General features: G+C 74.8%; 30 protein-coding genes and 1 pseudogene. 17 read left to right on the top strand and 14 right to left on the bottom strand.

What is annotated here, in order from left to right:
* Nucleotides 1-230: 230 nt before the first annotated feature.
* The 4 genes from ACL02U_RS27555 to ACL02U_RS27570 form a co-directional block, all read right to left on the bottom strand.
* On the bottom strand, nucleotides 231-605 hold the full coding sequence (locus ACL02U_RS27555) for an RNA polymerase-binding protein RbpA (protein WP_412793670.1): 375 nt from the start codon (nucleotides 603-605) through the stop codon (nucleotides 231-233).
* Nucleotides 606-883: 278 nt separating this feature from the next.
* Nucleotides 884-2,233 carry an MFS transporter gene (locus tag ACL02U_RS27560; RefSeq protein ID WP_412793671.1) on the bottom strand — a complete coding sequence of 450 codons (1,350 nt, stop codon included), beginning with the start codon at nucleotides 2,231-2,233 and terminating at the stop codon, nucleotides 884-886.
* Nucleotides 2,234-2,295: 62 nt separating this feature from the next.
* The gene (locus tag ACL02U_RS27565) at nucleotides 2,296-3,063 is read right to left on the bottom strand and encodes a glycerophosphodiester phosphodiesterase (RefSeq protein WP_412793672.1); all 768 of its coding nucleotides are present in this window, start codon (nucleotides 3,061-3,063) and stop codon (nucleotides 2,296-2,298) included.
* Complete coding sequence (locus ACL02U_RS27570; protein ID WP_412793698.1) at nucleotides 3,060-3,713, bottom strand: YczE/YyaS/YitT family protein; 654 nt, start codon at nucleotides 3,711-3,713, stop codon at nucleotides 3,060-3,062. Before ACL02U_RS27570 ends, ACL02U_RS27565 begins: the two co-directional genes overlap by 4 nt.
* Nucleotides 3,714-3,821: 108 nt before the next feature.
* Between ACL02U_RS27570 and ACL02U_RS27575 the strand changes: the two genes are divergently transcribed.
* Nucleotides 3,822-5,327: a PLP-dependent aminotransferase family protein gene (locus tag ACL02U_RS27575; protein WP_412793673.1), complete on the top strand. Its 1,506-nt coding sequence runs from the start codon at nucleotides 3,822-3,824 to the stop codon at nucleotides 5,325-5,327.
* A 172-nt stretch (nucleotides 5,328-5,499) separates the two neighbouring features.
* On the opposite strand, the gene ACL02U_RS27580 is transcribed toward ACL02U_RS27575, so the two are convergent.
* Nucleotides 5,500-7,068, bottom strand: a complete 1,569-nt coding sequence (locus tag ACL02U_RS27580; protein WP_412793674.1) for a hypothetical protein — start codon at nucleotides 7,066-7,068, stop codon at nucleotides 5,500-5,502.
* A gap of 88 nt (nucleotides 7,069-7,156) precedes the next feature.
* Nucleotides 7,157-7,351 carry a hypothetical protein gene (locus ACL02U_RS27585; RefSeq protein WP_007380617.1) on the bottom strand — a complete coding sequence of 65 codons (195 nt, stop codon included), beginning with the start codon at nucleotides 7,349-7,351 and terminating at the stop codon, nucleotides 7,157-7,159.
* A 319-nt stretch (nucleotides 7,352-7,670) separates the two neighbouring features.
* Between ACL02U_RS27585 and ACL02U_RS27590 the strand changes: the two genes are divergently transcribed.
* The 5 genes from ACL02U_RS27590 to ACL02U_RS27610 all read left to right on the top strand — a co-directional run bounded on the left by ACL02U_RS27590 (nucleotide 7,671) and on the right by ACL02U_RS27610 (nucleotide 13,179).
* Entirely contained in the window at nucleotides 7,671-8,063 is a 393-nt protein-coding gene (locus tag ACL02U_RS27590; RefSeq protein ID WP_412793675.1) for an ankyrin repeat domain-containing protein, read from the top strand.
* Nucleotides 8,064-8,386: 323 nt separating this feature from the next.
* The gene (locus ACL02U_RS27595; protein WP_412793676.1) at nucleotides 8,387-9,805 is read left to right on the top strand and encodes a HEAT repeat domain-containing protein; all 1,419 of its coding nucleotides are present in this window, start codon (nucleotides 8,387-8,389) and stop codon (nucleotides 9,803-9,805) included.
* A gap of 139 nt (nucleotides 9,806-9,944) precedes the next feature.
* A complete protein-coding gene (locus ACL02U_RS27600) occupies nucleotides 9,945-11,081 on the top strand; it encodes a glycosyltransferase family 4 protein (RefSeq protein WP_412793677.1) in 1,137 nt (378 codons plus the stop codon).
* Complete coding sequence (locus ACL02U_RS27605) at nucleotides 11,078-12,274, top strand: glycosyltransferase (protein WP_412793678.1); 1,197 nt, start codon at nucleotides 11,078-11,080, stop codon at nucleotides 12,272-12,274. Before ACL02U_RS27600 ends, ACL02U_RS27605 begins: the two co-directional genes overlap by 4 nt.
* Nucleotides 12,271-13,179: an SGNH/GDSL hydrolase family protein gene (locus tag ACL02U_RS27610; protein WP_412793679.1), complete on the top strand. Its 909-nt coding sequence runs from the start codon at nucleotides 12,271-12,273 to the stop codon at nucleotides 13,177-13,179. The genes ACL02U_RS27605 and ACL02U_RS27610 overlap by 4 nt, the downstream gene beginning before the upstream one ends.
* A gap of 195 nt (nucleotides 13,180-13,374) precedes the next feature.
* Here ACL02U_RS27610 and ACL02U_RS27615 read toward each other — a convergent pair whose 3' ends face one another.
* From ACL02U_RS27615 to ACL02U_RS27625, 3 genes are read right to left on the bottom strand one after another with little or no spacing between them, the layout of a single operon-like run.
* Nucleotides 13,375-14,247, bottom strand: a complete 873-nt coding sequence (locus ACL02U_RS27615; RefSeq protein ID WP_412793680.1) for a biotin-dependent carboxyltransferase family protein — start codon at nucleotides 14,245-14,247, stop codon at nucleotides 13,375-13,377.
* Complete coding sequence (locus tag ACL02U_RS27620; RefSeq protein WP_412793681.1) at nucleotides 14,244-14,891, bottom strand: 5-oxoprolinase subunit B family protein; 648 nt, start codon at nucleotides 14,889-14,891, stop codon at nucleotides 14,244-14,246. Before ACL02U_RS27620 ends, ACL02U_RS27615 begins: the two co-directional genes overlap by 4 nt.
* Nucleotides 14,888-15,697: a LamB/YcsF family protein gene (locus ACL02U_RS27625; RefSeq protein ID WP_412793682.1), complete on the bottom strand. Its 810-nt coding sequence runs from the start codon at nucleotides 15,695-15,697 to the stop codon at nucleotides 14,888-14,890. Before ACL02U_RS27625 ends, ACL02U_RS27620 begins: the two co-directional genes overlap by 4 nt.
* Nucleotides 15,698-16,185: 488 nt before the next feature.
* Here ACL02U_RS27625 and ACL02U_RS27630 point away from each other — a divergent pair, with 488 nt between their 5' ends.
* From ACL02U_RS27630 to ACL02U_RS27640, 3 genes are all read left to right on the top strand, one after another.
* Nucleotides 16,186-17,712 (top strand): hypothetical protein, encoded by a 1,527-nt coding sequence (locus tag ACL02U_RS27630; RefSeq protein WP_412793683.1) that lies wholly within the window; start codon nucleotides 16,186-16,188, stop codon nucleotides 17,710-17,712.
* Between the two features lie 74 nt (nucleotides 17,713-17,786).
* Nucleotides 17,787-18,659, top strand: coding sequence for a hypothetical protein (locus tag ACL02U_RS27635; RefSeq protein ID WP_412793684.1), 873 nt, complete (start codon nucleotides 17,787-17,789; stop codon nucleotides 18,657-18,659).
* Between the two features lie 69 nt (nucleotides 18,660-18,728).
* Nucleotides 18,729-23,348 carry a hypothetical protein gene (locus ACL02U_RS27640; protein ID WP_412793685.1) on the top strand — a complete coding sequence of 1,540 codons (4,620 nt, stop codon included), beginning with the start codon at nucleotides 18,729-18,731 and terminating at the stop codon, nucleotides 23,346-23,348.
* 147 nt (nucleotides 23,349-23,495) lie between these two features.
* On the opposite strand, the gene ACL02U_RS27645 is transcribed toward ACL02U_RS27640, so the two are convergent.
* Nucleotides 23,496-24,035 carry a hypothetical protein gene (locus ACL02U_RS27645; protein ID WP_412793686.1) on the bottom strand — a complete coding sequence of 180 codons (540 nt, stop codon included), beginning with the start codon at nucleotides 24,033-24,035 and terminating at the stop codon, nucleotides 23,496-23,498.
* Between the two features lie 419 nt (nucleotides 24,036-24,454).
* Between ACL02U_RS27645 and ACL02U_RS27650 the strand changes: the two genes are divergently transcribed.
* The 5 genes and pseudogenes from ACL02U_RS27650 to ACL02U_RS27670 all read left to right on the top strand — a co-directional run bounded on the left by ACL02U_RS27650 (nucleotide 24,455) and on the right by ACL02U_RS27670 (nucleotide 32,588).
* Nucleotides 24,455-27,523, top strand: coding sequence for a nitrate- and nitrite sensing domain-containing protein (locus ACL02U_RS27650; protein ID WP_412793687.1), 3,069 nt, complete (start codon nucleotides 24,455-24,457; stop codon nucleotides 27,521-27,523).
* On the top strand, nucleotides 27,520-27,954 hold the full coding sequence (locus ACL02U_RS27655; RefSeq protein WP_412793688.1) for a roadblock/LC7 domain-containing protein: 435 nt from the start codon (nucleotides 27,520-27,522) through the stop codon (nucleotides 27,952-27,954). Before ACL02U_RS27650 ends, ACL02U_RS27655 begins: the two co-directional genes overlap by 4 nt.
* 9 nt (nucleotides 27,955-27,963) lie before the next feature.
* The gene (locus ACL02U_RS27660; RefSeq protein WP_412793689.1) at nucleotides 27,964-28,359 is read left to right on the top strand and encodes a DUF742 domain-containing protein; all 396 of its coding nucleotides are present in this window, start codon (nucleotides 27,964-27,966) and stop codon (nucleotides 28,357-28,359) included.
* Nucleotides 28,360-28,383: 24 nt separating this feature from the next.
* Nucleotides 28,384-32,002 (top strand): annotated as a pseudogene (locus ACL02U_RS27665) (hydantoinase B/oxoprolinase family protein).
* Nucleotides 31,983-32,588: a GTP-binding protein gene (locus tag ACL02U_RS27670; RefSeq protein ID WP_412793690.1), complete on the top strand. Its 606-nt coding sequence runs from the start codon at nucleotides 31,983-31,985 to the stop codon at nucleotides 32,586-32,588. Before ACL02U_RS27665 ends, ACL02U_RS27670 begins: the two are co-directional and overlap by 20 nt.
* A gap of 344 nt (nucleotides 32,589-32,932) precedes the next feature.
* Here ACL02U_RS27670 and ACL02U_RS27675 read toward each other — a convergent pair whose 3' ends face one another.
* Nucleotides 32,933-34,585 (bottom strand): GGDEF domain-containing protein, encoded by a 1,653-nt coding sequence (locus ACL02U_RS27675; protein ID WP_412793691.1) that lies wholly within the window; start codon nucleotides 34,583-34,585, stop codon nucleotides 32,933-32,935.
* A gap of 226 nt (nucleotides 34,586-34,811) precedes the next feature.
* Between ACL02U_RS27675 and ACL02U_RS27680 the strand changes: the two genes are divergently transcribed.
* Complete coding sequence (locus tag ACL02U_RS27680) at nucleotides 34,812-35,348, top strand: NUDIX domain-containing protein (protein WP_412793692.1); 537 nt, start codon at nucleotides 34,812-34,814, stop codon at nucleotides 35,346-35,348.
* Here ACL02U_RS27680 and ACL02U_RS27685 read toward each other — a convergent pair.
* Complete coding sequence (locus ACL02U_RS27685) at nucleotides 35,339-37,717, bottom strand: glycoside hydrolase family 31 protein (RefSeq protein ID WP_412793693.1); 2,379 nt, start codon at nucleotides 37,715-37,717, stop codon at nucleotides 35,339-35,341. The genes ACL02U_RS27680 and ACL02U_RS27685 overlap by 10 nt on opposite strands.
* A 212-nt stretch (nucleotides 37,718-37,929) precedes the next feature.
* Between ACL02U_RS27685 and ACL02U_RS27690 the strand changes: the two genes are divergently transcribed.
* Together ACL02U_RS27690 and ACL02U_RS27695 are read left to right on the top strand one after the other, a co-directional pair.
* On the top strand, nucleotides 37,930-39,897 hold the full coding sequence (locus ACL02U_RS27690; protein ID WP_412793694.1) for an acetoacetate--CoA ligase: 1,968 nt from the start codon (nucleotides 37,930-37,932) through the stop codon (nucleotides 39,895-39,897).
* Nucleotides 39,898-40,103: 206 nt separating this feature from the next.
* Nucleotides 40,104-40,997 carry a hypothetical protein gene (locus ACL02U_RS27695; RefSeq protein ID WP_412793695.1) on the top strand — a complete coding sequence of 298 codons (894 nt, stop codon included), beginning with the start codon at nucleotides 40,104-40,106 and terminating at the stop codon, nucleotides 40,995-40,997.
* 97 nt (nucleotides 40,998-41,094) lie between these two features.
* Here the strand turns inward: ACL02U_RS27695 and ptsP are convergent, their stop codons facing one another.
* Nucleotides 41,095-42,765 carry a phosphoenolpyruvate--protein phosphotransferase gene (ptsP, locus tag ACL02U_RS27700; protein ID WP_412793696.1) on the bottom strand — a complete coding sequence of 557 codons (1,671 nt, stop codon included), beginning with the start codon at nucleotides 42,763-42,765 and terminating at the stop codon, nucleotides 41,095-41,097.
* A gap of 97 nt (nucleotides 42,766-42,862) precedes the next feature.
* Nucleotides 42,863-43,312 (bottom strand): PTS glucose transporter subunit IIA, encoded by a 450-nt coding sequence (locus ACL02U_RS27705; protein ID WP_412793697.1) that lies wholly within the window; start codon nucleotides 43,310-43,312, stop codon nucleotides 42,863-42,865.
* Nucleotides 43,313-43,613: the final 301 nt, after the last annotated feature.

Raw genomic sequence — 43,613 nt, forward strand, 5'->3', positions numbered from 1 at the left:
CCCCCCCCCCCCCCCCCTCCCCCCCCCGCCCCCCCCCCCCCCCCCCCCCCCGTCCGCCCCCGCTCCGGTCCCGGCCACGGCCCAGGACGGAGAACCTCCCGGAACGGAGACGGCCCCGAGGGGCGGAGGCGCCCGGACACCCACACGACCGCGGGCGCCGTACGTGAGAATCACGTCCGGCGCCCGCGGTCATGTACGTGCGCTGTGTCGCGCTCAGGCTCCCTGGGGGACTACGCGCTCTTGCGGCTGTCCCGGGGATGCACTGCCAGGTTCATCGCCCCGGAGCGGAGAACGGCAAGCCGTTCCTCGAGGACCTCTTCGAGTTCCTCACGGGTCCGCCGCTCCATCAGCATGTCCCAGTGCGTACGCGCGGGCTTCCCCTTCTTCTCCTCAGGTCCCTCGCCGTCCACGAGGAGTGCCTGGGCCCCGCAGACCTTGCACTCCCACTCCGGCGGGATCTCCGCCTCGACCGAGAAGGGCATCTCGAACCGGTGCCCCTTCTCGCATGCGTACTCCACGGCCTGGCGCGGAGCCAGGTCGATGCCGCGGTCCGTCTCGTAGCTGGTCACCACGAGGCGCGTGCCGCGAAGAGCTCGCTCACTCATGAATCGTGCCTCCCGGGCTTGTCGCCCACAGGACAGGTGTCGCTGTCGTCGTCATCCGGTCAACGTCCGGTCGGCGGTAAAGATTCCCGTTCCGAGGTCCCGTTCCGGGTCTGCGTCGCCGTCGCAGCCGCAGCCTTGTCAACCAGTGCAGTACCCACCAACGCCCGGTTTGTCACGTCTACTCACGGATATCACCCAGCGTTTCGTCATCTTTGACGTGCAGTAACGGTACGCCTGGCAGGCCAAACGCGTACACTACCGCCCTTTCGCTCCCAGTGCTAAATCCTCTCCGGAACCGGGTTGCCCGCGTCGCCGATCGCGCGCCGCACCGGCACCCGCGCGAGCAGTGCGAACCCGACGACGAAGAAGACCACCAGGGAGATGATCGCGTCCCGGTAACTACCGGTCATCTGGTACGTGAGTCCGAACAGCAGCGGGCCGAGCCAGCTCATCCCGCGGTCGCTCATCTCGTACGCGGCGAAGTACTCGGCCTCCTTGCCCGGCGGCACCAGGTGGGAGAAGAGGGACCTGGACAGCGCCTGGCTGCCGCCCAGTACCAGCCCGATCCCCGACGCCAGCACGAAGAACCACACCGGTGCCCCCGCCGGCAGGAAGTACCCGGCCCCCAGCGTGGCCGTCCAGGCGACCAGCGAGCCGAGGACGGTCCGCTTCGCGCCGTAGGCCCGGGCCAGCCGGCCCATCGCCAGTGCGCCCGCCACCGCCAGCACCTGCACCAGCAGCACCGCCCCGATCAGTGTCGACTGGCCCAGGCCCAGCTCCTCGGAACCGTAGACGGACGCCTGCGAGATCACCGTCTGGATGCCGTCGTTGTAGATCAGGTACGCCAGCAGGAAGGACAGTGTCAGCGGGTGCCGGCGCATGTTCCGGACGGTCGCCGCGAGCTGGCGCATCCCCGGCAGGGCGGCGGCCTGCCGGGCCGACGGCCGGCGGTCCCGCAGCCGCCGCAGCGGCACCAGGGTGAAGGCGCCCCACCACAGGCCGGCCGAGGCCAGGCAGATGCGCACGGCCATCGTCTCGGACAGCCCGAAGCTGTCATGGGCGAGGTACAGCACCAGGTTCGCGACCAGGACCAGCGAGCCCGCCGCGTAACCGAACGCCCAGCCGCGCGAGGACACCGCGTCGCGCTCCGCGGGCGGTGCGATCTGCGGCAGGTAGGAGTTGTAGAGCATCATCGCCACCGACTGGGCGGCGTTCGCCACGACCAGCAGGACCCCGCCGAGCAGATAGCGGTCGCCGTCCAGCAGGAACATGCCCATCGTCGCGGTGGCACCCAGGTACGCCGCCGCGCCCAGCAGGGGCTTCTTGCGGCCGGTGCGGTCCGCCGCGGCTCCGACCGCGGGCATCACCAGCACGGCCGCGATCACCGACAAAGACACCGAGTACGCGAAGAACGAACCCGCGCGCACCGGGATCCCCAGCGGGTGCACGTACCCGTCCGCGTCCGCGGCCGCCTTCGCGACCGAGGTCAGATAGGGGCCCAGGAACACGGTGAGCACGCTGGTCGAGTAGACCGAGCAAGCCCAGTCGTAGAAGTACCAGCCGCGCTGCTCGCGCCGCCGGTCCGTGGCCTCGCCGGCCACCGGTGTCCGCACGGTCTCGGTGTCCACCCCTGCCCCCGCTTCCTCGCCGAAGGTGCCGTGCGAAGGCGGTGGGCGGCTCGTCCGGGCGCTCAGACCCAGACCCCGCGCTCCTCCATGACCTTGCGCAACGTGTCGATGTGATCGGTCATGATGCCATTGACTCCGAGATCCAGGAGCCGGTGCATGGGCTCGGGCTCGTTGACGGTCCAGACGTGGACCTGGAGCCCGCGCGCATGGGCGGCGCGCACGAAGCGGCGGTCCACCACCGGGACGCCCGACTGGGTCTCGGGCACCTGCGCGGCCACCGCCGAGCGCCGCGGCGCCGCGGGCAGGCCCCAGGAGCGCAGGCGCAGGCCCAGTACGCCCCGGGTGCCGAACGACGTCGCCAGCCGGGGGCCCGCCAGCCGCTGCGCCCGCACCACCCGGGCCTCGGAGAACGAGCCGACGCAGACCCGGTCCCAGGCGTCGGTGCGCGCCACCAGGTCCAGGAAGGGGCGCAGCGCCGCCTCGGCCTTGAGGTCGACGTTCCAGCGGACCTCGGGGAAGGTCTCCAGCAGCTCCTCGAAGAGCGGCAGCGGCTCGCTGCCCGCCACCCGGGCCCCGGCGACCTCGGACCACGGCAGGTCCGCGATCCGGCCGTTGCCGTCGGTGACCCGGTCCAGGGTCGCGTCGTGGAAGGCGACGAGCCGCCCGTCCCGGGTGGCGTGCACATCGGTCTCGATGTAGCGGTAACCGGTCTCCACCGCCCTGCGGAACTGGGCGAGGGTGTTCTCCAGTCCGTCGGCGGCACCGCCCCGGTGCGCGAACGCGATCGGGCCGGGATGGTCGAGGTAGGGGTGGCGTATGCGGGTGGTCACCGACGCAGTATCGCCCGCCGCGGTGGCGCCTCGGCAACGACCCTGCTGCCTTCCGGTGCCGCGGGGACGGCGAACACCCTCAGGAACAGCTGGGCCAGCGGGCCGATCGCCAGCGCGTACAGCAGGGTGCCGATCCCGACGGTGCCGCCGAGGAGGAAACCCGACGCGACCACCGTCACCTCGATGACCGTGCGGACCGTGCGGATCGACAGCCCCAGCCGCCGGTGCAGGCCGGTCATCAGTCCGTCGCGGGGGCCCGGCCCGAAGCGCGCGGCGATGTAGAGGCCGGTCGCCGCGCCGTTGAGCACGATCCCCGACGTCATCAGCGCCGCCCGGGTCACCGGTGCGCCCTGGTCGGGCAGCACGTGCAGCACGGCGTCCAACGCGGCGCCGATCACCAGGACGTTGGAGACCGTGCCGAGGCCGGGCCGCTGGCGCAACGGGATCCACAGCAGCAGCACCGAGGCGCCCACCACGGTCAGCACCACCCCGATCGGCAGCCCGGTGTGCTCGGCCAGACCCTGGTGCAGGACGTTCCAGGGCTCCAGGCCGAGACCCGAGCGGACCAGGAGGGCCGAACTCGCGCCGTACAGCACGAGGCCGCCGTAGAGCTGGGACAGGCGTCGAACGAGATGCCGCTGCGTGGACAACGTGGACAAGGGGTGCCCCCGATGGTGTGTGTGGACTGATGCGTGACACCATGTGGCGTGTACGGGAACGTCATCCATGGCCAATTCGGGGAAGGTGGACTGATCGGCATGGCTCAGTGGACCTCGGCGGTGGGTGCCGCGCAGCTCGCCCGACTGCTCACCTCGCAGCAGGACCGGCCCCCGGGCCCCGGCTCGCGCCGCCCGCCCGCCTACCGCGCTCTCGCCGACGGCATCCGGCTGCTCGTGCTCGAGGGCCGCGTGCCGGTGGCCGCGAGGCTCCCGGCCGAACGCGAACTGGCCCTCGCGCTCACCGTCAGCCGCACCACGGTCGCCGCCGCCTACGAGGCGCTGCGCGGGGAGGGCTTCCTGGAGTCCCGGCGCGGGGCCGGCAGCTGGACGGCGGTGCCCGCCGGCAACCCGCTTCCGGCGCGCGGCCTGGAGCCGCTGCCGCCGGAGGCCCTCGGATCGATGATCGACCTGGGCTGCGCGGCGCTGCCCGCCCCCGAGCCGTGGCTCACCCGGGCCGTCCAGGGGGCGCTGGAGGAACTGCCCCCCTACGCGCACACCCACGGCGACTACCCGGCGGGGCTGCCCGCGCTGCGCGCGATGATCGCCGAGCGGTACACCGCACGCGGCATCCCGACCATGCCCGAGCAGATCATGGTGACGACCGGCGCCATGGGCGCGATCGACGCGATCTGCCACCTCTTCGCCGGGCGGGGCGAGCGCATCGCCGTGGAGTCGCCGTCCTACGCCAACATCCTCCAGCTCATGCGGGAGGCCGGCGCCCGGCTGGTGCCCGTCGCGATGGCCGAGGGGCTCTCCGGATGGGACCTGGACCGCTGGCGCCAGGTGCTGCGCGAGGCCGCGCCCCGGCTGGCCTACGTGGTCGCCGACTTCCACAACCCCACCGGTGCCCTCGCCGGGGACGACCAGCGGCGCCGGCTGGTGGAGGCGGCCCGCTCGGCCGGGACCGTGCTGGTCGCCGACGAGACGATGAGCGAGCTGTGGCTGGACGAGGAGCTGGGCGGTGCGATGCCGCGTCCGGTCTGCGGCTTCGACCCCGCCGGCTCAACCGTGATCACCGTGGGCTCCGCCAGCAAGGCCTTCTGGGCCGGAATGCGCATCGGCTGGGTGCGGGCGGCTCCGGACGTGATCCGCAGTCTGGTGGCGGCCCGGGCCTACGCCGACCTCGGCACCCCGGTGCTGGAGCAACTCGCGGTCAACTGGCTGTTCAGCACCGGAGGCTGGGAGCAGGCCCTGGCGCTGCGCCGCGAGCAGGCCCGGGAGAACCGGGAGGCGCTCGTCGCGGCGGTCCGGCGGGAGCTGCCGAGCTGGGAGTTCGAGGTGCCCGCCGGCGGGCTCACGCTGTGGGTGCGGGCCGGGGGGCTGTCCGGATCGCGGCTCGCCGAGGCGGGGGAGCGGGTCGGGGTGCGGGTCCCGTCCGGGCCCCGCTTCGGCGTCGACGGTGCCTTCGAGGGGTACGTGCGACTGCCGTTCACCGTGCAGGGCGCGGTGGCCGAGGAGGCGGCGGTGCGGCTGGCGTCCGCCGCGCGCCTGGTGGAGAGCGGGGGGACGGCGGGAGGCGAGGCGCCGCGCACCTTCGTGGCGTGAGCGTTCCCCGCGGACCCGGCCGCTGCCGCGCCGCCGGCCGGGTGGGACGGACCCGGCTGGGACGGACCCGGCTGGGACGGACCCGGCTGGGACGGACCCGGGTGGGACGGCGACGAACGGGACGGCGACGAACGGGGCGGGCCCGGAGGGGACGGCTCGGGAGCCCGGCGGCTCAGGAGCTCTCCGCGACCGCCGCCTCGGTGGGCGCCGGCACGGTCTCCCCGTCGGCGGGGGTGCTGCGCGGCGGCAGCAGCTCCAGCACCGCCTCCCGCTGCGCCGCACTGGTCGCGTCGTCGTACGGGTCGGGGGTGGCCGGCACCTGGAGGCGGTGCACCGGACCGGTCCCCAGGCGGGCGTAGCCGCGCCCGGGCGGCATGTGCGGGACGGGCGTGGTGGGCGGGCACAGCCCCAGCACGGCCTCCAGCCGGTCGGCCGTGGCCGGGCCCAGCACGACCCGCGCCCGGGTGTGCTGCCGCACCGACTCGTCGAGTGCCTCCGCGCCGTCGAACTGCTCGGCCACCACGACCGTCACGCTCGCCGGCCGGCCGTGCCGCAGCGGCATCTGGAGCAGCGTCTGCGGATCCTTGCGCCCTTCGGCCTCGGCGAGCTGGGTGAACGCGCTCGGCCGGTCGAGGAGGATCCACAGCGGCCGCTTGGTGTCGTCCGGCGGCGGGTGGCCCTCCTGGCGGGCCCGGTTGGCGGCGATGAGCCGGCGCTCCGTCTCCGCGGCGGCCCACTCCAGGCCGGCCAGGGCCCCGGACAGGCCGCACTCCACGGCCAGCACCCCGTCCCTGCCGGTCAGGCAGGAGTACTCCCCGGTGCCGCCGCCGTCCACGACCAGGACGTCGCCGTGGGACAGGGCCTGCAGCGCGAGGGAGCGCAGCAGGGTCGAGGTGCCGCTGCCCGGCTGGCCCAGCACCAGCAGGTGCGGTTCGGTGGAGCGGATCCCGGTCCGCCAGACCACGGGCGGAGCGTCGCGCTGCTCCGCGCCGTAGCCGAGCGGAAGGGTGCGCTGGACCTCGGTGGCGTCGGTGAAGCCGAGGACCGCCTCGCCGGGCGCGGTCACGAAGCGCTGGGCGGCGATGTCGGTGGGCAGCGGGGTGAGGACGGCGACGGTGAGTTCGTTGCCCTCCTCGTCCCAGGCGAAGCGGTACTCGCGGCCCCGGCCCGACTTGGCGGTCAGCAACTGCTCGATCCGGGACCGCGCCCCGGGCTCGCCGTCCGGGAAGTAGGCCGGGTAGCGGACCAGCAGCTCCGTCACGCGTCCGGTGCCGTCGAAGGCGTACGTCGGGAAGGCCTTCTCCCACTCGCCGCCGTGGGCGTAGAGCGGGGCGGGGTCGTCGGCGCCGGAGAAGTACGGCACCAGCGCCTCGTACAGCGCCTTCAGCCGCTGGGCCTGCGACTCGTCCGGGCCCTCCGGTGCCGGCGCGGGGCGGTCGCGGCCCTGCCAGGCCGCGGCCGCCATCACGGTGATGACGGCGAGCAGCGGTCCGTACGGTGCGAGCGCCACGACCAGGACCACCGAGGCGACCAGGAAGAGCAGCGGCCCGCGGCGGTCCTTCGGGGTCTCGGCCCACCTGCGCCGCCCGGCCGAGGCCAGCCGGCGCAGTCCGCGGGTGATCGTGATCAGCGGATGGAGGACATCGGTGGCGCCGTCGGCCGCCGTCCGGGCCAGCTCCCGGCTCCGGGCGATCTGTGCGCTGCCTGTGCTCAGGATGCGGGGGAGAGGGCGCCGGGCCACTGCTGCCTCCAGAGGTGCGTACGGACGGTGAGGATCCCGCGGGAGGGGTTCGGCCGGAGCCGGTCGTGCCCCTCCTGGGAGGGCGGCGTCAGAACTTGATGCCGCCGAGCAGGCTCGCCAGGCTCTCGCCGCCTGCCTTGATGCTCGGTGCGATGGCCGTGCTCGCGAGGTAGAAGCCGAACAGGGCCGAGATCAAGGCGTGCGACGCCTTCAGCCCGTCCTTGCGGAAGAAGATGAACACGACGATGCCGAGCAGTACGACGCCTGAGATGGACAGGATCATTGGGGCTCTCCTGGTGTTCGGTGGGGACAGTCACCATGAGTACTTCCAGGATCACAGCATGTATCCATACGATAAAAGGTGCAACTGGGTGAAATCTTGTCGATTTCGCCCGTTCGGTGGCCTCCGGGTTGCGCCGCCTGAGCTGCCCTGTTGCGCCCGAGGCCACTCCGGGTGATCTTTTGCCTCCGGCGGTGCCGGTCATGTGTCCCCGGAGCCAGTACGCTGGCGATTCACCCGTACGGCCGCACCGCTCGCCGCCGTGCGGCGCCACCGGCAGTTCCCATCAGTCCCCGACTGCAAGCGAGAGGCGGTCCCGCCGATGACAGAAGCCCCCGACCCCGAGGTCGTGGAGCTGGCGACCAGGATCTTCGACCTGGCCCGGCAGGGGCGGACCGAGGAGCTCGTGGCCTACGTCGACGCGGGCGTTCCGGCAGACCTCACCAACGACCGCGGCGACTCCCTGGTGATGCTCGCCGCGTACCACGGACACGCCGGCGCCGTCCGCGCCCTGCTGGACCGCGGCGCCCACGCCGACCGCGCCAACGACCGAGGGCAGACCCCCCTCGCGGGCGCCGTCTTCAAGGGCGAGGAGCAGGTCATCAAGGCCCTCCTCGAGGGCGGTGCCGACCCCGCGGCGGGCACCCCGTCGGCCGTCGACACGGCCCGCATGTTCGGCAAGACGGACCTGCTCGCACTGTTCGGCGCCCACTGATCCGAACCGGTCCGGACCGCGCGAAAGCGCCATTGACCAGCAAGAACACCGACAACGGGGGAGGCGGTGCACGGCCGCCGGAAATATCGGTCGCGGCAGGCTGAACGACCGGGTCATCATGACGTCGTGATTCACGGACGCGATGGCTGGGCAGGTGTTGCCGCACCGCGCGGACCGTGATCGGCCCGCACGGGCCACTGACGAGAGGCAGAGGAAGATGGTCTACAGCAAGCAGAAGACGGCGGGCGCTCCGACGTGTTGTCGCGCGGCCAGGTAGTGCGTGTCCTGCGGTTGCGTCGAAGCTTGATGTGAGGCTGTTTCCCATGTTCGATCCGGTCATAGCGCCCAGCGGCACCCTGCTCGGCCTGCTCCAGCGGGGCCGCGGCGACGGCACCCTGCACGCGCTCACCGCCCCGCGGGCCGAGGCGCTCGCGGCACTGAACCACTGCGTGCTGCACGACCCGCGCCGCGACTGGCAGGTGGAGAACCGCTCCCTGTACTACGCCCGCCTCTTCCTCGACCTGAACGGCGAACTCGACACGATCGAGGCCCACCTGTTCGACGTCGAGGACGCCGTCGACACCGACGAGTCGCGCACCGGCCTCGCCCTGGCCGTCCTCGGACACCTCGCCTCCTACGGCAGGCGGGACGCCCTCGCCCTGCTGCGCAGGTACGCCGCCTCCGGTTCCAACTGGGCCTGGGCGCTGGACGAGCTGGCGCTCCGGGACGACGACGCGGGACTGCGGGCCCTCGCCGGGCCCGTCCTCGCCCGGTTCGCCACCGACGCCGAGGGGGAGGCCGAGCTGGCCGCCGCCGTGCGCGACGCCTTCGAACCCCGGCCGTGGCGGCTGTGGGCCGAGGACCCGAGCGAGTCCGTCGCCGCCCGGGTGCGCGCGGCGCACGAGGCCGGCTGCTTCGACCGCTGGCAGCGGCAGATGCGTCCCACCGGGCCGCGGCCCGGATGGAGCGTGCAGGCGGTCCTCGCCTGGGCGCAGCAAGGCCTCGAACGCGGCGCCGCCCTGCACGTCCCCGCCGCCCGCTGCCTGGTCGCCGTGGCCGGCCCGCAGGACCGCCCCGAGATCGTCCGGGCCGCGCGGGACGGCAGCGAGGGAGCCCGGTGCACCGCGCTGCGCTACCTCGCCGACAGCGACGACCCGGACGTCCCGGACCTGATCGAGCGCGCCGTCGCGGACGGCACCCCCGTCGTCGTGGAGGCCGCCGTCGACGCCTTCGAACGCATGCGCAGTACGGCCGCGGTGCAGCGGGCCCGCCGCTGGGCACACCGGCCCGATCCGCTGGGCGCCGCCGCCGGGCGCGTCCTCGCCTGCCGAGGCGAGGCCCGCGACAGCGAACTGGTGCTGGGCGCCCTGCGCGAGGCCGTGCGCGGGGAGGGCTGCGACGCCCCCACCCTCTGGTGCCTCGTCGACGGCGCCGGACGCCTCGGCATCACCTGCGCCGCACCGATCCTGCGGCACGTCTACCGGGAGACCGCCTCCTCGCACCTGCGCGGCCGCTGCGCCGGCGCGCTCGCCGCCACCGACCCCTCCTTCGCCACCGGCTTCGCCGTCGAGTGCCTCTGGGACTGCGAGGAGACCACCCGCGAACTGGCCGCACGGCACGCCGAGACCGGAGACGCGCGCGTGGTGGAACGGCTGCGCCGGCTGGCTGCGGATCCGGCCGAGGAAGCGGAGGTGCAGACGGCGGTCCGCAGCCGGATCGGCCCCGACGCCCCCGCCGTGTGAACGCCCGGTGACCCCCGGGTCAGGGCGGCGTGGACGCCGTCCGACCTGCCCGGGTGGACCGCGCAACGCTCACGGGACGTTCCTCGACCGGAAAGATCGACGTTGACGCGGGCACGTCCGGCACGGCGACAACACCCCTATGCGTGTCGTCATCGTGACCGAATCCTTTCCCCCCGATGTGAACGGCGTGGCCCACTGCGCGCTCCAGACCGCCCGGCACCTCGTCGCCCGCGGTCACTCCCCGCTCGTCGTCGCGCCCGCCCCCGCTCCCGGCAGCGCACCCGACACGGCCGGACCGTGCCCCGACGTCCCCGTCGTCCGCATCCCGTCCCTCCCGCTCCCCGGCTACCCGCAGGTCCGCGTCGCGCTCCCCAGCCGGCGCCTCGCCGCGGCGCTCGCCCGGCACCGCCCCGACCTCGTCCACCTGGCCGGCCCCTTCGTCCTCGGCGTCCGCGGCATGGCGGCCGCGGCCCGGCTCGGCATCCCGGCGGTGGCCGTCTACCAGACCGACCTCGCCGGATACGCCCGCACCTACATGGGCGCCGGGGAAGCCGCCGCCTGGCGGCGGCTGCGCGCCGTCCACGGCGCCGCCGACCTCACCCTCGCCCCTTCCAGCGCGGCCCGGGACGACCTGGAGGCCCAGGGCGTGCCCCGGGTGAAGCTGTGGCCGCGAGGCGTGGACGCCGACCGCTTCCACCCCGGCCGCCGCGACGAGGCACTGCGCCGCGAACTCGCCCCCGACGGCGAGCTGATCGTCGGCTACGTCGGCCGGCTCGCCGCCGAGAAGCAGGTCGAACTCCTCGCCGAGACCTGCGCACTGCCCGGGGTGCGGGTCGTCGTGGTCGGTGACGGGCCCTCCCGGCCCGCCCTGGCCGGGGCCCTGCCCGGAGCCGTCTTCCTGGGCCGCCGCACCGGTGACGACCTCGCCCGGATCTTCGCCTCGCTGGACGTGTTCGCGCACACCGGCCCCTTCGAGACGTTCTGCCAGACGGTGCAGGAGGCCATGGCGAGCGGCGTGCCCGTCGTCGCCCCGGCCGCGGGCGGACCGCTCGACCTGGTCTCCCACGGCCGCACCGGTCTGCTGGTGCCGCCGCGGGACGCGACCGCGGTGGCCGGGGCGGTGCGCTCGCTGGCCGCCGATCCGGCGTGGCGCGCGGCCTGCGCGGCCGCCGGACGCGCCGCGGTGGAGGACCGCACCTGGACGGCGGTCGGCGACCTCCTCCTCGGCCACTACACCGACGTCCTCGACGCCCGGAAGCCGGTGATGGCGATATGACGCCCCTGCGCATCGTGCGCCTGGCGAACTTCGTCGCCCCCGCCTCCGGCGGACTGCGCACCGCACTGCGCGAACTGGGCAGGGGATTCCGGGCGGCGGGCCACGAACCGGTGCTGGTCGTGCCCGGCGAGCGGATGAGCGACCGCGACACCGAACAGGGCAGGGTGATCACCCTGCCGGGACCACTGCTCCCCGGCACCGGCGGCTACCGCGTCCTCGCCGACCGGCGGCGAGTGGCCCGGCTGCTGGAGGAACTGGCCCCCGACCGCCTGGAGGTGTCCGACCGCACCACGCTGCGGTGGACCGGCAGGTGGGCGCGGCGCGCCCGGGTGCCCGCCGTGATGGTCTCCCACGAGAGCGCGGACGGGGTGCTGCGCGCCTGGGGCCTGCCCGAGGCGGCCGCACGGCGCGCCGCCGACGCCCTCAACGCACGTACCGCGCACACGTACGCGCGTGTGGTCTGCACCACCGAGTTCGCCGAACGGGAGTTCGTCCGCATCGGCGCCCGCAACGTGGTCCGCGCCCCGCTCGGCGTCGACCTCGCGGGGCGCCACCCCGGACTGCGCGACCCCCGGGTGCGCGACCGGTTCGCCCGCCCCGACGAGACGCTGCTGGTGATGTGCTCCCGCCTCTCCGTGGAGAAACGCCCCGGCACCGCGCTCGACGCCCTCGAGGCGCTCCGGGACCGCGGAGCGCGCGCGGTACTGGTGGTGGCCGGCGACGGACCCCTGCGGCCCCGGCTGCAGCAGCGCGCGCGGGAGCGGGGACTGCCGGTCTCGTTCCTCGGGCACGTGGCCGACCGCGACGAGCTGGGCGCGCTCCAGGCGACGGCCGACGTCTGCCTGGCACCGGGGCCGGTCGAGACCTTCGGCCTCTCCGCCCTGGAGGCCCTGGCCTGCGGTACCCCCGTCGCGGTCAGCGCCTCCTCCGCGCTGCCCGAGGTGATCGGCTCGGCCGGGGTGGCGGCCGCGGACCGCGGGGAGGCGTTCGCCGAGGCCGTCGGTACGCTCCTGGCGCGCCCCGAGCACGACCGGCGGGCGGCCGCCCGCGCGCGGGCCGAGCGCTTCGGCTGGTCGGCGGCCGTCGACGCCTTCCTCGCCGCGCACGACGCGCCGGTGGGACCCCGGCGCTCCGACGCCACCGGCGATGCCGGTTCCCCCGCACGTGCCGCGGTGGCCGGAGGCCGGGGATGACTGCCCTGCGGTTCGTGGCGCTCGGTGACTCCCTCACCGAGGGGGTGGGCGATCCGGCCCGGGACGGGTGGCGCGGCTGGGCCGCGCTGCTCGCCCCGGGACTCGCCGAGGGACCGGTCGAGTTCACCAACCTCGCGGTCAGCGGGGCCCGGACCCGTGACGTGCTGGAGAGGCAACTGGCGGCCGGACTCGCCCGGCGGCCGGACGTCGCCTCGGTCGTCGTCGGCGTCAACGACACCCTGCGCCGCACCTTCGACATCCACGCCGTCGCCGCCCGCCTCGACCGGGTGTACGGGGCCTTCGCAGCCCGGGGCACCGTGCTGCTGACCGCCTGCCTGCCCGACCCGGGGGCGATGCTGGGCCTGCCGCACGCCCTGGCCCGCCCGCTCGCCCGACGCCAGCGGGCCGTGAACACCGTCGTGCACGCACTGTCCGACCGCCACCGGGCCGTCCACCTGCACGCCGGCGAGGGCGCCTGGCTCCGCGACCGCGCGCTGTGGAGCGCCGACCGGCTGCATCCCGGCGAGCGGGGGCACCGGCAACTGGCCCTGCGCTTCCACACGCTGCTGACCGCGTCGGGGCTGCCCACCGGGCCGGCCCCGACGCCCGAGCCCGGTTTCCCGGCTCCCACGAAGAGCGCCGACCTGCGGTGGCTGGCCACCGCCGGCGTCGGCTGGGTGGCCCGGAGGTGCGCCGACCTGCTGCCCCAACTGCTCGCCCTGGCCGCCGAGGAGCTGCGGCACCGGGCCCGCGGCAGCAGCGCCCTCCTGGACCTGCGGGCCTCGGCCGCGGTCTCCTCGGCCCTGGCGGCGCTGGCGGTCGGGGAACCTTCGGCGGCGGTGGCGATCGTGGGGGCGGTGGACGAGGTGCAGGCGGCGGATGGGGTGCGGACGGGGAGCGGCTGAGAGACCTCCGCGGTTCGGGGTCGGGGCCGCGGGCGGGTCCCGGGTGGCGGACCACCGGCACCGCGCGGCTCGCGAGCCCGGCCCCCGCCGCCGGCGCGGCAGGACGGCGGCACCGACCGCGCCCCGCTGCCCTGGTGCCCCGGGGGCGAGCCGGTGCCCCGGGGGCGAACCGGCGGCACGGGCCGCGCCACGCCGTCATCGGCGCCGTACCGGCACGAAACGCACCGGGGTGCCCGGCACCGCCTGCGCGGCAGCCGGGAGGTCGGCGGCGCGGACCACGCCGACCACCGGGTAACCACCGGTGGTCGGGTGGTCGTGCAGGAAGACGACGGGCCTGCCGTCCGGCGGCACCTGCACGGCACCCAGCACCATGCCCTCGCTGGCGAGTTCGCCCGCGCGGGCGCGGCGCAGGCCCCGCCCCTCGGTGCGCAGCCCGACCCGGTTGCTCGCCGCGGACACCAGATACGCCCGTGAAAGGAACTCCCGGACCGTCGCGGGCTCGAACCACCCGTCGCGCGGCCCCAGCGTCACCCGCAGCACCAGCGTGTCCGCAGGCCCCGGCTGCGGGGCGGCGTCCACGGGCACGCCCCGCCGTCCGTCCTCGGGCCCGAGCGGCAGCACCGCCCCGTCCACGAGCGGTGCCGGGCCGAGCCCGGACAGCAGGTCGGTGGAGCGGCTGCCGAGCACCGGCTCCACGGCGACTCCGCCCAAGACGGCGAGGTAGCTGCGTACACCGCGTACAGCGGCCCCCACGTCCAGCACCGCCCCGGCGGGCACCCGCACGGGGGCGCCCCAGGCGGCCGGCCGGCCGTCCACGGTGACGGGGCAGGGGGCGCCGGTCACCGCCGCGGTGACCGGCGAACGCGGACGCACGGCGCAGCCGCTGAGCGTGGTCTCCAGGACCGCCGCGTCGGCGGAGTTGCCGGCCAGCCGGTTGGCGAGCGCCGCCGCGGGCCCGTCCAGCGCGCCGGAGCGGGGCACCCCGAGATGGGCGTGCCCCCGCCGTCCGCGGTCCTGCACGGTGGTCAGCGCACCGGCCCGCACCACCGCGAGCGCACGGTCCGTCACACCGCCCCCGTCCGCGAGCCGCCCGGCAGGTCGCCGCCCACCGGGACGAAGCGGACCCGCGTGCCCGGCGCCAGCAGCGCGGCGGGCACCCGTGCCTGGTCCCACAGCACCGCGTCGGTCGAACCGATCAGCTGCCAGCCGCCCGGCGAGGCACTCGGGTACACGCCCGTGTACGGACCCGCGAGCGCGACCGCGCCGGCCGGGACCGCGGTGCGCGGGGTGTCCCGGCGCGGCACCGCGTACCGCGCCGGGAGGCCGGTGAGGTAGCCGAAGCCGGGGGCGAAGCCGCAGAAGGCGACGCGGAAGTCGGTGGCCGCGTGGATGTCCGCCACCTCCCGCTCGGCGACGCCCCAGTGGGCGGCGACGTCGGCCAGGTCGGGACCGTCGTACCGCACCGGTAGCCGCACCGCCTCCGGTGAACGCCCCGGCGCCGGCGGGATCCGGACCGCGGTCAGCTCCGCGGTGAGCCGCGCCGGATCGGCGACGCCGTCCAGGAGCACGGTGCGGGCCCCGGGCACGATCTCCCCGGCGGTGAGCAGGCCCGCCGCGCGCCGACGCAGCAGTTCGGCGTGCAGAGCCTCGGCCCGGGCCGGGGAGGACACCTCGACCAGCAGCGCGTCGTCGCCGACCGGCAGCACCCTCATGCGAAGGCCTCCACCCGCAGGCCCGAGGCCTCCAGCCTGGCCCGGACCCGGCGGGCCAGTTCCACCGCGCCCGGAGTGTCCCCGTGCAGGCACAGGGAACGCGCGCGCACCGCGATCGTCGCCCCGCAGTGCGCGGTGACCGCCCCGAACCGGGCCAGGCTCACCGAGCGCTCCACCACCGCCTCGGGATCGGTCACGAGCGCGCCCCGCCGGTCACGCGGCACCAGCGTGCCCCGCTCGGTGTACGCACGGTCCGCGAACGCCTCCGGGACGACCGGCAGCCCGGCCTTGGCCGCCAGTTCCAGCAGCCGCGAGCCGGGCAGTCCCAGCACGGGCAGCGCAGCGTCGGCGAGCAGGATCCCGTCCACCACCGCCCCGGCCTGCTCCTCGTCGCCGACCACGCGGTGGTAGAGCGCCCCGTGCGGCTTGACGTACGCCACGCGGGTGCCCGCCGCGCGCGCGAAGACCTCCAGCGCGCCGATCTGGTACGCCACCTCGGCGGCCAGTTCGGCGGGCGGCACGTCCATGGCGCGCCGCCCGAACCCCGCCAGGTCGCGGTAGGAGACCTGCGCGCCGACGCGCACCCCGCGGCCGGCCGCCAGCTCGCACACGCGCCGCATGGTGGACGCGTCCCCCGCGTGGAATCCGCAGGCCACGTTGGCGCTGGTGACGACGGACAGCAACTGCTCGTCGTCGGTCAGCCGCCAGCGTCCGAAGCCCTCGCCGAGATCGGCGTTCAGGTCGATCGACGGGGTGGCTGCTCGATGGTCGCTGCTCAGGGCTGCCTCCTTCTCCGGCCGTGGCACGCCCGCCACGGCACGTCGGCCGCACCGCGTCAGGGCGCGGTACTTCTCGGTGCGGGCGCCGGTGGGGACCTCCGGCGCGGCGCGGCCGCGACGGGCCGGCCGGCCTGTGACCGCGGGCCCGCGGCCGGTGATCCGTACGCCGCCTGCGGTTCGCCGCCTGCGGGTCCGAGGATCCGCGGCTTCGTGCGCCCGTCCGGAACGCCGGGTGCCGTCCGGTGCGACGTCCCCGGGGATGCACGGGATGCACGGGGTGCACGGGGTGCACGGGATGCACGGGGTGCACGGGGTCTGCCGGGGCCGGGCCGAGGTCGTCGGCGCGGACCCCGAGAGGTCGCCGCAGTGTACGGGCCCGCCGCGCACCCGCGGGAGGGGGCCGCATCTCCCGCGGGTGCGCGGACCGCGGCGCCGGCCGGCCGCGGCCCCCGCCCACAGGGGGCCGATCCGCGCCGTTTGGGTCGTTGTCGGACGGAGGACCTAGTCTGTGCACCGTGACTTCGCCTGCATCGACGGACAGCAGTCCGCCCCAGCTCAGCGCGGGGCCGCGCCCCGCGCCGGGGCCGGCCGCCGACGAGGGGCTGGCGCGGCGGCTGCGCGCGCTCGCCTGCACGGCTCCGATCCACGACCTCGACGCCCGCAAGGCCAACCTCGCCGGCGAGTACTCGGTGTACGGCATGGCGGAGCTCGCGCTGGCCGCGATCGACCTGGTCACCCTCAACATGGACTTCGACACCGGCGCCGACCACGACCAGATAGTGGCCCGGCTGCTGCCGCGCATCGCCGCCCAGGCGTCCCGCCGCCCGGTCGCCGAGCACGAACGCGTGGCCCGCTGGGTCCTGGAGAACCTGATCAACGTCGGCAGCGTCGACCGAGGCTTCCGCGCCGTGTACGGCACGTTCGCGGCCGACGGCTCGTACGTCCGCCGCGACTACGACTTCAAGCTGATCGAGGAGGTGCCGGGACCGGGCGGATCGGTCTACCTCCGCACCACCGACGAGGCGGTCAACGTCCTGGTCGGCGCCCTCGACACCGACGTCACCAGCGCGCAGATCGCCGCCGAGGTCAAACTCGAGGTGCTGATCAGCCGCGGCCGGCTGGCCGACGCGCAACTCGCCGCCGAGCAGGCCCGCTACCGCACCGTGCAGTACTCGGAGACACTGCGCAGAGCCCTGGAGGCCACCCGCCGCAACGTCCGCGCGGTGGACTGGCTCAGCACCGTGCCCGACATGATCGCCGAGGCGCTCGACCACGTGGCCGACCGCTACCGCCACGAGAACGCGATCCTCACCAACATCCGCAAGGCCCGCGACGAGACCGAGGACCCGGGGCACAAGCGGCGAGCCGCCGAACTGGTGGACATCGTCAAGGACTGCATCCGCCGCCACACGCAGCTGCAGTCCCGCCTGCTGGAGGCCGGCCCCCTGTTCCGCGCCGAGCAGGACCGGCAGGCCTTCGCCACGCCCGCGGCGACCTCGGGCACGGACCTGTACGGCCACCTCCTCGCACCGGCCCTGCCGCTCCCGCTGGAACAGGCGACCCGGGTCACCGACGCCTGGTTCACACACGCGACCGGCCTGCGCACCCCCGTGTCCGTACGGCTCGCCGACCTCGTCGACCTCCTGCTCACCCCGCCCGTCGAGCGCGAGCACCTCGGCGCCGAGATGCCCGAACCGGACCTCGTCGCCACGCCCGACGACAGCCGCTTCAGCGAGGAGCAACTGGCCGCCGCCCGGGCGCTGCTCGACCTGCCCGCGGACGCCCCGCGCCGACTGTCCGGCCTGCTCGCCGAGGCCCGCCGCAAGGATCCCGACCTGCCGTACCTGCTCGCCCTGCTCGCCGTGCACGCCGCCAGTCCGCCGGTGGGGACCGCCTACCGGCAGGGCGAGGGGAAGCTGCTGTTCGCCGTGGACGACGGGACCGAGCTGGACGATCCCGAGTTCGGCGGTGCCGACCTGATAGTAGGCACCGCGCTGCTGGACGCCGCCGGGATGGCGGCCGACCGGACGGACACCGCATGAGACCGCAGAAGACCCCCACGAGTGAGCGACACCGCGACCATGAGTGAGCACCACCGCGACAAGGAGCCCCGACCGTGACCGACGCCGAGTGGAGTGAACCGGAGGCCGCCCCGCCGGCGACCGCCTCCGTCACGCCCGCCGACGCCGCCGACGCCGCGCGGCTCGTCGCCTTCGGCCTGCAGCCCAAGCTCCAGCCCGCCCGCGACCAGGAGTACGCCGAACTGCTGCGCCGCCACCGCGAGGACCCGCCCTTCGCCCGGCTCGCGGACGCCGTCGCCGCCGGCCTCGGCCTGGTCGTCCTGGAGGTGTCCCCGCGGGCCGGCATGGCCGTGACGGCCGCCGAGGACTCCGTGTTCGCCGTCCGCATGGGCGACTACGCGCGTCGCACGTCCGCCGACTCCGCAGACCGCTTCCTGCACGGCCTCGCCCATCTCGCCGTCGCCGCCCTCGCCTTCCCGCGCCCGGAGGACCTCGCCGACGACGGCTACATCGGCCGGGTCACCGTCAACGGCGTCGACGCCTTCGTACGCCAGGCCTGCCGCCGGCTGGAGGAGCGCGCCGAGGAACAGGGCGAGAACACCGACCCGGCCACCGGAGCGCCGGGGCTGGAGGCGGCCTGGCGGATCTGGGTCCGCCGCAGCGCCACCGGTGCCACCAAGGACGCCCGCCGCCTGGCCGGCTCCACCACCGGCATCGTCGGCAAGGCCGCCGCCTTCCTCACCGACTCCGGTTTCCTGCAGCGCACCGGCGACGACCACGGCGGCACCTACCGCACCACGGCCCGCTACCAACTCCAGGTCCGCGACATGGCCGGCAGCGCCGCCCTGGCCGAACTGCTCGAACTGGGCGTCGTCCCGGTCACCGACGGTACGGCGACCCTGCTGCCCGCCGACGGGGCCGACGACCTCGACCTGGTGGCCGACGCCGGGCTGCCGTTCCACTCCTGACCGCCCGGGCCCCGGCCCCCGGGCGAACCACCGCACCGCACCTTCTCCGAAGACTGACGAGAGTCCGCCATGTACGAGCTGTCCCGGGTCCGCCTCTACTCCATCGGTCCCGCCGGTGCCCGCTACGCCGACACCGTGCTTGACCTGCGTGGCGTGGGCGAGCCCGTGCCCGACCCCGCGCCCGCGCAGGCGGAGTTCTTCGAGGAGGAGCCCGTCGGCCCGCCGCGCCGGCCCGCCCCGGCCGGGGTGCTCTTCCTGGAGAACGGCGGCGGCAAGTCAGTCCTGCTCAAGCTGATCTTCTCGGTGATGCTGCCGGGCCACCGCAACACCCTCGGCGGCGCCAGCTCCGGCGTGCTGCGCAAGTTCCTGCTCGCCGACGACTGCGGGCACGTGGCCCTGGAATGGCAGCACGTGCAGACCGGCGAGTGCGTGGTGGTCGGCAAGGTCAGCGAGTGGCGCGGCCGCCAGGTGTCCAACGACCCGCGGAAGTTCGCCGAGGCCTGGTACTCCTTCCGGCCCGGACCCGGGCTGACCCTGGACAACCTGCCGGTCGCCGAGGCGACCTCCGTGCGGCCGCCCGTCGAGGGCGTCTCCGGCGCGCAGGGCAGGCGCCGCACCATGAAGGGCTTCCGGGACGCGCTCACCGAGGCCGTCAAGACCTACCCGTACCTGGAAGTGCACTGGGAGGACATCCACGAACGCTGGACCGAACACCTGGGCGACCTCGGCCTGGACCCCGAACTCTTCCGCTACCAGCGGGAGATGAACGCCGACGAGGGCGAGGCCGCCGGCCTGTTCGCCGTCAAGAAGGACGCGGACTTCACCGACCTGCTGCTGCGCGCCGTCACCGACACCCGCGACACCGACGGCCTCGCGGACCTGGTCAGCGGCTTCGGTCACAAGCTCGGCCGGCGCGCCGAACTCATCGCCGAACGCGACTTCACCGCCGGCTCGGTCGACCTGCTCGGCCGGATCGTCGAAGCCGCCGAGGCCCGCGCCCGCGCCCGGGAGATCCACACCGGGGCCGAGCGCCGCACCCGCACCCTGGCCCGCAGGCTGTCCGCGCGGGCGGTGCGGGAGCGCCACCGCGCCACCGACCTCGCCCAGCGGGTCACCGCCGCCGCCTACGCCGTCACCCACTGTGAGGGTGCCCGCGAGCGCAGCGCCCTGATCGCCGCCGAACTGGCCTACCGGCACGCTTCGCTGGCGCTCTCCGCGGCGGAGAAGTCCGCCGCCGCCCAGAAGCGCGAACTGGCCGACGCGCGCACCCTGCACTCCGCGTGGCAGGCCGCCGAGGCCGTGCTCCGCCACCGTGCCGCCGCGGACCGCGTCGCCCGGGTGTCCACCGCGATCCAGGAGGCCGAACGCGACGCGGCGCCCGCCCTCGCCGCAAGGACCCGGGCCGCCACCGACCTCGTCCGCGCGCTGCACGCGGCCGCCGACGGCGCCGAGCGCCTCGCCAACGAGGAGGAAGCACGTTCGGCCGCGCTGCAGCAGGCCGGCGAGGCGGCCCACCAGGACTCCACCACCGCCGCCACCGAGGCCCAGCGCGCCCGCAGCGAGGCCGGGCACCTGCGCCAGCGCCTCGCCGAGGTCGAGCAGGAGACCGCCGAGGCGGTGCGCGCGGGCTGGCTGGACGACAGCACACCCGACGCCGACCCGGCCCGGGCGGCGCTCGCGGCCAGCGATGCGGAGAAGAGCGCCGTCGAGGCCTGGGACGCGGCACGGGAGGCCTCACGCCGAGCCACCGAGCACGCCCGCGAGGCGGCTTCCGCGGAGTCCCGCGCCGAACTGACCGCGGCGCGGGCCGCGGACGCCGCCGCGGCGGCCGAGCGCCTGCACGACGCCGAACGCCGCACCGCCGGCGCCCTGGCCCGCGAGGAACGCCTCGCGGACCTGCTGGGCCTCGCCGACCGCACGTCCGTGATCCCGCAGCCCCGGCGGTCGCAGCCCGGCGACGGCAGCGGTGTCCTCGACCCCGAGGGACTGGACCGCTTCGCCGACGAACTCCGCGAAGTCCTCGACGACGCCGTCTCCTCCGCCGAACGCCAGCTCTTCGAACTCCGGACGGCCGCCGCCGACGACGCCCGCATCCTGGGCGCGCTCGGCGACGGCGGGCTGCTGCCCGCAGGCCCCGACGTGCTGGCCACCGTGGAGTTCCTCGGCGAGCACGGCATCCCCGCCCTGCCCGGCTGGCGCTACCTGGCGCAGGCCGTCGACCCGGCCGACCACGCGCGAGTCCTGGCGGCCCGGCCGGAACTGGTCGACGGGGTGATCATCACCGACCCGGACGCCCATGTCCGTGCCCGCGAGGCGCTGGGCGAGGCCGCGCTGCTGCCCCGGTCCGCCGTCGCGGTCGGCACCGCCGCCGCCCTCCTCGCCCCGGCGCCCACCGGGGACAGCGACGCGGTCTTCCTCGTACCGCCGAACCCGGCCATGCACGACGAGCACGCCGCCGACGAGGAGCGGCAGGCGCTGCGCGCCCGGGCCGCCGACCGCGACGAGGACATCCGGGCGCTCGCGGCCCGACTCGGCAAGGACCGGGAGCTCGCCGCACGGCTCGCCTCCTGGCGCACCGGCTGCCCCGCCGGACGGCTGGCCGAACTGGCCGAGGCCGCTCGGCAGGCCCGCGGCTTCGCCGAGGAGGCCGATGCCGAACTGACCGAGGCGCGCACCGCCCGGGCCGAGCTGGAGGAAGCCTCCGCCGAGGCAGCCCGGGTCCGCGACGAGCGGCAGGAGGCCGCCCAGCGGGCCCGACGTGCCGCGGACGCACTGGCCGGCCTCGCCTTCCGGCTCCGCGAGCGGGCCGGCTGGCAGGCCAGGACGCGCGAACTCGCCGACGAGTCGGCCGAGTCCGAGGCCCGCGCGCAGACCTGCCGGGAACGCGCCCGGGCCGCCGACGAGGACCGCCGCGCCGCACAGCGCGCCGCGGACGACGCCCGGCGCACCGCCCGCGCACTGCGGGCGGAGCGCGCCGAGATCGCCGGCGCCCCCGACGACGTGCCGGAGACCGCGCGAGAGCAGGGTGACGGCGCACCCGAGGGGTACCTACCGGCGCTGCGGGAGGCCTACCGGGCCGCCTCTCAGGTGTACGAGAAGGTCGGCGTCGGCGCGGACCTGCGCGCGGAGCAGGCCCGCGCGGAGAGCGACGAGAGTGCCGCCCGGTCCGAGCTGGACCGGCTCAGCAATCGGGTCCGCACCCGCGCGGAGCACCTCCTCGCCTCCCCGGACGGCGCCGACGGCCCGTCCCGGCAGGCTGCCGCCGCCCGCGCGGAGGAACTGGTGCAGCTGCTGGAGACGCGCATGTCGCACGCCAGCGAGCAACTCGGCAGGCTGCGCGGCGAGGCCGAGCGGCACGCCCCCGAGGACGGTGCGGCGCACACCGAGCTGCCCCAGGACGGGGAGCCCCGGGACGCCGAGCACGCACAGGAGCTGCTGCGCACGGCCACCGCCGAACTCACCTCCCGCACCGAAGCCCTGGCCGGAGCCCGGGAGGCGCACGCCGAACTTCTGCAGACCCACCGCCTGGCCGAGGACGCCGCCGGCGGGTTCGACGAGACCGCCGCGCTCCTCCGCGACCTGCTGCGGGAACACCCGTCCGAGGACGAGCGGGAGGACGTGGATCCGTACCCGGGCACGCTGGAGGAGGCCCGCCGGTCCGCGGGGGAGGCCCGCCGCTCGCTGCGGGGGTGTGCCGCCGACCTGTCCGCCGCCGAGGCCGCCGTGCGCGAGGCCTCCGACGTACTCGTCCGACACGCCAACTCCACCCGCTACGAGCAGGTGCGCACCCCCGCCCGGCAGCAGATCCGCGAACTGCCCGCGTCCGCGCTGCCCGAGCACGCCCGCGACTGGGCCGATGCCTTCGCGCCCCGGCTTCGGGTGCTCGGCGACGAACTGGCCCAGCTGGAACGCAACCGCGACTCGATCGTGGACCGGCTGCGCGGTCTCGTGGAGTCGGCACTGGCCACCCTGCGCTCCGCGCAGCGGCTGTCCCGCCTGCCCGAGGGTCTCGGCGAGTGGTCGGGACAGGAGTTCCTGCGCATCCGCTTCGAGGAGCCGGACCAGGCGACCCTCACCGAACGTCTCGGCGAGGTCATCGACGAGGCCACCCGCGCCGCCGTGAAGAAGAACTCCGACCTGCGGCGCGACGGAATGTCCCTGCTGCTGAGGGGGGTCGGGGCCGCCCTCCAGCCCAAGGGCGTCGCCGTGGAGATCCTCAAACCGGACGCCGTGCTTCGTGCCGAGCGCGTTCCCGTGGGGCAGATGGGCGATGTGTTCTCCGGCGGGCAGCTGCTCACCGCGGCGATCGCCCTGTACTGCACGATGGCCGCCCTGCGCTCCAACGACCGCGGCCGGGACCGGCACCGGCACGCCGGAACCCTCTTCCTGGACAACCCGATCGGCCGTGCCAACGCCACCTACCTGCTCGAACTCCAGCGGGCGGTGTCGGACGCCCTCGGAGTCCAACTGCTCTACACCACCGGCCTCTTCGACACGACGGCGCTGGCGGAGTTCCCCCTGGTCATCAGACTGCGCAACGACGCCGACCTGCGTGCGGGGCTCAAGTACATCAGCGTGGAGGAGCACCTGAGGCCCGGACTGCCGCGGGAGACGTCCGCCGACGAGGCGGCGCACAGCGAGATCACGGCGACCCGGATGTTCAAGCGGCCCGTGGCGGCCGCCCCGTAGCGCGGGCGGTCCCGGCGCGCAGCGCCCGACGGGCGGCGCGGTTCGGGAGCCGTGGAGCCGTGCAGCCGTAGCGGAAGCGGAGCGCCGTACGCCGCCCTCCGGCGGCCCGTACCGCGCTCCGCCCGCATCACGGACGGGGCGCCCGCATCACGGATGGGAGAGACGTCCGCGGCCGGCCCGCCGGCGTATCCGCTCCCGCTCCCGCTCGGCCACCCGCGCCCGCCGGCGGGCCCTGCGCCGCTCCCGGCGCAGCGCACGCGCGGTGCTGCTGGGCGTCGACACGACCCCGTTGCGCTGGTTCCACACCTGCCGGGTCACCCAGACGTCCAGAACGCCCCAGGTGGCCACCACCGTGCCGGCGATACCGCCGAGCACCATCGGGAAGGCCAGCCAGGAGCCGGCCAGGGTGCACAGGACGGCGACCATCGCCTGCACCAGCGTCAGGGACGCGATGAGCACCGCCCGTACGGCCGCCGTGCGCACGGGGTCCGGCATGCGCCGGCGCGGCGCGGGCTCCTCGATCCACAGCGGCCGGGCGGGCGCACCGCCGCGCGGTCCGCCGCCCGACGCGCGCCACCGCGTTCCCGCGCCGCCGCGTTCCGGCTCCCCGTGGTGTCGCTGCGCCGCCGGGCGTGCGGTCCACCGGCCCTCGGGCTCCCGGTACCGCTCCCTCGCGCCCGTCACCATGCCCCTCTCCCCACTGCCGTCCCACCGCTCCCTGCCATACCGGAAGGCCCCCGTCCCCCTTGGCTGCCCGGATTGGGCCGGTTCATTCCGTCGGAACCGGAATGCGGCTCCTGCCGGGCATTCCGGTTCCATGTCCCGAAGGGAAGGACGAACCGCACGCCGGGAAGATTCCCCGGTCCGGCGAAAGAATCCGGCCAGTCGGCCCGCCATCCTGCGCCGGTCCCGGACCGTGCGGACCGGAGAGTCGGGGAGGCAATCTCCCGCAATGCCCGGACAACTCCCCCTGCCCCCAGGCCAGTACGGAAGTTCAGGCGTCGGACGGCTCTTCGAGTTCCCCGCTCGTCGGTAGTAGGCTCGCGCCGTTTGTTGACGCACATGTGCGTGCCCCCGGCCGGCGGGCGTGCGATCTGGGGGAGGCCATGCGCTTTCGCGGAAAGTCGATCCGCCGGAAGATCGTGGCGTTGCTGCTGGTGCCGCTGGTGTCGCTGACCGCGATCTGGGCCTACGCCACCGTGCTCACCGGACGCGAGGCGGGCCGGCTGTTCCAGCAGTCGTCCGTGGTGGAGAAGGTCGGCTACCCCGTCGAGGACACGGTGCGCGTCCTGCAGCAGGAGCGCCGCCAGTCCCTGGTCTACCTCGCCGACCCGCGGGCCTCCGAAGCGCTCTCCGCCCTCCGCCGCACCCGGGCGGCCACCGACACGGTCGTCGCCGAGATCCGCCGCAACGCCGCCGGCTCGGGGCTGCAGGACGCCGTCGACGAGGACGACGCGGAGGGACTGAACGCCGTCCTGGACGCCCTCGACGGTCTCGCCTCGCTGCGCCGCGGAGTGGAGGACCGCACCGTCACCCGGGCGCAGGCCCTCGACCTCTACAACCGGCTGGTCGACCCCTGCTACACGCTTCTGTCCAGCCTGGAAGTGGTCGACGACGCCGAACTGGACAAGGAGTACCGGGCGCTCGTCAGCGTCGACCGGGCCCGCGAACTGCTCTCCCGGGAGGACGCCCTGCTGGGCTCCGCACTGGTGGTCGGCAGTGTCACCCGCACCGAGACACGCCATGTCTCCGATCTCGTGGCCCAGCGCGCCGCGGTGTACGACCTGAGCCTTCCGCAACTGCCGGCCCCGGAACGCGAACGCTACGAGCGCTTCTGGAGGAACGCCACCACCGCGCCGCTGCGCTCTGCCGAACGGACCGTCGCCGGCACGGAACCCGGGGCCACGCCCCGCGGCGTCAGCGCCCGGAACTGGGACACCGCGGCCGGGACCGCGCTCAAGGAACTGGCCGGCCTGGGCGACCGTGCCGAGGGCCGCTACCAGGACCGTGCCCGCCCGGTGGCGAGGGGCGTCATCCTGGAGGTGGTCGTCGCCGGCGTCCTCGGACTGGTCGCCCTGCTGCTGTCGCTCGTCGTCTCCGTGCGCATCGGCCGCGGCCTCGTCCGCGATCTGCGGCAGCTGCGCCTGGAGGCGCACGAGGCGTCCGGGGTGCGCCTGCCGAGTGTGATGCGCCGGCTGTCCGCGGGCGAACAGGTCGACGTCGAGACCGAGGTCCCGCGCCTGGAGTACGACAGGAACGAGATCGGCGAAGTCGGCCAGGCACTCAACACCCTGCAGCGGGCGGCGGTGGAGGCCGCCGTCAAGCAGGCCGAACTGCGCTCCGGCGTCTCGGAGGTCTTCGTCAACCTCGCCCGGCGCAGCCAGGTGCTGCTGCATAAGCAGCTCACCCTGCTCGACGCGATGGAACGCCGTACCGAGGACACCGAGGAACTCGCCGACCTGTTCCGCCTCGACCACCTGACCACCCGCATGCGCAGGCACGCCGAGGGGCTGGTGATCCTGTCCGGCGCCGCGCCCTCCCGCCAGTGGCGCAGATCCATCCAGCTCATGGACGTCGTGCGGGCCGCCGTCGCCGAGGTCGAGGACTACGAGCGCGTCGAGGTCCGCCGGCTGCCGCGGGTCGCCGTGGCCGGACCCGCCGTCGCGGACCTCACCCACCTCGTGGCCGAACTGCTGGAGAACGCCACCGTCTTCTCCCCGCCGCACACCGCCGTCCAGGTGGTCGGCGAACGGGTCGCCAACGGCTTCACGCTGGAGATCCACGACCGGGGACTGGGCATGTCCGCCGAGGCACTGCTCGACGCCAACCTCCGGCTCGCCGAGACACCCGAGTTCGAACTGTCCGACACCGACCGGCTCGGCCTGTTCGTGGTCAGCCGACTCGCCCGGCGGCAGAGCGTCAGGGTGTCCCTGCAGCCGTCGCCGTACGGCGGCACGACCGCGGTCGTCTTCGTCCCGGAGACGGTGCTGACCGACGACGTGCCCGACACCAACGGCATCGGCTTCCGCCTCGACCGGCCCACGCCCCTCAGGGAGAGGACGCCCGGCGACAGCCGGCGCACCCCGTTGTCCCGGGTCCCCGTACCGCAGGCCGGACTGCCCGCCTCGCTGCTCGACGGACCGGTGGAGTTGGAGGCCCCCGTCGACCTGGACGCGTTCACCGACTTCGCCTCCGTCGTCGAGCGGGAGGAGCACGTGGGGCACGCGGACCACCGGAACGACGAGGGCGACGGCCTGTTCCGACGCCCCCTCGCCGGCGTCGAGGATGCGGCACCCGGAGCCGCGGACCAGCGGCCCCGGTCCTTCCCCGGCGGCGCGGACCGCAAGAACCGCAGGGACCGCAAGGAGCGCAAGAGGCGCGACGACCGCCCGGACCAGGCGGACGCGGACGAGGGGCACGGTGCCCCCGCCGCAGTGCCCCGCCGCCGCACCCCCAAGCTGGTCAGCTCGCACGGCCGCCCGGTCGCCGAACAGCGGAGCGGACGCGAGGAGCTGGACGGCCGGGTCCCGGACCGCTCCGCGCCCCGGTCGGCGCAGGAGGGCCCGGCACCGTTGCCGGCCCGCCGCGGGTCCGGCGCGCCGCTGCGGCGCGGCACCGGCCCGGAGGCCCACCACCCCGCCGGCGCCCACGTCCCGCAGGACTCCGCCGGGGACCGGTCCGGCCGGTCGGACGAGCTCCCGGCGCTGCCGCGGCGCACCCGGACCGCGCCGGCCCTCCCGGACACCACCGGCCCCGCCTCCGCGGACCGCCCCGCCGCCGCAGAACCGCCGGCGGGGGACGCGGAGCCGCGCCGGACGGCGGGTTCGGGCAGGCCGCCGGGCCCGGCGGAGGCGAGCGGGCCCGTCGACGGTGCCACCGCCACCGGCCGAGACCGCCCCGCCCGGCCTTCCGGCTCCTCACCGGAGGCCGCCGAGGGCGGCCCGGGGGCACTGCCCCGGCGCGTGCGGCAGGCCAGCCTGGCCCCGCAGCTCAGGGACGGGCCGGAGCGGCGCACCGAGGAGCGGACGCGGTCCGCCGAACGGGACGCCGACGAGGTACGCGCCCGTATGGCCTCGCTCCAGCGCGGCTGGCGGCGCGGCCGTGAACAGAACACCGCCGGCGACGAACCGCCCGGCGGCACCGCACCACAGGAAACAACCAAGGGGGACGAATGACGACCGCGAACACGGACGGCCGGGCCACGTCCGGCAACGGAGAGCTGAACTGGCTCCTCGACGATCTGGTGGACCGCGTCGCCAGCATCCGCAAGGCCGTCGTGCTCTCCGGCGACGGACTGGCCACGGGTGTGTCCAAGGACCTGACCAGGGAGGACGGCGAGCACCTCGCCGCCGTCGCCTCCGGATTCCACAGCCTCGCCAAGGGCGTCGGCCGCCACTTCGATGCGGGCGGCGTCCGGCAGACCGTCGTGGAACTCGACGAGGCGTTCCTCTTCGTGACGGCCGCCGGGGACGGGAGCTGCCTCGCCGTCCTGTCGGACGCGGAGGCGGACATCGGGCAGGTCGCGTACGAGATGACGCTCCTGGTGAAGCGGGTCGGCGTCCATCTGGGCACCGCTGTGCGCACCGATCTGCCCTCCGGCGGGTAGTGGGATGGCATGAGCGCAGACGGTCAGGCAGCAAGCCACTGGTTCGACGACGACGCCGGTCCGGTCGTCCGCCCCTACGCCATGACGCGCGGCCGCACCACCCATGCGGCCCAGCACCGCCTCGACCTGATCGCGGTGGTGGTCACGGAGGCGGACGCCGACCACCCGGACACGGACCCCACGCTCTCCCCGGAGCACGTGGACATCGTCGAACTGTGCCGGGGGGCACCGCAGTCGGTCGCGGAGATCGCCGCCGAGTTCGACCTGCCCACCGGCGTGGTCCGGGTGCTGATCGGTGATCTCGTGGACGGCGGATTCATCCGGGTGAACCGGCCGGTGCCTCCCGCCGAACTGCCGGACGAGAGTATTCTGCGCGACGTGATCAACGGCCTGCGGGCGCTGTGAGCAGCGCGGAAGCGGGGTGAGAGCGTGACCGGCTGGCAGTTCTGGGTCGACCGGGGCGGCACCTTCACCGACATCGTCGCGCGGTGCCCCGACGGCCGCCTGCTGACCCGCAAGCTGCTGTCCGACGACCCGGCGCGCTACTCCGACGCGGCCGTGGCCGGCGTCCGCGCCCTGCTGGACGGCTCCGACGAGCCTGTCGAAGCCGTCCGCATGGGCACCACCGTCGCCACCAACGCCCTCCTCGAACGCACCGGCGAACGGACCCTGCTGGTCGTCACCCGCGGCTTCCGCGACGCCCTGCGCATCGCCTACCAGAACCGGCCGAGCATCTTCGCCCGCCGTATCGAACTGCCCGAGCTGCTGTACGAGCGGGTCGTCGAGGTCGACGAGCGCATCGCCGCCGACGGCACCGTGCTGCGCCGTCCCGACCTGGACGCGCTCGCCGGCGAACTCCGGCGGGCCCACCGCGACGGCATCCGCGCCGTCGCCGTCGTCTGCCTGCACAGCCACCTCCACCCCGGGCACGAACAGGCCGTCGGCCGACTCGCCGCCCGCATCGGCTTCCCGCAGATCTCGCTGTCCAGCGAGGTCAGCCCGCTCATGAAGCTCGTCCCGCGCGGGGACACCGCCGTCGTCGACGCCTACCTGTCGCCGGTACTGCGCCGCTACGTGAGCCACGTGGCCGCCGAGCTGCGGGACGTGCGCCTGATGTTCATGCAGTCCAACGGCGGCCTCGCACAGGCCGGACAGTTCCGCGGCAAGGACGCGATCCTCTCCGGGCCGGCCGGCGGCATCGTCGGCATGGCCCGGATGTCGCAGCTGGCCGGCTTCGACCGGGTCATCGGCTTCGACATGGGCGGCACCTCCACCGACGTGTCCCACTTCGCCGGCGAGTACGAACGCGTGTTCACCACCCGTATCGCCGGCGTCCGGCTGCGCGCACCGATGCTCGACATCCACACCGTCGCCGCCGGCGGCGGCTCCGTCCTGCACTTCGACGGCTCCCGCTACCGGGTGGGACCCGACTCCGCGGGCGCGGCCCCCGGGCCCGCCTGCTACCGGAACGGCGGTCCGCTCACTGTCACCGACGCCAACGTGATGCTCGGCCGGATCCCTCCCGCCCACTTCCCGCGCGTGTTCGGGCCGCACGGCGACCAGCCACTGGACGACCGCCTGGTCCGGCAGCGCTTCGCCGCCCTCGCCCGGGACATCCGGCGAGCCACCGGCGACGACCGCACCCCCGAACAGGTCGCCGAGGGATTCCTGCGGATCGCCGTCGCCAACATCGCCAACGCCGTGAAACGGATCTCCGTGCAGAAGGGCCACGACGTCACCCGCTACGCGCTGACCACCTTCGGCGGCGCCGGCGGCCAGCACGCCTGCCGTGTCGCCGACTCGCTCGGCATCCGCACCGTGCTCGTGCCGCCCATGGCCGGTCTGCTGTCCGCTCTCGGTATCGGCCTCGCCGACACCACCGCCATGCGCGAGCAGTCCGTCGAGGCGCCCCTCACCGACACCGCCATGCCCGGCGTGCACCGGACCGCGGACGGCCTGGAGGAGTCCGCACGCGCCGAACTCACCGGCGAGGACGTACCCGAGGACCGCGTACGCGTCGTCCGCCGCGCCCACCTGCGCTACGACGGCACCGACACCGCGCTCCCGGTGGAACTCACCGAACCCGACACGATGCGGCGCGCCTTCGAGGAGCGTCACCGTGCCGCGTACTCCTTCACCCTCGACCGCCCGATCGTCGTCGAGGCACTCTCCGTCGAAGCCACCGGCCTCACCGACCCCCCCGATCTCGCCGCACTCGCCCCGTACCGGGACGGCACCCCCGCAACCGGCATCGCCCGCCTGCACACCGGCGGAGCCTGGCGGGACGTCCCCCTGCACCGCCGGGAGGACCTGCCCCCCGGCCACCCCGTCACCGGACCCGCGATCATCACCGAGGCGGGCGCGACCACCGTCGTCGACGACGGCTGGCGCGCCGCGCCACGCGACGACGGGCATCTGGTCATGGAACGCGTGGCGGCCACGCGGAGTTCCGCCCTCGACACGGCCGCCGACCCCGTCCTGCTCGAGGTCTTCAACAACCTCTTCATGTCCATCGCCGAGCAGATGGGCGCCCGACTGGAGTCCACGGCCCAGTCCGTCAACATCAAGGAACGCCTGGACTTCTCCTGCGCACTGTTCGACCCGCACGGGAACCTGGTGGCCAACGCCCCCCACATCCCCGTCCACCTCGGGTCCATGGGCACCAGCGTCCAGGAGGTCATCCGCCGCCGCGGGCCCCGCATGCGCCCCGGCGACACCTACGCCGTCAACGACCCTTACCACGGCGGCACCCACCTGCCCGACGTCACCGTCATCACCCCCGTCTTCGACACCGGCGGCGAGCAGGTCCTCTTCCACGTCGCCTCCCGCGGCCACCACGCCGAGATCGGCGGCACCGCCCCGGGCTCCATGCCCGCCGACAGCCGCCGCATCGAGGAGGAAGGCGTCCTCTTCGACAACTGGCTGCTCACCGAGAACGGCCGGCTGCGCGAGGAGGAGACCCTCCGGCTGCTCACCGAGGCACCCCACCCCTCCCGCAACCCCGGAACCAACCTCGCCGACCTGCGCGCCCAGATCGCCGCCAACCAGAAGGGCGTGGACGAGGTCCGCCGCATGATCGCGGAGTTCGGCCAGGACGTCGTGCAGGCCTACATGAGGCACGTCCAGGACAACGCGGAGGAGGCCGTACGCCGGGTCGTGGACGCCCTGGACGACGGCGCGTACGCCTACGAGACCGACTCCGGCGCCGTCATCCGCGTCCGGGTGCGGGTGGACCGCGCCGACCGCTCGGCCCACATCGACTTCACCGGCACCTCGCCCCAGCTGGACACCAACTTCAACGCGCCGTTCTCGGTCGTCAACGCCGCCGTGCTGTACGTCTTCCGCACCCTCGTCGGCGACGACATCCCGCTGAACGACGGCTGCCTGCGCCCCCTCCGGATCACCGTGGAACCCCGCTCCATGCTGGCGCCCGAACCGCCCGCGGCCGTCGTCGCCGGGAACGTCGAGACCTCCCAGGCCGTGACCGGCGCCCTGTACGCGGCCCTCGGGGTGCAGGCCGAGGGCTCCGGGACCATGAACAACGTCACCTTCGGCAACGCACGCCACCAGTACTACGAGACGGTCGCCTCCGGCTCCGGCGCGGGCGACGGCTTCTGCGGCGCGAGCGTCGTGCAGACCCACATGACCAACTCCAGGCTCACCGACCCCGAGGTCCTGGAATGGCGTCTGCCGGTCCGGCTCGAGGAGTTCGCCGTCCGCCGCGGAAGCGGCGGAGCCGGACGGTGGCGCGGCGGCGACGGAGCGGTGCGCCGCATCCGCTTCGAGGAGGCGATGACCGTCTCCACCCTCTCCCAGCACCGCCGCGTACCCCCCTACGGCATGGCCGGCGGCGAACCCGGGGCCCTCGGCGCCAACCGGGTGGAACGCGCCGACGGCACCGTGCTCGCGCTCGCCGGCAGCGACACCGCGGACGTCCGCCCCGGCGACGTACTCGTCATCGAGACCCCCGGCGGCGGAGGCTACGGTCCGCCGCCGGCCGACCCCCCACCGAGCAGGAGAAGAAACCGATGATCTTCGGGCGCTCTGAGCGCGGCAAACCCCCGGTCGACCCCTTAACCCTCAAGATCCTGGTGGCCGGCGGCTTCGGCGTGGGCAAGACCACCCTGGTCGGCTCGGTCAGCGAGATCAGGCCGCTGCGCACCGAGGAACTCCTCACCGAGGCGGGGCGTCCGGTCGACGACACCCGCGGTGTGGACGACAAGCACACCACCACCGTGGCCATGGACTTCGGCCGCATCACCCTGCGCGAGGACCTCGTGCTGTACCTGTTCGGGACGCCCGGTCAGGAGCGCTTCTGGTTCATGTGGGACGAACTGTCCGAAGGCGCGCTCGGCGCCGTCGTCCTGGCCGACACCCGCCGCCTGGAGGACTGCTTCGCCGCGGTCGACTACTTCGAGCGCCGCGGCATCCCCTTCCTCGTCGGCGTCAACTGCTTCGAGGGAACGGCCCGCTACCCGGCCGGAGACGTCCGGGCGGCCCTCGACCTCGACGAAGGCGTTCCGCTGGTCCTCTGCGACGCCCGGGAGCGGGAGTCGGTCAAGGAACTCCTCGTCGGCGTGGTCCAGCACGCGATGACGTACCCGGCGGACCGCCGGCTTCCCGTACGCGCCTGACCGCGAACCCGGCCCGTACCCCCCGCCGACCGGGGTACGGGCCGCGGCACGTCCGGACACCCGGGCCCGCCGGCCCCACACCTCGCCGGACCCGGACCGGAGTGAGGGCCCGTCCCGGACGCGTCCCGGGGAGCAGCCCGTCCACGCGGCCCGGGGAGCAGCCCGTCCACGCGGCCCGGGGAGCAGCCCGTCCACGCGGCCCGGGGAGCAGCCCGTCCACGCGGCCCGGGGAGCAGCCCGTCCGCGACGCGTCCCGGGGGAGCAGCGGCGCGCACCGGGCACCCCGGAGCACCCCCTCCGGCGACCGGGCCCACCGCCGGCTGCCGTCGACGCCTCCCGCGGGCTCAGCCGGGTCCCGGCTCCGCCACCGCCGGCTGCGGACGGACCGGCGCGGCCCTCGAGCCGCGCAGCACCTCGTGCCCCGACAGTCCCGCCCGCCCCAGTACCCAACTCCCCCCGCGCAGCGCCTTGGCGGCCTTCTTCAACGGCGCCAGCCAGGCCGCGGCCTGCCCGTGGTCCGCCACGCTGCCCGGCGCGCACACCACCGTGGCCAGGGACAGCGTGACCGGGCGTCCCCCCGCCGACCAGGAGGCGTCGAGCACGGACGCGGCCAGCGGCCCGAGCCCCTCCGGATCGGTCAGTACGAGGAAGTCGTCACCGCCGATGTGCCCCACCCTGGCGGAACCGGACGCCGCCGACTGCAGGGTTCGCCCCACCGAACGGATCAGCTCGTCGCCCGCCGCGAACCCGGCGCCGTCGTTGACCTGCTTGAAGTGGTCGACGTCCAGCCAGCTCAGGGCGAACGCCCGTCCGTCGGCGATCCGCCGGTCCACCTCGCCGGTGATCGTGTCGGAGCCCGGCAGCCGGGTCAGCGGATTGAGCCCGGCCGCCTCCTCCACCCTGCTCTCGGCCAGTGCCCGCACCAGGTCGGCCAGGCGCACGACCCCCACGCACCGCCCGCGGCGGTCGACGACGCCCACATCGTCCGAGGTGCGGTCCCGCCCGCCGACGGCCACCACGTCCAGCACCTCCCACGCGGTGGCGTCGACGCCCACCGTCCGCGGGGGGTCGCCCAGTTTCACGGCGGGCCGGTCGGCGTAGAGGGCGTGCCCGTACCGCGCCGACATCGACAGCAGGAACCGCGAACGGTGCACCGACCGGACCGGCACACCGGCCCGGTCCACGAGCAGCACCCCCGACACCTCCGGCGATCCGGTCAGCAGCGACCGCACCTGCCCGGCCGAGGCGGTGACCGGCAGCAGCGCGGCCGGGCGCACGAACTCCCGGACGGAGGGGCCCGACCGCGGCCGCGCCACCACTCCGGCCAGGCGCGGCGGCACGTACACGTCCGCCGCCGGCAGCCGCGCGGGAGGCGCGAACAGGTCCCCCTGGGCCAGCTGCGCACCGGCGGACACGGCGGCCGCGTACTGCTTCTCCGTCTCCACGCCCTCGACGGACAGCAGCGCCCCCAGTTCCTCGCACAACGTCCGCATGGCCCGCACCGCGGGCCGCCGCCCCAGCAGCGAGGCATCGAGTTTCACCAGGTCCGGCGCAAGATCGGTGAGCAGCCGCAGCGGCACGTCGCCGTCTCCGACGCCGTCCGCGCCGATCCGGAAACCCTGGTCCCGCAGCACCGCCACCGCCTCCAGCAGACCGCCGTGCGGTACGTGCGCGTAGGGCGGCCCGATATCGAGCGTCACCTCCCACGGCATCCGCCCGGCCTCGCGCACCGCCTCGGACAGCGGGGCCAGTCCGCCGAGGTCGGCCAGGGTGGCGGCGAACACGTTCACGTGCAGCGGCAGCAGCGTCTCGCGGCGTACCGCCGCACGCACCGCGGCGACCGCCAGCCGGGCGTCGAGCCGGGCGTCGCGGCGGGCCTCGGCCAGGACGTCGCCGGTCTCCGGCCGGGCGAGGACCTCCAGGCCGGCGACCCCTCCGGTGGCCAGGTTGACCACCGGCTGGAAGGCGAAACGGAGAGTGTCCATCCAGGAGCGCACGGCAGCATGATGGTTCCGCCGGCCGCCACCCGGGCCCAGTTCACGAGACGTTCACGCAGGATTCCCGGGCGATCACACACCGTAGGCGGTCCCGGCGCCCGGCTCTCCCAGCCGTCCCGGCCGTGCCCCCGTGGACCCACCCCGCCCGTTCCGCGGCGTCGCCCCACGGTCCGCCGGCCGACCGGTCCGGCGGACACCCCCGCCCCGATCGGATACAGTCCGCGGCGTGTCCGAAACCCAGCACACCGCCGCCCGCTCCGCGCCGGACTCCCACTGCTCGAGCTGCGGGGCGCCCTACGAAGACGGCGCCACCGGGTGGCCCCGCACCTGCCCGGGCTGCCGGACCGTCGCCTACCGCAACCCGCTGCCGGTCGCCGTCGCCCTGCAGCCCGTGTACGACGACCGCGGCACCGCCCTCGTCGTCATCACCCGCACCGTGGCACCCGCGTACGGGGGCATCGCGCTGCCGGGCGGCTACGTCGACGACCGGGAGGACTGGCGGCAGGCCGTCGTCCGCGAACTGAAGGAGGAGACGGGCATCGACGCCGCGGCCCGCGACATCCGGCTCGCCGACGCCATGAGCTCCTCCGACGGATACCTGCTGCTGTTCGGTCTGCTGCCGGAACGGCCCGCAGCCGGCCTGCCCGCCTCGGCCCCCACCGACGAGACCGAGGGCTGGCACCTGCTGCGCCGCCCCGGGGAACTCGCCTTCCCCCTCCACACACTGGCCGCCCGGGCCTGGTTCGAGGGCCGCTACGTCTGATCCCCGGCCTGGTCGGCGCCGCGCAACCGCACCGGCAGCGACGGCTCGTGCACGCCGTCCTCGCCATGCCGCTCGACCACGACCCGCGGCCCCTCCCACCGGGTGACATAGCGCTCGATCTCCGGTTCGTCCCAGCCGTCACCCGCGTCCGCGACCACCAGCCCGCCCCCGGTCCGCCCCCGGGCGGGCGCCCACGCCTCCAGTTCCGGCCCGCCGTCCGCCCCCCGCACCGCCAGGACCGCACCCGCGCGCGCGAACACCGGGATCCGTTCCACCGGCGCGTCGACGAGGACCCGCCCCGGACCGTCGTGCGGCAGCCCGGTCACCGTGTCGTACCACCGCCCCCTCGGCAGCCGCACCGCACGCCGCTCCGTGCCGGGGGCCAGCACCGGCGCCACCAGCAGGCAGTCACCCAGCAGGAAGGCGTCGTCGCAGTCCCGCAGCGCGCGGTCCTCAGGGGTGTGCCACCACAGCGGCCGCACGTACGGCGCCCCCGTGCGCCGCGCCAGGTGCGCCAACGTCACGAAGTACGGAAGCAGGCGCCGCCGCTCCAGGAGCGCCCCGCGCGCGTGCCGGAGCACCTCCGGACCGAACTCCCAGGGCTCCCGCCGCCCTGCCTCCAGACTCGAGTGCGTGCGGAACAGCGGCAGGTAGGCCGCCATCTGGAACCAGCGCAGGAACAGCTCCGGCGAGGGACTGCCGTCGAAGCCGCCCACGTCCGGCCCCGAGTACGGAACCCCGCTCAGCCCCATTCCCAGCACCAGCGCCAGCGAGGCCCGCAAACCCGGCCAACCCGTCGAGACGTCACCCGACCAGGTGCCACCGTAGCGCTGCATGCCCGCCCACCCCGCTCGCGAGAAGCAGAACGGACGCTCCTGCGGCGCCAGTTCGCGCAGGCCCTCGTAGGCCGCCCGGGCCATGCACAACGCGTACACGTTGTGCGCCTCACGGTGGTCGCCGTCCCGGCCGTCCAGGCAGTGCCGCGCCGAACGGGGCAGCGTCGACTCGCCGAACGCGGTGAACGAGGTCGGCTCGTTCATGTCGTGCCAGAAGCCCGCGAACCCCTGCGCCAGCCGCTCCGCGTACAGACCGCCCCACCACTTGCGCACCCGGGGATGCGTGAAGTCCGGATACACCGACTCGCCCGGCCACACCACCCCCTCCACCACCCGCCCCGCCGCGTCCCGGACGAACGCGTCCAGATCGCTGCCGCTGTCGTACACCGCGTTGCCCGCCGCCGCCCTGACCGCCGGGTCGACGATCGACACCAACCGGATCCCGTCCCGGCGCAGCTCGGCGGCGAGCCGCGGCAGATCGGGGAACCTCTCCCGGTCGACGGTGAACACCTGGTGCGCGTCGAAGTGGTCGATGTCCAGATGCACCGCGTCCAACGGCAGACCGTGCTCCCGGTACCCGGCGACCACACGGCGCACCTCCCGCTCGGTGCCGAAACCCCACCGCGCGTGATGGTGGCCCAGCGCCCACGCCGGCGGCAGCGCCGGCGCACCGGTCAGCGAGGCCCAGCCGAGCAGCGCCCGCGCCGGGCTGCCCACCACTGCCCAGCAGCGCAGCGGTCCGCCGTCCATCCGCACCTCGCTGCGGCCGGCCCGGTCGTGCCCGGAACCGGCGCCCTCCTCGCCCTCCCGCAGGGTCACCGTCCCGTCCCAGGAGGAGTCGTGGAAGACGAGGTGCGTCCCCGCGTCCGCCACCACCATCTGCACCGGCATGGTGATGTACAGGGGGTCGTCGCCCGGGGCGAAGGACCCGCCGGGGTCGGTGTTCCACAGGCGGTACGTCCCGTCCCGCAGCCGCGGCCCCGCAGCACGCCCGCCGAGCCCGAAGAACCGCGCGTCCGGCGCGACCTGCGAGCGCTGCATCCACCGCCCTGGCCCCCCGTCGACCGGCTCCCACCAGCGGGGCGGCGCGTCCCGGCGCAGCGGCACACCGCCCGGGGTGCGCAACTCGACCGCGCCGTGCCGGGAGACCGCGACGGTGAACCGCTCGGCCACCACCCGCCAGCCGCCGTCCTTGTCCGGCTCCAGCACCGCCCGGGGATCCGGCTCCGGGCAGCGGCCCGCCAGCGCGTACGACGGCTCGGGACCGGCCCCGTCCCAGCCCCAGAACACCGCCCCCTGCACGGTGACGAGGACGCGCAGCTCGGAGCGGTCGAACAGCACCACCCCGCCGCCCGGCCCCGGCTCCGCGTCCCGCACCACACCGGGCACCCGCGCCCGTTCCGCACCCCGCCGCGGCAGCCCGCCGGCGTCCGCGCGGCGCCTGCGCCACGCCGCCCGCACGGTACGCAGGCCCTGCACACTCCCCACCGAGCCGACCGCCTTCACCGAGCGCACCAGGTCCCGACCGTTCATGCTGCTCACCCTGCCACTGACCGGTCCACGCCGGTGACCCGTTCAACTGCCGTTCACCTGGTGCGGGACCACACCGCCACGACACGGACCATGTGGCCGCACCCTGGTGCTGGAGTCGATCACATGGCATCGTCCGTGTCAGCCGCGCCACGCGCACACCCCAGCACGTGCGCGGACGACGCACACGACGCGCACAGTCCGGGAGCCGCCCCATGTCGACCGAGAACCCCCAGCCGCTCTGGCAGCCGAGCCCGGAGCACATCGCCCGGGCACAGGTCACCCGCTTCCAGACCTGGGCCGCCGCACACCACGGTGCCCCCGCCGACGGCGGCTACCCCGCACTGCACCGCTGGTCCGTCGACGAGCCGGAGACCTTCTGGAAGGCGGTCACCGAGTGGTTCGACGTGCAGTTCTCCACGCCCCCCGACCGGGTACTGGGCGACCGCACCATGCCGGGCGCCGAATGGTTCCCCGGCGCGACCCTGAACTACGCCGAGCACGCCCTGCGCGCCGCCGCCACCCGCGGGGACGAACCCGCCCTCCTCGCCGTCGACGAGACCCACCGGCCGCGCCCGGTGACCTGGTCCGCGCTCCGGCGCCAGGTCGGCTCCCTCGCAGCCGAGCTCCGCGCCCTCGGCGTACGGCCCGGCGACCGGGTCAGCGGCTACCTGCCCAACATCCCCGAGGCCGTCGTCGCCCTGCTCGCCACCGCCGCGGTGGGCGGCGTCTGGACCTCCTGCGCCCCCGACTTCGGCGCCCGCAGCGTCCTCGACCGCTTCCAGCAGGTCGAGCCCGTGGTGCTGTTCACGGTCGACGGCTACCGCTACGGCGGCAAGGAGCACGACCGCCGCGCCACGGTCGCCGAACTGCGCCGCGAGCTGCCCACCCTGCGGGCCGTGGTGCACATCCCGCTGCTCGGCGGCGAGGCACCCGAAGGCGCCCTCGAGTGGTCGGCGCTGACCGCCGCGGACACCGAGCCGGTCTTCGAACAGGTCCCCTTCGACCACCCGCTCTGGGTGCTGTACTCCTCCGGCACCACGGGCCTGCCGAAGGCGATCGTCCAGTCCCAGGGCGGCATCCTCGTCGAGCACCTCAAACAGCTCGGCCTGCACTGCGACCTCGGTCCCGGGGACCGGTTCTTCTGGTACACCTCCACCGGCTGGATGATGTGGAACTTCCTCGTCTCCGGCCTGCTGACGGGCACCACGGTCGTCCTCTACGACGGCAGCCCCGGCCACCCGGACACCGGCGCCCAGTGGCGCGTCGCGGAACGCACCGGCGCCACCCTCTACGGGACCTCCGCCGCCTACGTCATGGCCTGCCGCAAGGCCGGCGTCCACCCCTCCCGCGACTTCGACCTCTCGCGGGTGCGCTGCGTCGCCACCACCGGCTCGCCGCTGCCGCCCGACGGCTTCCGCTGGCTGCACGACGAGGTCCGCGAGGACCTGTGGATCGCCTCCGTCAGCGGCGGCACCGACGTGTGCTCCTGCTTCGCGGGCGCCGTCCCCACCCTTCCGGTGTACGTGGGTGAGCTGCAGGCGCCCTGCCTCGGCACCGATCTCCAGTCCTGGGACCCCGACGGCCGACCGCTGGTGGACGAGGTCGGCGAACTCGTGGTCACCAACCCCATGCCGTCCATGCCGATCCGCTTCTGGAACGACCCCGACGGCAGCCGGTACCACGACAGCTACTTCGACACGTATCCCGGAGTGTGGCGCCACGGCGACTGGATCACCGTGACCGGGCGGGGAACGGTCGTCATCCACGGCCGCTCCGACTCCACGCTCAACCGCCAGGGCGTCCGCATGGGGTCCGCCGACATCTACGAGGCGGTGGAGCGCCTGCCCGAGGTCAGGGAGTCACTGGTGATCGGCGTCGAACAGCCCGACGGCGGCTACTGGATGCCGCTGTTCGTGCAGCTCGCCCCGGGCGCCGTGCTCGACCGGGCCCTGACCGACCGGATCAGGCTGACCATCCGCGAGCAGCTCTCGCCGCGCCACGTGCCCGACGAGATCATCGAGGTGCCCGCCGTCCCGCACACCCTCACCGGCAAGCGCATCGAGGTCCCGGTCAAGCGCCTGCTCCAGGGCACCCCGCTGGAGAAGGCCGTCAACCCCGGTTCCATCGACGACCTCGGCCTCCTCCACTTCTACGAGGAACTGGCGCGCAAACGAGGCTGAGACCCCGCCCTCCGCCCGGCGCGCCACGGCGACGGTCGAGGCCCGCCGGGCGGCCGGGGACGGGGGCGGGCCCGGACCGGGAAGGGCGGACCCGGGCCGGAGCCCCCGCGCCCGGCCCGGCCGACCGCAGACCCCCTGCTCAGGGCCCACTGTCAGTGCTCGTGGTTACGGTGAGTGAGCATTGACCACCGGAACCAGGGGGAACCATGGCGCTCAACCACCGCCAGGCCGCACAGGTCGTCCTGCGCCGTGAGACGGCCGGCACCATCGGACTGCTGACCGACGCGCACGACTTCCGCGCCATGCGGCGCTACCGCACCTTCGCCTTCGACGACCACGCCGCCTACCTGAGGGAGATGGAAGAGTTCCTCCGGACCCGCGCCGCCCGGGGCGGCCACACCACCGTGGCCCTGTTCGACCCCGGGGAGTACGCGGAGTTCTGCACGGACGAAGGCCTCGACCCGGACCTCCCCGCGAACCGCACCCGCTTCACGGCCCGGCTCGCGACCACCGGCTGCGCCGTCCCCTACGAGGGACAGCCACTCGCCGAGCTGGTGCCGGCCCTGGTCGACGAGTCCGTCCGGCAGGCCACCTGGGAGTACGCGGCCACCCTGCTGGCCCATATCGGCCCCTGCGCGACCTGCGGCGAGGACATCGGCCGGGCCGCCTTCGGCCGGGCGTCCATGCTCCTGGACCGCGTTCTCGACACGGCACCGCCGGGGCGGCGGCACCTCGTCTGCAGCTTCTCCGGCACGCCGGAGGCTCTCCTCGCCGTTCTGCACGCCGACGAGGACGCAGACGGCGCCACCCGGCTCGACGAGGCGGAAGCCGTCGCGTTCACCACGGTCCTGGCGCTGGCCGTCGCCACCGGTGACCGCGGGGGACTCGTCATGCGCATCAGCGCCCCCGGCTGCCGCGACCGCGTCCACGGGTGGCGGCTGCGCGACGGCACGCTGATCCCCCTCACCGCCGCCGAGGTCTTCGACGCCTACTGCACCGACGCCGAGTCGGGCGACCTCGTCTCACCGGAGTCGGACGTCGACTACTGCGAACCGCCCGACCTCGGAGCGGAGGACGCACCCCCGGGCCACCGGCACTGACGGCCCGGGACCCCGGCCCCGGCGGCACGAGGGGCGCCCCACCCGCCGGGAACGGTTCCCGCAGGTGGGGCGCCCCTCGGCGGGACTCCCCGGTGAGCTACTCGCCGGACAGCACGGCGTGAGCCGCCTTACGGGCCTCCTCGGCACCGTCCGTGGCACGGGCCGCGGCGGCCGCCCGCTCGCACTGGGCCAGCGTGTACTTCGCCAACGTGGCCCGCACATAGGGGAGGGACGCGGCACCCATCGACAGGGAGGTGACCCCCAGACCGGTCAGCACGCAGGCCAGCAGGGGGTCGGAGGCGGCCTCGCCGCAGACCCCGCAGCTCTTGCCCTCGGCCTTGGCCGCCTCCGCCGACAGCGCGACCAGGTCGAGCAGCGCCGGCTGCCACGGGTCCTGCAGCCGGGACACCGCACCGACCTGACGGTCCGCGGCGAAGGTGTACTGCGCCAGGTCGTTGGTCCCCAGCGACAGGAACTCGACCTCCTGCAGCACCGACCGCGCCCGCAGTGCGGCCGACGGGATCTCCACCATCGCGCCGAACTTGGCCTGCAGCCCCGCCTCGCGACAGGCGTCCGCGAAGGACCTGGCGTCGGCTCGGTCGGCCACCATGGGAGCCATGACCTCGAGGTACACCGGCAGCCCCTCGGCGGCCCGGGCCAGAGCCCGGAGCTGGGTGCGCAGCACCTCGGGATGGTCCAGCAGGGTGCGCAGACCGCGGACCCCCAGCGCGGGGTTCGGCTCGTCCGCCGGAGTCAGGAAGTCCAGCGGCTTGTCCGCACCCGCATCCAGCACCCGGACCACCACGCGCCCCTCGGGGAACGCCTCGAGCACCTGGCGGTAGGCCTCGACCTGCTTCTCCTCGGAAGGCGCGCTCCTGCTGTCGTCCAGGAACAGGAACTCGGTGCGGAACAGGCCCACTCCCTCGGCACCCGCCTCGACCGCGGCCGCCACGTCCGCCGGACCGCCGACGTTGGCCAGCAGCGGCACCTTGTGCCCGTCGGCGGTCGCACCCGGGCCGGTCGCGGCCGCCAGCGCCGCCCTGCGCTCGGCCGCAGCCGCCTCCAGCCGCGCCTTCGTCTCCTCGCGCGGGTGCACGAAGACCTCACCGGTGCTGCCGTCGACGGCGACCACCGCGCCCTCGGCCAGTTCCCCGGCCCCCGGCAGCGCCACCACCGCGGGCACTCCCAGCGCGCGGGCGAGGATGGCACTGTGGCTGGTCGGCCCGCCCTCCTCGGTCACGAAGCCGAGGACCAGCGTCGGGTCCAGCAGGGCCGTGTCCGCCGGGGCCAGGTCCCGGGCGACCAGGACGTAGGGCTCGTCGCTGTCCGGCACCCCCGGCATGGGAACGCCCAGCAGACGGGCGACGATACGATTCCGCACGTCGTCGAGGTCGGCCACCCGCCCGGCCAGGTACTCACCCGCGGCGGCCAGCAGTTCGCGATAGGCGGCGAAGGCGTCGTACACCGCACGCTCGGCCGTGCTGCCGACGGCGATGCGCCGCTCCACGTCCGCCATCAGTTCCGGGTCCCGGGCCATCATGGCCTGGGCCTCCAGGACCCCCTGGGCCTCGCCGCCGGCCAGGTTGCCGCGCGCCGTGAGGTCGGCCGCCACGGCCTCCACGGCCTTGCGGGCACGGCCCTGTTCGCGTTTTGCGTCCTCGGCCGGGATCTGTTTGGCGGGCGGCTCGAGCACCGCCGTTCCCATGTGCCGAACCTCGCCGATCGCCACGCCGTGGCTCACGCCGACGCCTTGCAGCGTTGTCTCCATCTCACCCGTCTCCGATAGTGCGGCGGGTCCCGCCGCCGCGGTGGTTGTCCTGCCAGCCGTCATACGACGGCGCCGACGTCATGGGGCGACGGCGGCCTCACTTCCAGCCGAAGAGGCTGTCGCCGGCCTTCACGTCGCCGTCCTCGCGGAGGTCGGAGAGGGAGTCCGCGGTGGCCTCCAGGGCGACCACGGGGCACACCGCCGACTTGCCGGCGGCCTCCACCGCGGCCGGGTTCCAGCGGACGACGGCCTGGCCGCGCGTCACCCTGTCGCCCTTGTTCACGAGGAGTTCGAAGCCCTCGCCGTTGAGCTGAACCGTGTCGATGCCGAGGTGGGTGAGCACACCGTGGCCGCTCTCGTCGACGACGACGAAGGCGTGCGGGTGCAGGGAGACGATCACTCCGTCCACCGGAGCGACGGCCTCGGAGGGCTCACGCTCGGGGTCGATCGCGGTGCCCGGGCCGACCATGGCTCCGGAGAAGACCGGATCCGGCACGGCTGCCAGTCCGATGGCACGTCCTGCCAGCGGGGACGTCACGGTGGTCATGGGGAGCCTCCCAGGGGGTGGAGCTGCGGGAACGGGGCCGTCGCGACCGGTCCCGGACGGCGACTGAGCAGCAGGGTATGTCATAGGTAGTACCGGTTACGCATGATGTTACCGAATAGAGGTCTAGACCACATCTCTCGTCGGTTTGCACCTGCTCTGCCGATCCGTGTAATGTCAAAGCCCTGCACGAGGTGGAGCGACGCGTCGTCGTCCCCACTCGGCAGCATCCAACTCGTCAGATCCTATCTCGGGGTCCGCTCCTGCATGCCTGCAGGTCAGTGGTCAGAGAGACGGAAAAACC

The sequence above is a fragment of the Streptomyces sp. MS06 genome, assembly GCF_047200655.1.
Taxonomy (GTDB): Bacteria; Actinomycetota; Actinomycetes; order Streptomycetales; family Streptomycetaceae; genus Streptomyces.

What these genes read in the sequence shown, in the direction of transcription:
- ACL02U_RS27555 (WP_412793670.1), bottom strand. Translation starts at nt 605, where the DNA reads ATGAGTGAGCGAGCTCTTCGCGGCACGCGCCTCGTGGTGACCAGCTAC.
- ACL02U_RS27575 (WP_412793673.1), top strand. Translation starts at nt 3,822, where the DNA reads ATGGCTCAGTGGACCTCGGCGGTGGGTGCCGCGCAGCTCGCCCGACTG.
- ACL02U_RS27585 (WP_007380617.1), bottom strand. Translation starts at nt 7,351, where the DNA reads ATGATCCTGTCCATCTCAGGCGTCGTACTGCTCGGCATCGTCGTGTTC.
- ACL02U_RS27590 (WP_412793675.1), top strand. Translation starts at nt 7,671, where the DNA reads ATGACAGAAGCCCCCGACCCCGAGGTCGTGGAGCTGGCGACCAGGATC.
- ACL02U_RS27595 (WP_412793676.1), top strand. Translation starts at nt 8,387, where the DNA reads ATGTTCGATCCGGTCATAGCGCCCAGCGGCACCCTGCTCGGCCTGCTC.
- ACL02U_RS27600 (WP_412793677.1), top strand. Translation starts at nt 9,945, where the DNA reads ATGCGTGTCGTCATCGTGACCGAATCCTTTCCCCCCGATGTGAACGGC.
- ACL02U_RS27605 (WP_412793678.1), top strand. Translation starts at nt 11,078, where the DNA reads ATGACGCCCCTGCGCATCGTGCGCCTGGCGAACTTCGTCGCCCCCGCC.
- ACL02U_RS27610 (WP_412793679.1), top strand. Translation starts at nt 12,271, where the DNA reads ATGACTGCCCTGCGGTTCGTGGCGCTCGGTGACTCCCTCACCGAGGGG.
- ACL02U_RS27620 (WP_412793681.1), bottom strand. Translation starts at nt 14,891, where the DNA reads ATGAGGGTGCTGCCGGTCGGCGACGACGCGCTGCTGGTCGAGGTGTCC.
- ACL02U_RS27640 (WP_412793685.1), top strand. Translation starts at nt 18,729, where the DNA reads ATGTACGAGCTGTCCCGGGTCCGCCTCTACTCCATCGGTCCCGCCGGT.
- ACL02U_RS27645 (WP_412793686.1), bottom strand. Translation starts at nt 24,035, where the DNA reads ATGGTGACGGGCGCGAGGGAGCGGTACCGGGAGCCCGAGGGCCGGTGG.
- ACL02U_RS27650 (WP_412793687.1), top strand. Translation starts at nt 24,455, where the DNA reads ATGCGCTTTCGCGGAAAGTCGATCCGCCGGAAGATCGTGGCGTTGCTG.
- ACL02U_RS27655 (WP_412793688.1), top strand. Translation starts at nt 27,520, where the DNA reads ATGACGACCGCGAACACGGACGGCCGGGCCACGTCCGGCAACGGAGAG.
- ACL02U_RS27660 (WP_412793689.1), top strand. Translation starts at nt 27,964, where the DNA reads ATGAGCGCAGACGGTCAGGCAGCAAGCCACTGGTTCGACGACGACGCC.
- ACL02U_RS27670 (WP_412793690.1), top strand. Translation starts at nt 31,983, where the DNA reads ATGATCTTCGGGCGCTCTGAGCGCGGCAAACCCCCGGTCGACCCCTTA.
- ACL02U_RS27685 (WP_412793693.1), bottom strand. Translation starts at nt 37,717, where the DNA reads ATGAACGGTCGGGACCTGGTGCGCTCGGTGAAGGCGGTCGGCTCGGTG.
- ACL02U_RS27690 (WP_412793694.1), top strand. Translation starts at nt 37,930, where the DNA reads ATGTCGACCGAGAACCCCCAGCCGCTCTGGCAGCCGAGCCCGGAGCAC.
- ACL02U_RS27695 (WP_412793695.1), top strand. Translation starts at nt 40,104, where the DNA reads ATGGCGCTCAACCACCGCCAGGCCGCACAGGTCGTCCTGCGCCGTGAG.
- ptsP (WP_412793696.1), bottom strand. Translation starts at nt 42,765, where the DNA reads ATGGAGACAACGCTGCAAGGCGTCGGCGTGAGCCACGGCGTGGCGATC.
- ACL02U_RS27705 (WP_412793697.1), bottom strand. Translation starts at nt 43,312, where the DNA reads ATGACCACCGTGACGTCCCCGCTGGCAGGACGTGCCATCGGACTGGCA.